Source organism: Streptomyces sp. NPDC054849 (assembly GCF_053610945.1).
Genome location: NZ_JBSGZI010000012.1, coordinates 1 through 57,671, shown reverse-complemented (window position 1 = coordinate 57,671; position 57,671 = coordinate 1). Strand labels below are relative to the sequence as shown.

The 57,671-nt window shown below is 71.6% G+C and carries 44 protein-coding genes (1 of these 44 running past the window's edge); 27 read left to right on the top strand and 17 right to left on the bottom strand.

Annotated features, from left to right (window positions below; all coding sequences use genetic code 11):
* The 8 genes from ACWGIF_RS08300 to ACWGIF_RS08265 all read right to left on the bottom strand — a co-directional run.
* Positions 1-117, bottom strand: partial view of a cytochrome P450 family protein gene (locus ACWGIF_RS08300; RefSeq protein ID WP_453492894.1) — the 5' portion only. The gene continues 1,074 nt to the left of window position 1, outside the view; the window shows 117 of its 1,191 coding nt (coding positions 1-117); it begins with the start codon at positions 115-117; its stop codon lies off the left edge, out of view.
* Entirely contained in the window at positions 114-1,304 is a 1,191-nt protein-coding gene (locus tag ACWGIF_RS08295) for an MAB_1171c family putative transporter (RefSeq protein ID WP_453492891.1), read from the bottom strand. The genes ACWGIF_RS08300 and ACWGIF_RS08295 overlap by 4 nt, the downstream gene beginning before the upstream one ends.
* Positions 1,301-1,828: a M48 family metalloprotease gene (locus ACWGIF_RS08290; RefSeq protein WP_215019503.1), complete on the bottom strand. Its 528-nt coding sequence runs from the start codon at positions 1,826-1,828 to the stop codon at positions 1,301-1,303. Before ACWGIF_RS08290 ends, ACWGIF_RS08295 begins: the two co-directional genes overlap by 4 nt.
* A gap of 283 nt (positions 1,829-2,111) precedes the next feature.
* A complete protein-coding gene (locus ACWGIF_RS08285; RefSeq protein WP_453492888.1) occupies positions 2,112-2,567 on the bottom strand; it encodes a helix-turn-helix domain-containing protein in 456 nt (151 codons plus the stop codon).
* A gap of 760 nt (positions 2,568-3,327) precedes the next feature.
* The gene (locus ACWGIF_RS08280; protein WP_453492885.1) at positions 3,328-4,068 is read right to left on the bottom strand and encodes a thioesterase II family protein; all 741 of its coding nucleotides are present in this window, start codon (positions 4,066-4,068) and stop codon (positions 3,328-3,330) included.
* Positions 4,065-5,555, bottom strand: coding sequence for an FAD-dependent oxidoreductase (locus tag ACWGIF_RS08275; protein WP_453492883.1), 1,491 nt, complete (start codon positions 5,553-5,555; stop codon positions 4,065-4,067). Before ACWGIF_RS08275 ends, ACWGIF_RS08280 begins: the two co-directional genes overlap by 4 nt.
* A gap of 11 nt (positions 5,556-5,566) precedes the next feature.
* Complete coding sequence (locus ACWGIF_RS08270; protein WP_453492877.1) at positions 5,567-13,066, bottom strand: amino acid adenylation domain-containing protein; 7,500 nt, start codon at positions 13,064-13,066, stop codon at positions 5,567-5,569.
* Between the two features lie 42 nt (positions 13,067-13,108).
* Positions 13,109-13,312: an MbtH family protein gene (locus tag ACWGIF_RS08265; protein WP_453492875.1), complete on the bottom strand. Its 204-nt coding sequence runs from the start codon at positions 13,310-13,312 to the stop codon at positions 13,109-13,111.
* Positions 13,313-13,539: 227 nt separating this feature from the next.
* Between ACWGIF_RS08265 and ACWGIF_RS08260 the strand changes: the two genes are divergently transcribed.
* The 3 genes from ACWGIF_RS08260 to ACWGIF_RS08250 are packed head-to-tail and all read left to right on the top strand — an operon-like array spanning position 13,540 to position 17,533.
* Positions 13,540-14,742, top strand: a complete 1,203-nt coding sequence (locus tag ACWGIF_RS08260; protein ID WP_453492872.1) for a beta-ketoacyl-[acyl-carrier-protein] synthase family protein — start codon at positions 13,540-13,542, stop codon at positions 14,740-14,742.
* Positions 14,739-15,812, top strand: a complete 1,074-nt coding sequence (locus tag ACWGIF_RS08255; protein WP_453492869.1) for a beta-ketoacyl synthase N-terminal-like domain-containing protein — start codon at positions 14,739-14,741, stop codon at positions 15,810-15,812. The genes ACWGIF_RS08260 and ACWGIF_RS08255 overlap by 4 nt, the downstream gene beginning before the upstream one ends.
* Before the next feature lie 38 nt (positions 15,813-15,850).
* Entirely contained in the window at positions 15,851-17,533 is a 1,683-nt protein-coding gene (locus ACWGIF_RS08250) for a phytoene desaturase family protein (protein WP_453492866.1), read from the top strand.
* Between the two features lie 22 nt (positions 17,534-17,555).
* Here ACWGIF_RS08250 and ACWGIF_RS08245 read toward each other — a convergent pair whose 3' ends face one another.
* Together ACWGIF_RS08245 and ACWGIF_RS08240 are read right to left on the bottom strand one after the other, a co-directional pair.
* Positions 17,556-18,218 carry an O-methyltransferase gene (locus tag ACWGIF_RS08245; RefSeq protein ID WP_453492863.1) on the bottom strand — a complete coding sequence of 221 codons (663 nt, stop codon included), beginning with the start codon at positions 18,216-18,218 and terminating at the stop codon, positions 17,556-17,558.
* A 40-nt stretch (positions 18,219-18,258) separates the two neighbouring features.
* Positions 18,259-19,017: a phenylalanine 4-monooxygenase gene (locus tag ACWGIF_RS08240; RefSeq protein WP_453492860.1), complete on the bottom strand. Its 759-nt coding sequence runs from the start codon at positions 19,015-19,017 to the stop codon at positions 18,259-18,261.
* A gap of 217 nt (positions 19,018-19,234) precedes the next feature.
* Between ACWGIF_RS08240 and ACWGIF_RS08235 the strand changes: the two genes are divergently transcribed.
* The 15 genes from ACWGIF_RS08235 to ACWGIF_RS08165 are packed head-to-tail and all read left to right on the top strand — an operon-like array spanning position 19,235 to position 29,692.
* Positions 19,235-19,495 carry an acyl carrier protein gene (locus ACWGIF_RS08235; RefSeq protein WP_453492858.1) on the top strand — a complete coding sequence of 87 codons (261 nt, stop codon included), beginning with the start codon at positions 19,235-19,237 and terminating at the stop codon, positions 19,493-19,495.
* A gap of 25 nt (positions 19,496-19,520) precedes the next feature.
* Entirely contained in the window at positions 19,521-20,747 is a 1,227-nt protein-coding gene (locus tag ACWGIF_RS08230; protein ID WP_453492855.1) for a beta-ketoacyl-[acyl-carrier-protein] synthase family protein, read from the top strand.
* Positions 20,744-21,886, top strand: a complete 1,143-nt coding sequence (locus ACWGIF_RS08225) for a beta-ketoacyl synthase N-terminal-like domain-containing protein (protein ID WP_453492852.1) — start codon at positions 20,744-20,746, stop codon at positions 21,884-21,886. Before ACWGIF_RS08230 ends, ACWGIF_RS08225 begins: the two co-directional genes overlap by 4 nt.
* Positions 21,883-22,884: a beta-ketoacyl synthase N-terminal-like domain-containing protein gene (locus tag ACWGIF_RS08220; protein WP_453492849.1), complete on the top strand. Its 1,002-nt coding sequence runs from the start codon at positions 21,883-21,885 to the stop codon at positions 22,882-22,884. Before ACWGIF_RS08225 ends, ACWGIF_RS08220 begins: the two co-directional genes overlap by 4 nt.
* Positions 22,881-23,753, top strand: coding sequence for an alpha/beta fold hydrolase (locus ACWGIF_RS08215; RefSeq protein WP_453492846.1), 873 nt, complete (start codon positions 22,881-22,883; stop codon positions 23,751-23,753). Before ACWGIF_RS08220 ends, ACWGIF_RS08215 begins: the two co-directional genes overlap by 4 nt.
* Positions 23,753-24,760, top strand: a complete 1,008-nt coding sequence (locus ACWGIF_RS08210) for a hypothetical protein (RefSeq protein ID WP_453492843.1) — start codon at positions 23,753-23,755, stop codon at positions 24,758-24,760. Before ACWGIF_RS08215 ends, ACWGIF_RS08210 begins: the two co-directional genes overlap by 1 nt.
* Positions 24,757-25,818 carry a beta-ketoacyl synthase N-terminal-like domain-containing protein gene (locus ACWGIF_RS08205; protein ID WP_453492840.1) on the top strand — a complete coding sequence of 354 codons (1,062 nt, stop codon included), beginning with the start codon at positions 24,757-24,759 and terminating at the stop codon, positions 25,816-25,818. The genes ACWGIF_RS08210 and ACWGIF_RS08205 overlap by 4 nt, the downstream gene beginning before the upstream one ends.
* Positions 25,811-26,557, top strand: a complete 747-nt coding sequence (fabG, locus tag ACWGIF_RS08200; RefSeq protein ID WP_453492837.1) for a 3-oxoacyl-[acyl-carrier-protein] reductase — start codon at positions 25,811-25,813, stop codon at positions 26,555-26,557. The genes ACWGIF_RS08205 and fabG overlap by 8 nt, the downstream gene beginning before the upstream one ends.
* A 29-nt stretch (positions 26,558-26,586) precedes the next feature.
* A complete protein-coding gene (locus ACWGIF_RS08195) occupies positions 26,587-27,303 on the top strand; it encodes a DsbA family protein (protein ID WP_453492834.1) in 717 nt (238 codons plus the stop codon).
* A 41-nt stretch (positions 27,304-27,344) separates the two neighbouring features.
* A complete protein-coding gene (locus tag ACWGIF_RS08190) occupies positions 27,345-27,605 on the top strand; it encodes an acyl carrier protein (protein WP_453492831.1) in 261 nt (86 codons plus the stop codon).
* The gene (locus tag ACWGIF_RS08185) at positions 27,602-27,937 is read left to right on the top strand and encodes a hypothetical protein (protein WP_453492828.1); all 336 of its coding nucleotides are present in this window, start codon (positions 27,602-27,604) and stop codon (positions 27,935-27,937) included. Before ACWGIF_RS08190 ends, ACWGIF_RS08185 begins: the two co-directional genes overlap by 4 nt.
* On the top strand, positions 27,928-28,353 hold the full coding sequence (locus ACWGIF_RS08180; protein WP_453492825.1) for a DsrE family protein: 426 nt from the start codon (positions 27,928-27,930) through the stop codon (positions 28,351-28,353). Before ACWGIF_RS08185 ends, ACWGIF_RS08180 begins: the two co-directional genes overlap by 10 nt.
* The gene (locus tag ACWGIF_RS08175) at positions 28,354-28,734 is read left to right on the top strand and encodes a hypothetical protein (RefSeq protein WP_453492822.1); all 381 of its coding nucleotides are present in this window, start codon (positions 28,354-28,356) and stop codon (positions 28,732-28,734) included. It abuts the gene before it with no gap.
* Complete coding sequence (locus ACWGIF_RS08170) at positions 28,731-29,180, top strand: hypothetical protein (protein WP_453492819.1); 450 nt, start codon at positions 28,731-28,733, stop codon at positions 29,178-29,180. The genes ACWGIF_RS08175 and ACWGIF_RS08170 overlap by 4 nt, the downstream gene beginning before the upstream one ends.
* Positions 29,177-29,692: a 3-hydroxyacyl-ACP dehydratase FabZ family protein gene (locus tag ACWGIF_RS08165; RefSeq protein ID WP_453492816.1), complete on the top strand. Its 516-nt coding sequence runs from the start codon at positions 29,177-29,179 to the stop codon at positions 29,690-29,692. Before ACWGIF_RS08170 ends, ACWGIF_RS08165 begins: the two co-directional genes overlap by 4 nt.
* Here the strand turns inward: ACWGIF_RS08165 and ACWGIF_RS08160 are convergent.
* From ACWGIF_RS08160 to ACWGIF_RS08150, 3 genes are all read right to left on the bottom strand, one after another.
* A complete protein-coding gene (locus ACWGIF_RS08160) occupies positions 29,678-31,072 on the bottom strand; it encodes an NB-ARC domain-containing protein (protein WP_453492813.1) in 1,395 nt (464 codons plus the stop codon). The genes ACWGIF_RS08165 and ACWGIF_RS08160 overlap by 15 nt on opposite strands.
* Positions 31,073-31,128: 56 nt before the next feature.
* On the bottom strand, positions 31,129-31,623 hold the full coding sequence (locus ACWGIF_RS08155) for a DUF3995 domain-containing protein (protein WP_453492810.1): 495 nt from the start codon (positions 31,621-31,623) through the stop codon (positions 31,129-31,131).
* 126 nt (positions 31,624-31,749) lie between these two features.
* Entirely contained in the window at positions 31,750-43,206 is an 11,457-nt protein-coding gene (locus ACWGIF_RS08150; RefSeq protein ID WP_453492807.1) for an amino acid adenylation domain-containing protein, read from the bottom strand.
* A 166-nt stretch (positions 43,207-43,372) separates the two neighbouring features.
* On the opposite strand from ACWGIF_RS08150, the gene ACWGIF_RS08145 reads away from it, so the two are divergent.
* The 4 genes from ACWGIF_RS08145 to ACWGIF_RS08130 all read left to right on the top strand — a co-directional run bounded on the left by ACWGIF_RS08145 (position 43,373) and on the right by ACWGIF_RS08130 (position 48,935).
* A complete protein-coding gene (locus ACWGIF_RS08145) occupies positions 43,373-43,756 on the top strand; it encodes a DUF6191 domain-containing protein (RefSeq protein WP_453492804.1) in 384 nt (127 codons plus the stop codon).
* A complete protein-coding gene (locus ACWGIF_RS08140) occupies positions 43,753-45,075 on the top strand; it encodes a cation:proton antiporter (RefSeq protein WP_453492801.1) in 1,323 nt (440 codons plus the stop codon). The genes ACWGIF_RS08145 and ACWGIF_RS08140 overlap by 4 nt, the downstream gene beginning before the upstream one ends.
* A 213-nt stretch (positions 45,076-45,288) precedes the next feature.
* On the top strand, positions 45,289-46,779 hold the full coding sequence (locus tag ACWGIF_RS08135) for a GmrSD restriction endonuclease domain-containing protein (RefSeq protein ID WP_453492798.1): 1,491 nt from the start codon (positions 45,289-45,291) through the stop codon (positions 46,777-46,779).
* 338 nt (positions 46,780-47,117) lie between these two features.
* A complete protein-coding gene (locus ACWGIF_RS08130; protein ID WP_453492795.1) occupies positions 47,118-48,935 on the top strand; it encodes a galactose oxidase-like domain-containing protein in 1,818 nt (605 codons plus the stop codon).
* Positions 48,936-49,053: 118 nt separating this feature from the next.
* Here ACWGIF_RS08130 and ACWGIF_RS08125 read toward each other — a convergent pair whose 3' ends face one another.
* The 4 genes from ACWGIF_RS08125 to ACWGIF_RS08110 all read right to left on the bottom strand — a co-directional run bounded on the left by ACWGIF_RS08125 (position 49,054) and on the right by ACWGIF_RS08110 (position 52,711).
* Positions 49,054-50,295: a transaldolase family protein gene (locus ACWGIF_RS08125; RefSeq protein ID WP_453492792.1), complete on the bottom strand. Its 1,242-nt coding sequence runs from the start codon at positions 50,293-50,295 to the stop codon at positions 49,054-49,056.
* 69 nt (positions 50,296-50,364) lie between these two features.
* On the bottom strand, positions 50,365-50,757 hold the full coding sequence (locus ACWGIF_RS08120) for a cupin domain-containing protein (RefSeq protein ID WP_453492790.1): 393 nt from the start codon (positions 50,755-50,757) through the stop codon (positions 50,365-50,367).
* Positions 50,754-51,506 (bottom strand): cupin domain-containing protein, encoded by a 753-nt coding sequence (locus ACWGIF_RS08115; RefSeq protein ID WP_453492788.1) that lies wholly within the window; start codon positions 51,504-51,506, stop codon positions 50,754-50,756. Before ACWGIF_RS08115 ends, ACWGIF_RS08120 begins: the two co-directional genes overlap by 4 nt.
* Complete coding sequence (locus ACWGIF_RS08110) at positions 51,503-52,711, bottom strand: sedoheptulose 7-phosphate cyclase (protein ID WP_453492785.1); 1,209 nt, start codon at positions 52,709-52,711, stop codon at positions 51,503-51,505. Before ACWGIF_RS08110 ends, ACWGIF_RS08115 begins: the two co-directional genes overlap by 4 nt.
* Positions 52,712-52,894: 183 nt before the next feature.
* Here ACWGIF_RS08110 and ACWGIF_RS08105 point away from each other — a divergent pair, with 183 nt between their 5' ends.
* From ACWGIF_RS08105 to ACWGIF_RS08085, 5 genes are all read left to right on the top strand, one after another.
* Positions 52,895-53,914, top strand: a complete 1,020-nt coding sequence (locus tag ACWGIF_RS08105) for a VOC family protein (RefSeq protein ID WP_453492782.1) — start codon at positions 52,895-52,897, stop codon at positions 53,912-53,914.
* Between the two features lie 80 nt (positions 53,915-53,994).
* Complete coding sequence (locus tag ACWGIF_RS08100; protein WP_453492779.1) at positions 53,995-55,038, top strand: ketoacyl-ACP synthase III family protein; 1,044 nt, start codon at positions 53,995-53,997, stop codon at positions 55,036-55,038.
* Positions 55,039-55,110: 72 nt separating this feature from the next.
* Positions 55,111-56,094 (top strand): 3-oxoacyl-ACP synthase III family protein, encoded by a 984-nt coding sequence (locus ACWGIF_RS08095; protein WP_453492776.1) that lies wholly within the window; start codon positions 55,111-55,113, stop codon positions 56,092-56,094.
* Between the two features lie 13 nt (positions 56,095-56,107).
* Complete coding sequence (locus tag ACWGIF_RS08090; protein WP_453492773.1) at positions 56,108-56,851, top strand: SDR family NAD(P)-dependent oxidoreductase; 744 nt, start codon at positions 56,108-56,110, stop codon at positions 56,849-56,851.
* Positions 56,848-57,636: an enoyl-CoA hydratase/isomerase family protein gene (locus ACWGIF_RS08085; RefSeq protein WP_453492770.1), complete on the top strand. Its 789-nt coding sequence runs from the start codon at positions 56,848-56,850 to the stop codon at positions 57,634-57,636. The genes ACWGIF_RS08090 and ACWGIF_RS08085 overlap by 4 nt, the downstream gene beginning before the upstream one ends.
* Positions 57,637-57,671: the final 35 nt, after the last annotated feature.

Here is a 57,671-nt window from a genome sequence, read left to right as displayed (position 1 = left end):
GCCGGAGCCGGTGGGGATTCGCTGGACCGGGCAGCCTTCGCGCAGCCGGTCGTACGTGGGGTAGGGGTCGGCGAAGAAGCGCGGGTCGCGCAGCGGGTCCTGCCGCGGGGCGGTCACGAGGCCGCGCCCGCGTTCTCGGCTGCCGGGCGGCGCGCGTAGGCGTTCGCCACGAGCAGCAGCCACGCGGTCTCCGCCGGGAGGTCCCCCTTGCGGGAGGCGGTGCCGGTGGCGGGTGGGGCCTCGTCGCCCTCGGGGGTGACGCCGGCGTGCTTCGCGGCGACGGCCGCGGCGATGACCGCCGCCTCCACCTCGGCCTCGCCCTCGGGGGTGTCGGCCGTCCCGCGGCGGGCGACCTCGGCGGCCGCGGCGTCGCGTACCGACGCGGGGCGGTACCGGCGCAGGGCCAGCACGCAGTCGTTGATCTCGATGACCCGGCGGTGCAGGTGGAAGTCGAGGTCGTGGGTGTCGGCTTCGTTGTTCCCCGGGTCGAGCACGACCTCGGGGACCGCTGCGGTGACCTCCCGCCACAGGGGTTCCAGTGCGGTGAACGAGTTCCGTTCCCAGCGACGGCGGCGCAGTTGGCTGAGCGGCCACAGCAGGGCGGGGAGGGTGAGTCCGGCGGTGATGAGGAGCACGGCGACGGCGGGCGCGGTCACGCTGAACGCGCAGCGGAAGGGGGTCAGCGGCGTGGAGCACCGGGCGCCGTCGGGAACGAGTCCCAGGCCGAGGCCGATCGAGACGAGGGCGAAGAGCTTGTACGCGGCGTAGACGAGGGCGAAACCACAGCCCACCGAGGTCGTCCGCAGGCCCCAGCGCTGACTGCGTCGGGTCGAGCGCTTGGACTGGGCCCAGGTCTGCAGCAAGAAGTCCTTGGCCGTGTACCCCAGGAAGGAGATGTAGATGAGTACGTAGCAGGCGTACAACACCCGGTTGCGCCCGCTGAGTTGCTCGGCGGCGAAGAAGGCGGTCATGCCGGCGACCGAGATGGCGAGGGCGATGACGCGCAGTCGGATCTGCCGGTGGGCCCGTTCGCGGTCCAGATTGAGCTGGAACAGGAAGGCGAGGACCGAGGTGGCCGCCGTCAGGGTGAAGGTGTTGCTGAGGAGTCGGGCGACGTGGGGGACCACCGATTCGACCGCGCGCTCCACGGCGGGGGCGTAGGAGGCGAAGGCGAGGGCGAACGAGGTCAGCAGCGCCGCCATCGCCCAGGTGCCCGTGGGGCGGTGTCCGCCGCGCCCTCGCACCCAGTAGACGGCGAAGCAGAGCAGCACGACGGCCGTGCCCGTGAAGAGGATGTTGATCATTTCGGGTGGCGTTTCTTCCTGTGCGGCTTGGCGAACAGTGCGTCCCAGCTCTCGGCGCCGCTGGCGGGCCGGCTCGACGGAGACTCGCGTCCCCGGTACATGAGTTGTCGGATCACGCTGGCCATCACCTCGGCCTCGCGTTCGTCCTCGCTGGTGTAGCTGGTTCGGCCGGACATGCGCTGGACGAGGGTGGGGTTGAAACCGATCGCGCGCAGGGTGTCCTGGTCCAGTTCCAGACTGCCGGGGTGGTCGCAGATGATGTGGCTGATCTCGTGGGCGAGGATGTGGTTCTGGTGGAGGGGGGAGGTGGCCTCCTCGTAGAACAACAGGTCGGCGTCCGGGGTCTCCAGGCGGATTCCACACGGAGCGTCCATGGCGCCCAGAGTGCTCAGGGGGCGCAGGATGATGGGGCGTCCGCGTTGTTCGGCCACGGCGTCGCGGAGGTCGCGGGTGCTGAAGCGGTGCGGGAGTCGAAGCGCCTCGACGCGTGCCTCACACGCGGCGCGAAGCTGCTCAAGGTCCATGTCCTCACTCTGGTGACGCCGGTCGGGGTCGGTCGGCCGTTGCGAGCCTCTCCCTGGAAGCCCTGCATGCGCGCCCCCATGTTGACATGTCCGCGACTCCGCGGTGTGGGCGGGGTGTTGCCGCGGAGGTGCCGTGCGGGCCGGGATGCCGGGCCTGTCCCGGGAAACGGCTGATGCCCCCCTGTCGATGATCGGCCACAGGGGGGTGTCGGGGATCGGGGCGGGGATCACGCGATCGCCGCCCGGTGCGCGTCGCCCGGTGCGCGTCGGTCCCGTGCGCGGCTCAGTCGTCCAGGTTCAGGTCCTGCGAGCTGTCGTCGGTGGTGAGCCCTTCGAGCTTGCGGGCCTGTTCGATCACGGTGGACAGCATCTTCAGGCTGTCGACGCTCAGGCCGTTGGCGCGCAGGGCCACCTTGCGGACGTCCTGGTCACGCATGGCGGCGAGGAGGCCGATCTCCGCCTTGGTGCGTTCGGCCGCCGCACTGTCGACGAAGTAGCCCGCCGGTACGCCGAAGAAGTCGGCCAGCGCCTTGATGGTGTGTCGCGTCGGGTTCCGCTTGGTACCGGTGCGCAGTTGCTGGATGGCGCTCGCCGTCACCCCGCGCCCCTCTCCGGTCGCGGCCTTGCGGATTCCCTCGGCGACCTCCGCGTAGGTGTAGGGCCCCCGGGACGGGGGGTGCACCTCGCGGAAGAGGTGGTCCAGGAGTTGGGCGAAGGTGGGCGACTGGTCATCCTCCACGTACACGACCTCCTTAGCGTGATGCCGAGTCTTTGCCCACCACAGTGTTTCTCGAAGCCCATCGGGCTGGCCCCGGCAACACTTTGGTTGACGCCGGACAGTAACTCTGGTGTACGTTATCAATGCTTCGTCGCCACTGAAGTATCGAGGTGGTGGTGGCGGCGGCACCGGCCGGGTCGGGGCTGAGCTTCACGGGGGTGAGCTCGGCCGACGGCCCGGAGCGCCGTGGCCGCGCCGGACGGGTTCGCCCCGGCCGCGCGCGGCGACGCGGGGGGAGGCGGGGGGAGGCGGCGGGCCCGAGCTCGGATCCTCGAACTCGATCCTGGTGAAGCACCTTTGACGCATGCGCGACGCGCCTCCTGACGGATCGTCGGCACGAGAAGGCCGCCTACCGCACCAGGGCTACAGCCTGGGTCCGGACGGCGGCTTTCTCTGTAGTCGGCGGTCGAGGGACCCTGCGCCTCGTCCACCCTGGCTTCCCTGGCCGAACACGCTCGTGATGAACGGGGGAGGGGGCAGGACTGGTGGGCAGCGGCTGCGGCGGCAGACCCACAACCTGGACCCCGCCAACCCGGACCCCGCGGAGAGGGCCCGGATGTCCGAGCACCGTGACGCGGTCCTGCGCGCGGACCGGGAGGGTGTGCTCATGGCCGGGGAGGGCGGCCGACGGCGGCTGCCGGCGGTCACTGCCAGCCGGCGACGGGACGCACCCGTGCGGGCGTCTGCGCGCCAGGACCACGACCGATGGCCGACGTCGTCGTCAGTGCACCGCTTGGGGGAGATCCGAGGCGAGGAGGTCCGCTATCCGCCGGGTGTGCTCGGTCAGGTAGAAGTGGCCGCCCTCGTACTCATGGAAACGACACTCGCCCGTGGTGTGCCGTCTCCAGTCCCGCACCACGTGCGGCGGGGTTCTGGAGTCGCTGCTGCCGGTCAGGACCCGCACCGGACAGGAGGGCTCGGAGCCCGGATGCCACACGTAGGTGCGGACGGCGTGGTAGTCGGCCCGGAGAGCCGGAAGGATCAGCTCCAGCATCGCCGGGTCGGAGAGAAGTCCACTGTCCGTTCCGTTCAGCCTGCGCACGTCCGCGATCAGGTCGGCGTCATCCCTGATTCCCTTCGTGGCCCCGACGCCCCGCGAGGGCGCCGGGCACCCGGACACGTACAGCCGCGCCGACGCCAGTCGGCGGGCCACCTCGTACGCGACCAAGGCGCCCATGCTGTGCCCGAACAGGGCCAGCGGACCGCCGTTCCGGACCGGCTCGAGCGCCCTGACGACATGCTCCGCGAGCTCGCCGAGGTCGTCGATCGCAGGCTCCTGCCAGCGGTCCTGGCGGCCCGGGTACTGCACCGCCAGGACCTCCGAGACCCCGCTGAGCCGGGCGGACAGAGGTACGAAGTAGCTCGCGGAGCCGCCCGCATGCGGAAAGCAGACCAGCTGGACCGGGCGGCCCGCCGGGTCGGGCGCGGTGTGGAAGCTGCGCAGCCAGGACTTGGGGCTCACTGCTCGGCCGACGCCACCCAGCGCAGGCCGTCGGCCGAGGGCACCAGCCCGCCGGCGAACAGCGCTTCCGCCGGATCGAGGTCGCCGCCGAGCGCGGCCTGGACCTGGATCTGGGTGCCCTGCTCCATGACGCTGCCCATGATCTCCGACTGGTACATCGGGGTGGAGTCGTCCCCGCCGGTCCGGTCGACCTGGGACACCGACCGCTCGAGTTCGCCGGCGGTGTGCTTGAACCGCGCCCGTACCGACTCGGCGTCCACGAAGGCACCGTCGTGGGAGGCCACTCCGCCGACCAGCTCGACGAAGGCCTCGAGCTCCGAGTCCGCGAAGCTGGTGACCTTCTTCGCCTGCCAGAAGTACGACTCGTGGTCGCTGTTCATGTCGTAGAACGACACCAGGAACTCGTAGAACAGGCTGTACTCGTGGCGGTAGCGGGCCTCGAACTCGGCGAAGCTCTCCTCCTCGCCGAGTTCGCCCGCCAGCACGGAGTTGATGGACCTCGCGGCGAGCAGGGCGCTGTAGGTCGCGAGGTGCACCCCCGAGGAGAAGACCGGGTCGATGAAGCACGCGGAGTCCCCGACCAGCACCATTCCCGGGCGCCAGTAGCTGCTGTTGCTGTACGAGTAGTCCTTCCGGACGCGCACCTGGCCGTAGACACCCTCCGTGACGCGTTCGGCGTCGGCCAGCAGGTCTTCGATCCGGGGGCACTTCGCGATGAGTGCCGAGAGCGCATCGGCGGGGTCGCCCTGCACCGACTCCGCGAACTCACGGTTCACCACCGCGCCCACGCTGGTGAGGGTGTCGCTCAGCGGGATGTACCAGAACCAGCCTTCGTCGAAGGCGGCGCAGAAGATGTTGCCCTGCCTCGGCGCGGGCATCCGCTTGCCGCCTTCGAAATAGCCGAAGACCGCGATGTTTCGGAAGAAGTCCGAGTAGTTGCGTTCGCCGCCGGCCCGGCGGTGGAACCGGCTCTTGTTCCCGGACGCGTCGACGACGTACCGCGCGCTGACCGTGTGCCGGGCGCCGGTCGCGTCGGTGTAGGCGACCCCGGTGACCCGCTCGCCGTCCTCGATGACCTCGGTCACGGCGCAGTTCTCGCGCACGTCCACCCCGAGCTTGCGGGAGTGCTTGAGCAGGATGTCGTCGAACTTCATCCGCTCGACCTGATACGCGTGGGAGGTCGGACCGGCCATCCGCGGTGAGATGGCGAAGGCGAACGACCACGGCTCGGGGCTGCTGCCCCAGCGGAAGGTGCCGCCGAGCTTGCGCGTGAAACCGGCCTGCTCGATCTCCTCGGAGACGCCCAGCAGCCCGCAGATGCCGTGCACGGTCGCCGGCAGCAGTGATTCACCGATCTGGTACCGCGGGAAGGACTCCTTCTCGAGCAGCAGCACCCGGTGTCCCTGCTTGGCGACGAAGGACGCGACGGTCGAGCCGCTCGGGCCACCGCCGACCACGATGACATCGAACTCTTCTGCAGATGACACGGACAATCTCCTTAACTTGTGGGGCGCGGACGCGGTCGCAGCACTGGCCGCTCGCGCTTGCGCGCCACGGCCAGCCGGCCCGAGAGCTTCTCGACCGTGGTCGCGTTGAACAGATCCGGGATGGCGAGCTCGACGCCCAGCGTCGACCGGATCCGGGACACCAGCCGGGTCGCCAGCAGCGAGTGGCCGCCGAGCTCGAAGAAGTCGTCGTCGATGCCGACCTTCGGCACGCCGAGCAGTTCCGCGAACAGCCGGCACAGCACTTCCTCGCGCTCGTTCCGCGGCCCTCTGCCGGTCCCGGCGCCGAGTCGGCCCGGTGCGGGCAGTGCGCGCCGGTCCACCTTGCCGTTCGGCGTCAGCGGCAGCTGCTCCAGCACGACCAGGGCCGACGGGACCATGTGGTCGGGCAGGGAGTCCTGCAGGTAAGCCTTCACCGCGGCACCCAGGGAAACGGCTTCGGCGGACCGGGACGGGTTGTTGGTCAGCGGCCGGGGTCCGGAGCGCTGCGGCCGGTACCCGGTCGTGGGCACCCCCGTCGCGCTCCGCTCCACGAACAGGACCTCGAGCGTTCCGTCCTCACCCGGAGGCAGCACCAGAGCGCGGTAGCCGGCCCGGTCGGCCGGCTCGGCGAAGCCCTCGGGATCCGGGAGGGCGTCGTCCCGTTCCGCCAGCCTGTCCCGGGCGGCTTGCGGTGTGCCACCGCCGGCCAGGACGCGTACCGCCGCGAGCTCGTGCTCGACCCGTGCGTCGGGGACGCCGCGCAGCCGGACGGGCGCGGGGTGCGCCGCGGCCAGCCGGTCCGCCAGCGCGTCCAGGCCGGTGAGGTCGGTGCCCCAGGTGAGCTCACGAGCGCCGTCGGTATCGACTCGTTCGTACGGCTGCTTGCGCAGGACGACGTCGAATCGGTGCGCGGTCAGCTCGTTGCGGAAGTCCGATCGCTTGACGCGGAGGTCGGCCGCGGCGTCCAGGCCGGTGAAGAAGGCCGGGTCGATCAGCAGTTCCTTCTCCAGGGACACGGACTGCTCGACCGCCGCACGCACCACGTTGCCGTCCGCCGCGCCGGCCGGGCGGCCCAGCTCGACGGCGGTGCGCAGCGCCTCCAGCAGGTGGATGTTGCGTGCGTCGCCGACGAACACCCGGCCGCCCGGGGCCAGCAGCCCGAGCAGGCCCCGCAGCACCTTCTCCAGATATCCGGCGTTCGGGAAGTACTGCACGACGGAGTTCAGCACCACCGTGTCGAAGTGCCCCTGCGGCAGCCCGTCCAGGTCGTGGGCCGGCTGGACCCGTACCTCGACGCGGTCGGCCAGCCGCGGGTCCCGGGCCACCTGACCGCGGACTCCCTCGACGATCCGGGGCGAGATGTCGGTGCCCCAGTAGCTCTCGCACTCCGGCGCGATCTTCGAGAGGAGCAGCCCGGTGCCCATGCCGATCTCGAGCACGCGCTTCGGCCGCAGTTCGAGGATCCGGTCGACGGTCGCGTCGCGCCATGCGCGCATCTGCTCGACGGGGATCGGCATGCCGTCGTAGCTGCTGTTCCAGCCGGAGAAGTCCTCGCCGAACTCGGCCGCCTCCCCGCCGGCGTAGAGCGAGTCGTAGGTGAGCTGCCACTCCTCCACCTGCCGCTCGTCCCGGTCCTTCGCCACGGCGGGGTCGTCCCCGCTGGGGACGAGATAGCCGACGAGGCGCTTGCCGCCCGGCTGGTCCTCCCGGGGCACCACGACGGCCTGCGCCACGCCCGGGTGGGCGGTCAGCGCCGCCTCCACCTCGCCGAGCTCGATCCGGAAGCCACGGACCTTCACCTGGTCGTCGGACCGGCCGACGAACTCGAGCTGGCCGTCGCCGCGCCACCGGACCACGTCCCCGGTCCGGTACATCCGGTCCCCGGGGGCGTCGAACGGGCAGGCCACGAACCGGCCGGCGGTCAGTCCCGGGCGCCGCAGATAGCCGCGCGCCAGGGCTTCACCCGCGATGTAGAGCTCGCCGGCCACGCCCGGCGGAGTGGGCCGCAGCCGGTCGTCGAGGACGTACAGCCGGGTGTTGTCCAGCGGCCGTCCGATGGGGGGCAGGGTGCCGTCGGGGACCAGCCGGTCGCTGATCGTGGCGCAGACGGTGGCCTCGGTCGGGCCGTAGGCGTTGACCATCCGGCGGCCGGGTGCCCAGCGGCCGACGAGGTCGGCCGAGCAGGCGTCGCCGGCCATGATCAGCATCATCGGCGCCGGCAGGCCGTCGTCCGGCAGGGCCGCGAGCACCGGCGGCGGCAGGGTCACATGGGTGATGCCCTGCTCGTGCATCAGCGCGCTCAGCGCCGGCCCCGGCAGCGTCTTCTCCCTCGGTGCCACGACCAGCGTCGCACCGGCCAGCAGTGCCATGCACATGTCGGAGAACGCGCCGTCGAAGCTGGGCGACGCGAACTGCAGCACGACGCTGTCGGGCCTGACCTCCAGGCGCTCGATCTCGCTGCCCATCCGGCCGGCGATGCCCGCGTGGGAGACCACGACGCCCTTCGGAACGCCGGTGGAGCCGGAGGTGTAGATGACGTAGGCGGCATGGCCCGGTCGCAGGGGCGCCACGCGGTCGCCATCCGCCAGGTTCCCACCCGGGAGCCGGGAGACGGCCGAGCGGGTCGCGCCGTCGAGGACGATCCGCTCGAGTCCGGCGGGCAGCGGGACCGTGCTGTCCGCTGCGGTCAGCACACACCGCGGCGCGGCGTCGTCGAGCATGAACGCGATGCGCTCCGCGGGGTAGTCCGGGTCCACGGGCAGATAGGCGGCGCCGGCCTTGAGCACCGCCAGCATGGCCGTGGTCAGCTCGATCGACCGGGGCAGTGCGAGTGCGACGTAGTCGTCCGGACCCACCCCGCTCGCCGCCAGATGCCGGGCCAGCCGGTTGGCGTTCTCGTTCAGTTCCCGGTAGGTGAGCGCGGTGCCCTCGCAGCGGATCGCGACCGCGTCGGGGGTCGTGGCCACCTGCGCCTGGAAGAGCTCCGGGAAGACCGCCGGGGCGACGTCCCGGCCGGTGTCGTTCCACTCGCGCAGCACCAGCTGCCGCTCGGCGGGGTCGAGGACGTCGACGTCACCGAGACGTGTCCCGGGGGCGGCCGTCATCACCTCGAAGACCCGGACGAGCCGGTCCAGCATCCGCTCGACGGTGGCCGGGTCGAACAGCTCGACCGCGTACTCGACCACGCCGGTCAGCCCGTTCGGCGCGCCCTGCTCGTCGAACTGCTCGAACACGCCGAAGGCCAGGTCGAACTTCGCCGTGTCGGTGTAGAGCTGCTTGGCCTCGACCTCCAGCCCGGGCAGCCGGAACTCGACGTCGGCCAGGTTCTGGAACGCCAGCATCACCTGGAACAGGGGGTGCCGCGACGTCGACCGGCTCGGGTTGAGGATCTCCACCAGGCGCTCGAACGGAAGGTCCTGGTGGGCGTAGGCGCTGAGGTCCGTTTCCCGGACCCGCGCGATGAGTTCGCGCAGCGACGGGTCGCCGCCGAGATCGGTGCGCAGTACCAGGGTGTTGACGAAGAATCCGACGAGCCCGTCCAGGCTCTCGTCGGTCCGGCCGGCGATGGCCGTGCCGAGGGAGATGTCCGTACCCGCACCCAGCCGGCTGAGCAGTGCGGACAGGCCCGCCTGGACCACCATGAACAGGCTGGCATCGCTGTGCCGGGCCAGCTCGGTGAGCCGGGCGTGGAGGTCGGCGCCGATGTCGAACCTGGCGGCCCGGCCCCGGTAGCTGGCGACCGCGGGACGCTGCCGGTCCACCGGCAGCGGCAGCTCCTCCGGTACGCCGTCCAGCGCCTTCGCCCAGTACCGGATCTGCTCGTTGATCAGACTGTCCGGGTCGTCCTCGGTGCCCAGCAGCTGCTGCTGCCACAGCGTGTAGTCCGCGTACTGGACGGGCAGTTCGGGCGCACCGGAGTCGAGCCCGGCGGCCCGGGCCTGGTAGGCGGCTGCCAGGTCGTCCGACAGCGGGGCCATCGACCAGCCGTCGCCCGCGATGTGGTGGATCACCAGGGCGAGTACGTGCTCGGTCGGGGACAGGGCGAAGAGATGCGCCCGCAGCGGCGGATCGGTGGCGAGGTCGAACTCCCGGCCGCAGAACCCGGCGACCTCGGCGTCCAGCTCCTGCTGGGTGGTGTCGGTGCACGCCAGCGCGGGCCGGACGTCGAGCACCCGCTGGAACGGCACCCCGTCGACCTCCCCGAAGACCGTCCGCAGTGCCTCGTGCCGATCGGTCAGGTCCCCGAGCGCCGCGGCCAGTGCCGCGCGGTCGAGCTCGCCGGTCAGCCGCAGCACGGCCGGCATGTTGTACGTCGCGCTCCGGCCCTCCATCTGGCCGAGGAACCACAGGCGGCGCTGGGCGAAGGACAGCGGCAGCCGCTCGGGCCGCTGTGCGCGGGTCACGGCGGGCCGCAGCGAGCCGCCGACCTCGTCCAGCCGCCGCGCGAGCTCCGCCACCGTGGGTGCGCCGAAGATGTCGCGGACGGTGAGTTCCACGCCGAAGGCCGGCCTGATCCTGGCCACCAGCCGGGTCGCGAGGAGCGAGTGCCCGCCGAGGTCGAAGAAGTGGTCGTCGATGTGCACCTTGGCCGCGCCGGTGACATCCGCGAACAGGCCGCAGAGGATCTCCTCCCGCGGGCTGCGCGGGGCACGGCTCGTGCCGGTGCCGGTGAACGTGGCGGCGGGCAGCGCGCGGCGGTCCAGCTTTCCGTTGGGGGTCAGCGGGAGCCGGTCGAGGACGACGACCGCCGCGGGCACCATGTGCCGGGGCAGGACCTCGCCGGCTGACCTCCGGGACGCCACCGGGTCGACGGTCCGCCCCTCGTGCGGCACCACGTAGGCGATCAGGCGCTGCTCGCCGGGGACGTCCTCGCGGGCGACGACGGCGACCTCGCGCACGGCGCCGTCGGCGGCCAGTACGGATTCGATCTCGCCCGGTTCGATGCGGAAGCCGCGGATCTTGACCTGGTCGTCGGCGCGGCCGAGGAATTCGAGCTGCCCGTCGGAACGCCACCGGACGAGGTCGCCCGTCCGGTACATCCGCTCGCCCGGCACACGTGCGGCCTCGGCCGGGCAGGCGAGGAACCGCTGCGCAGTCAGCGCAGACCGTCCCAGATAGCCCCGGGCCAGTCCCGGACCGGCCAGGTACAGCTCGCCGGCGACGCCCGCCGGCACCGGGCGCAGCGCGCCGTCCAGGACGAGCACCCGCATGTTGTCGATCGGGCGGCCGATCGGCGGCGTCAGGCTGCCGGACAGGGGGTCCGACATGGTGGCGCAGACCGTGCCCTCGGTCGGACCGTAGGCATTGAGCACGAGGCGGCCCGGCGACCAGGTGGCGACGACCTCGGCCGGGCACGCCTCGCCGGCCAGGTTGAGGGTCAGGCCCGCGGGCAGCTCGTCGGGCCGCATCGCGGAGAGGACGGCGGGCGGCAGGGTCACATGGGTCAGAGCGTGCTTGGTGGCCAGCTCGGTCAGGGTGATGCCCGGGACGAGCTGTTCGGCGCGCGCGAGCACCAGCGCCGCTCCGGACAGGAGGGCCATCGACACCTCGGAGAACGCCGCGTCGAAGCTCGGGGACGCGAACTGCAGCACCCGGCTGCGCTCGTCCACTCCCAGCCGGGCGATCTGCCCGAAGGCGAGCGACGCCGCACCGGCGTGGGTGACGACGACGCCCTTCGGCCGGCCGGTGGAGCCGGATGTGTAGATGACGTACGCCGGGTGGTCCGGCAGCAGCGGGGCGATCCGGTCGGCGTCGGTCAGGTCGGTGTCCGCGTGGGTGCCGGGCCGGCCGTCGAGCGCGATCCTGGGAAGGTCGCCGGGCAGGCCCGCCGGGCTCTGCTCACCGATGACGACGCAGGCGGGCGCGGCGTCCGCGCACATGAACGCGAGCCGCTCCGCCGGGTGTTCCGGATCGAGCGGGAGGTACGCGCCGCCCGCCTTGGACACCGCGAGCATGGCGGTGATCAGCTCGATCGAGCGCGGCAGTGCCAGCGCCACCACGCTCTCGGGGCCGATGCCGGAGGCGACCAGCGCACGGGCGAGCCGGTTGGCGCGGCCGTTCAGCCGGGCGTAGCTCAGCTCGGTGTCCTCGAAGACGACCGCGGCCGCGTCGGGGGTCCTGGCGACCTGTGCCTCGAAGAGCGCGGGCCAGGTCGCCGCCGGGTGCTCGCGGGCCGTGTCGTTCCAGTCGTGCAGCACGCGCCGACGCTCGGCGTCGTCGAGCAGTTCGATCCGGCCGACCTCCACCGCCGGGTCGTCCGCCATGGCCTGCAGCACGCGCAGCAGGCCGCGCTGGTGGGTCAGGAGGTCTTCCTGCCGGTACAGAGCACTCGCGTCGAAGTCGACGCGCAGCCCCTGTCCCTCACCGCGGTCGTAGACCGTGATCGACAGATCCTCGACCAGCCCGCCCGCGAGGTTGTGGGAGGTCATCGGGTGACCGCCGAAGCCGCGGTCGTAGCTGAACGGCAGGTAGTTGACCACCGGCCCGACCAGAGACTCGTCTTCCAGGGACAGCCGCTGGTCGCGGCGCATGTCCTCGTAGCGGTATCGCTGGTGGCGCAGCGCCTCACGGGCCCGGGACAGCACGTGCCGGGCGAGGTCGGCGCAGCTGAGCCCACTGGTCACGGTCAGGCGCAGCGGCAGCAGATTGGACACCATCCCGGCCGCCCCGGCGCCGGGGCCCGGCCGGGCCGTCACCGGCAGTCCGAGCACGAGGTCCTGCGCTCCGGTCAGCCGGTGCAGATAGGCGGCCACGGCGGTGAGCACGACGGTGGGCAGCGCCCGCCCGGTGGAGTCGGTCAGCCGCTGCTGGAGGTCCGCGCCGAGCTGCGCCGAGCAGCGCGCCGGCTCACCGGCCGGGCCGGACGACCGCTTGGCCAGGGTCACCGGGTCCGGCCGGCCGGCCAGCTGGGCACGCCAGTACTCCCGGTCGGCGGCGAAGGAGTCGGAGGCGCGGTAGCCGGCCTCTTCGTCGAGCAGACCGCGCAGCGGCAGCGGCTCCGGCGAGCCGGCCGGTTCACCGGCGAGGAGCGCCGAGTACACCTCGGCGACGCGGCGGACCACCATCGCCCCGCTGTAACCGTCCAGGGCGGCGTGGTGGAACCGGAAGTACCACTGCCAGCGGTCCGCGGCCAGCTTGAACAGCTGCACGGTGTGCAGCGGGCCACGGGACAGATCGACCGGCCGGTCCAGGTCGGCGCGCATCCGCTCCAGCGCGGCGCCCGCGGGGTCCGGCAGCGCGGACACGTCCACCACGTCCACGGTGGCGGCCCCGGTGCCGTCGACGAACTGCCGTGGCCCGTCCGCCTCTTCGGTGAACCGGACACGCAGTGCCTCGGTCTCCTCGACGACTTGGCGCCAGGCGGCACCGAACGCGTCGGAGTCGACGGGGCCGCGGATGTCGAAGTACTCCGCGATCTGGTAGCGCCGACCACTGGGATCGAGTTGATGTCCGTACCAGATTCCGCGCTGCGCGGCGGAAAGCGGCAGCAGGTCACCGCCGACGTTGCTCATTTTCATTCCCGGGGTAGTGGCCGGTGGTCCAGGGTGGGGACGTCAGGAGGCTTCGCGAAGGCTCTTCGGCCGCATGTCCGTCCAGTTCTCCTCGATGTGGGCCAGGCAGGCCTCGCGGCTGCTCTCGGAGAGCTCCGCGGTCCAGCCCTCCGGAACATCGGCGAATGCCGGCCAGAGTGAATACTGCCCTTCGCCGTTCACCAAGACGGAGAAGACAGCCTCGTTGTCGTCGAACGGATTCGTCATTGGACTACCCCTATCGCATCGGCGCGCTCGAACTGCAGAATTTCCCGCGCGACGGCGTCCCAGCAAGTGGAAGGACGGTACGGGACGGAACGAGACACCGGCAGTTGTGTACCCGCCGGAAGCCCGCCTTGTAGTCTGCCGGGCGGACCTGAATTGCTTTTCTCTTCTGAATTGGGGTCAGTGCATTGCTTGCTGGGGAAACGATAAAACCCGGGCGGCGGCGGGTAGTGATCACCGGGCTCGGCGCAGTTTCCAGCATCGGCACCTCGGTCACCGAATTCCTCGCCGGGCTGCGTGCCGGTCGCAGCGAGGTCCGGCCCATATCCGCGTTCGACACCACCGGCTTCGAGCACGCCAACGGCTGCGAGATAGCAGGGTTCGAACCGGAGCGCTGGATCGAGCGCCTCGACCCCGGGGAGCTGGGCCGGGCAGCCCGGTTCGCCGTGGCCGCCGCCAGGATGGCCGCGGGCCACGCCGGGCTGACTCCGCAGGTGCTGGCCGCGAGCCGCGTCCTGGTGGCCGTGGGTACCACGGACGGCGAGACCCGCGACCTCGACCGGCTGGTGGCGCAGGATGTCGCGGAACCGGGTGCGATGGCCCCGCGGATCGCCCGCCGGGCCTCCACCTCCCGGCTGTCGGCCTCCGTCGCCCGCGAGTTCGCGCTCGCCGACGCCGAGGCCGTGACCATCCCGACGGCGTGCGCCGCCGGCAACTACGCGATCGGCTACGGGCTCGACGCCATCCGCGCGGGCGATGTGGATCTGGCCTTCTGCGGCGGCGCGGACGCGGTCTGCCTCAAGACCTTCGCCGGGTTCTACCGGCTCGGCACCATCGCCCCGGACCGCTGCAGTCCCTTCGACCTCGACCGCAAGGGCATCCTCACCGGCGAGGGGTCGGGGATGCTGGTGCTGGAGAGCCTGGAGTCGGCGCTCGCCCGGGGCGCTCGGATCCACGCCGAGGTGCTCGGCTACGGCCTCAACTGCGACGCGTACCACCAGGTCGCGCCGCTCGGGGAGAGCGTCGCCGACTGCATGCGGCTGGCGGTCGCCGACGCGGGCATCACAGCGGACGAGGTGGATCTCATCTCGGCGCACGGCACCGGCACGAAGGCCAACGACAGCACCGAGGCGAGGGCGATCCACGCGGTCTTCGGCGACCGGCCGCCCCGCACGGTCTCGATGAAGTCGATGCTCGGGCACACCATGGGCGCGGCCAGTGCGCTGGCCGCGATCGGCTGCACGCTGGCCCTGGAGCACGGCTTCATCCCGCCGACCATCAACCACACCACGACCGACCCCGAGTGCGATCTCGACTGCGTACCCAACGAGTCGGTGGCGGCAGACCTGCGGATCGTGCAGAACAACGGGCTCGCCTTCGGGGGCAACAACGCGGTGGTCATCTTCGGCCGCTACGACGAAGGAGCAGCATGACAGCCATGCGACCCGTCATCACGGCATGGTCGGCGATCTCGCCGTTCGGGTTCGGCGCGGACGCCTTCCGGGCCGGGCTGCGGGGCGGGGTTACGGCCCCCGCGCCGGCCGCCGGGCCCTCCCCGGGCGCGCGCGGCCGGCTGGTTCCGGACTTCGACGCCCGTGCCGTACTCGGCAAGAAGGGCACCCGCTCGATGGACCGGGTCACCGCGCTGGCGGTGGCGGCGGTCGGCGAACTGGTGGACCGGCCGGACGCGCCCGGCACCCCTGCCGAGGGCCCGGCCCCCGGCCTGGTGCTCGGCACCACCGGCAGCGTGCAGTCCACGATGGACTTCACCCGCAGCTCGCTCGAGGGCGACAGGCCGTTCTACGTCGACCCGGCCCGTTTCCCCAACACGGTGATGAACTGCGCGGCCGGCCAGTGCGCGATCTGGCACGGGCTCAAGGGCCCGAACGCGACGATCGCCGGCGGCCGTGCGGCCGGCCTCCTGGCGCTGAACTACGCGCGCCGGCTGCAGGCCGGCGGCCGCGCGGGGACGCTGTTCTGCGGCGGCGCCGAGGAGTACTCCGACGCGCGGGCACGGCTGCACCACCTCGGCCAAGGCGACCCGGCCGGCACGGTCCTCGGCGAGGGGGCGGCGGTGCTGCGCCTGGAGCCGGCCGGCTCCGCGGCCGCCGAGCGGAACGGCCTGGCCGAGGTCGTCGCGCTGGAGTTCGGCGTGTACGAGGATGCCGGGGAGGTCCCGGCGACCCTGCTCCGCTGTCTGCGCCGCGTGCTGGAGCGGGCCGGAGCGCGGCCCGCGGACATCGCACTCGTCGCCCCGGGCGCAGCCGGTGGCCCGGAACAGGCCGCGCTCGCAGACCTGTTCGGCCACCGGTCACCCACGGAGGTCGACTGCACCGGCCTGATCGGCGACCCGGCGGCCGCCGCGGCCGCCTTCCAGCTGCTCGCCGTGCTCGTCAGGGCCGAGGACGACCCGGCGCTCGCCGGTCGCCTGGCGCTGGTGACCGCGGTCGATCACGACGGCACCCTCGGCTGCGCGCTGCTGCGGCCGTATCCCACACGCTGACCACGAACAACCACGACCATGACCTCGGCGAGGACTCCTTGACCAGCACCAGCACCGAAGAGCAGTGGGACGCCATCGTCGTGGGGGGCGGCCTCGGCAGCCTGACCTGCGCCGCCTATCTCGCCGCCGCAGGACAGCGGGTGCTCGTGCTCGAGCAACACGACTGGGCGGGCGGCAACAGCCACGTCTTCCGCCGTCGCCGTGCCTACGAGTTCGACGTCGGCGTGCACTACCTGGGCGACTGCGGACCCGACGGCGTCATCCCGGCCATTCTGTCCGGCCTCGGCGCCGGCGACCGGATACGGTTCCGCGAACTGGACCGCGACTGCTTCGACCAGGTCCTGATCCCCGGGCTCACGCTCGACGTGCCCGCCGACTGGGACGCGTACCTGACCCGGCTCGAGGGGGTGCTGCCCGAGGACGCGGAGGGCCTGCGCACGTTCACCAGGATCTGTCGGGCCGTCGGCGGCGAACAGCGCTGGGCGCTGCTCACCGACGCCGCGCTGCCGGAGATCGCCGCGGGCACCGAGCATGTACGGGCCTGGGGCCGGCGGCCGCTGTCCGAGCTGTTCGACCACTGCGGGCTGTCCACCCGGGCCCGTACGGTGCTCGCCGCCCAGTCGCCCAACTACGGCATGGGCCCGGACGTCGCGACGGTGGCCACCCACGCCATGGTGACCGACCACTACATCCGGGGCGCCTATGTCCCGGTCGGTGGCGGGCAGTTGCTGGCCGCGACCCTGATCGAGGTCCTGGAGGCGCACGGCGGCGAACTGCGCACCCGCAGCCTGGTCACCTCGATCGACGTCGCGGAGCGCACGGCCACCGGTGTGCGCCTGGCGGACGGTACGTCGCTCACCGCGCCGCTGGTGATCTCCGGCGCCGACTACCGGCGCACGGTTCTGGACCTGGTCGGCGCGGAGCACTTCAGCCCGAGGATCGTCCGCGCGACCCGGGAGGCGACGGTGGGGCTGCCCTTCGCGACCGTCTACGTCGCCCTCGACCGGCCGCTTGAGCGGCAGGCCGAGGCCAACATCTGGTGGTACGACCACGAGGACATCGGCGACCTCTACCGCGGGCTGCACGCGGGCGAGCAGCCGGACGACGTGCGCTTTCTCTTCGTCTCGTTCGCCTCGCTCAAGGAGCCCGGCGCGCGGCACCTCTGCCCGCCCGGACACGCGAACTTCCAGCTGATGACGATGTGTCCGCCCGGCTACCGGCACTGGGGCGTCGAGCGGGGACCGGCCGAGGGCGGCCGGTACCGCCGCGAGCCCGCCTATCTGGCGGAGAAGAAGCGCTTCACCGACGCCGTGCTGCGGGCCGGTGAATGGGTACTGGGGCCGTTCCGGGACCACATCACCCACCTGGAGCTGGCCACCCCGCTGACCCAGGAGCGGTACACGCTCTCCACCGGCGGATCCCCCTTCGGCCTGGCCACCTGGGGCGCCACCGGCGCCCGGCCGGACACCGCCACCGGCGTCAAGGGCCTGCACGTCGTCGGGCAGAGCACCCGCTACGGCAGCGGGATCACGGGCGTGATGGTCAGCGGGATCGCCTGTGCTTCCCGGATCCTCGGGCGGCCGCTGCTGACCGAGGCGCACGCCGGCGCGGTGCTCGGCGACCGGGGCCGGCTGCCCGCGCGCGCCGCGGGATGGGACCCACTCGCCGTCTCCCGGGGGGCGGCGAGGCAGAACGCGCGCGGGCTGGCCAAGGTGGACTGAAGCCGGAAGGCGTGTGGGCAGGTCAGCGCTTCACGGCGAGCGTCAGGCCGTCGGCGAACGGCAGCATGCACAGGTCGACCCGGTCGTCCTCGCGCAGCTTGGTGTTGAAGGCGCGCAGCGCCCGGGTCTCGTCATCCTGCACCGACTCGTCGATGACCCGCCCGGACCACAGCACGTTGTCCGCGGCCAGCAGGCCGCCCGGCCGCAGCAGGGTCAGGCCGTACTCGTAGTAGGTCTCGTAGCCTTCCTTGTCCGCGTCCAGGAACACGAAGTCGAAACCGCCGGCCGCGCCCTCCTCCTCGACGAGGGCGGCCAGGCTCTGCCGGGCGTCGCCGACCCGGAAGTCCACCTTGCCCGCGACCCCCGCCCGCTCGCAGTGCTCGAGCGCGGTCTTCGCCCACTCCTCGCTGATGTCGCACGCCGTGACGCGGCCGTCGGCGGGCAGCGTCAGCGCCGTGCGGAGCAGGCTGTAGCCGGTGAAGACCCCGACCTCCAGGGTCCGCTTCGCGCCGATGGCGCGAAGCAGCACGGACAGGAACTGGCCCTGCTCGGGCGAGATCTGCATATTGCGCTCGTCGAGCCGCGAGGTCTCCTCGCGCAGCTCGCCCAGCGGCGCCGGTTCGGACAGGGAGACGTCCGCGATGTAGTCCTGGAGTTCCTCGGTGATGCTGACCTGGATTCTCATGTCTTCACTTTCAGTGTGATGTCGGCCGGCTGGGGAATTGTCACAGCCGGGTCAGGAACCGCTGCACCTCGGCGACCAGGTGGTCGACCGATTCGGCGGCGAAAAGCACCGGCATGCAGTCCGTGTCGTCGAAGTCCTGAGCCACGATGTCGGCGGTGTCGAACGCCCGCAGCTCCACCTTGTCCAGTGATTCCATCTCCGCGACCGAGGACAGCAGGGCCGCGCCGCACACCCGGGGGCGGCCGCCCTCGTACACGACACCGGTCTCCATGGCGAACCAGAAGACCTGGACCAGGTCCCGCATGGCATCCGGTGTGGACACCCGCCGGGCGGCCTCGCCGAAGTGCCGGTACAGGTCCGCGAAGACGGGGTCGCCCAGCATCACGGCGTGGCCGACCAGCTCGTGCAGGACGTCCGGTTCGGGGGAGTGGTAGGGCGATTCGGGCCGCCGCAGGTACTGCGTCGCGTAGAACCCGCTGTCCGCGAAGGTGCCGAGGAACCGCTTGGCAGGCACGGTGCCTTCGGCGGGCAGCAGATGGAAGCCGGTGAGCTCGGTCAGCACCGGGGAGATCTCGGCCAGTTGCGGTATCCGGTGCCGTTCCAGGACGACCGCCTCGGCGGCCCGCCGGTAGTTCGCGCACGCCACTTCCTCGTGCAGGGAACTCAGTTTGGCGGTAACCGTCTCCCAGAGGGTGTCCTCCTCCTCCGTATATGCAATGGCCGGCAGCGGTTCACCGTGCTGCCATTCCCTGGCCTTTTGCTGACGCGTGGCCTTCTGTCGCTCGTATTCGTCAGTCATCGCCTCTTGATTCACCCGTCCCCTCGAAGTCGCGGCACAACTCCCCCTCATATCCAGTTGTGCACGCTAGCCCACGGTCCTGCGGGCGGGATACGAGGAACGGCTGTCTCGTTTCGTCCCGTGCCGTCCACGGCCTTGCGGGACGGAGCCCGTACGCATGAGATCTGAACTACTGAACCGACGCTCAACACCTATGCCGGAGAAAGAGGTCACGACTGTGGCAACGACGACCGACGAGAATTTCGCCAAGATCAAGGAAATCGTCTGCGAAATCCTTGAGTTCGAAGAGGAAGAGGTCACGGCCGAGGGCCTGTTCAGTGAGGAGTACGGCGCCGACTCGCTGCGCGCGATCGAGATCCTGGGCTCGCTGGAGCGCGAGTTCGGGGTGGTCATCGACCAGACCGAGCTCGTCCGGATGAAGAACCTTCAGGGCGTCTACGACGTGGTCGCCGAAACCGCGGGCTGGGCGAAGCAGTAATCCCCGCACAGGGAATGAGGAGCTGATGGCGTCACCTGACAGGCGGGTGGTCCTGACCGGGCTGGGAGTGCTGTCGAGCATCGGGACCGGGGTCGAGGAGTTCACCGCGGGCCTGCGGTCCGGGCGCAGCGGTGCGGGGCCGATCACGGTGTTCGACACCGCCGGCTTCGAGCACTCCACCGGCTGCGGACTCGGCGAATTCGACGCAGAGGCCTGGATCCAGAACCTTCCCGTCGACTCGCTGGGGCCCGCGAGCCGGTTCTCGGTGTCGGCGGCCCGGATGGCCGTCGCGGATGCCGGCCTCGACCTCGCGGCGCTGCGCGAGCGGCCCGGCATGATCTCCATCGGCACCACCGACGGCGAGTCACGCGACCTCGACGAGCTGGTGGAGACCGAGCTGGCGCACGGCCCCGCGGCCATGGATCCGCGGGTCGCGGGCCGGCTCCGGGCCGCCCGGCTGTCCTCGGCGGTAGCCCTGGAGCTCGGTCTCACGGACGTGGAGGCGGTGACCATACCCACGGCCTGCGCCGCCGGGAACTACGCCATCGGCTACGGCTACGACGCGGTCCGCTCGGGGGACGTCGACTTCGCTCTCTGCGGCGGCGCGGACGCCATGTGCCGCAAGACGTTCGCCGGGTTCTACCGGCTGGGCACCATCGCACCCGACCTCTGCCGCCCCTTCGATGTCGACCGCAAGGGCATCCTCACCGGTGAGGGCGCCGGTGTACTGGTGCTGGAGGACCTGGAGTCGGCGCTCGCCCGGGGGGCCCGGATCTACGCCGAGGTGCTCGGCTACGGCCTCAACTGCGACGCCTACCACCAGGTCGCGCCGGACCGCTCCAGCGTGGCCCGGGTGATGGCGCTCGCGCTGGAGAACGCGGGCGTGAAGCCGCACGAGGTCGACCTCATCTCGGCGCACGGAACCGGTACGAAGGCCAACGACATCACCGAGTCCCAGGCGATCCGGGAGATCTACGGCGACCAGCCGCCGCGCACCGTGTCGGTCAAGTCGATGCTCGGGCACACCATGGGCGCGGCGAGCGCGCTGGCCGCGATCGCCTGCGCGCTGGCGATCACCCACCGGTTCATCCCGCCGACCATCAACCACAACCGCACCGACCCGGAGTGCCGGATCGACTGCGTGCCCAATCACGCCGTCGAGGCCGACCTGCGGATCGTTCAGAACAACGGTCTCGGCTTCGGAGGCAACAACGCGGTCGTGGTCCTGGGCCGGTACGAGGAGTCCCGTTGAGCGAGCAAGCAGGCTGGCCGATCGCCGGAACCGGCGCGGTGGCCGCCATCGGCCGGTCCCCGGCCGAGATCTTTGATTCCCTGTGCACGGGTACGTCCGGCCTGCATCCGATGCGGGGCTTCGACCGCTCGTACTACACCGGCGACCGGCTGTACGAGATCGACGACCGCGGCGGCGCCGGTGACGTACCGGGCCGGGCCACCGCCTTCCTCCTGGAGGCGATCGCGCAGGCGCTCGCCGAAGCCGGGCTGGACGAGCAGCTGGGAGACATCCCGGTCCTGGTCGGCACCGGGCTGCGGGAGCTGCGCTCGGTCGAGCTGTGGGCCGGGGACGGTGTCCCATACCCGGCCGGGGAGCTGCACTTCGGCACCGCGCTGCGGGAGCGCTTCGGCGCGACCATGACCCACACCATCTCCAACGCCTGCTCGGCGTCGCTCTACGCGCTGGCGATGGGCACCGATCTGCTGGCCGCCGGCGCCGAGACCGTGGTCGTGGCCGGCGTCGACGCCGTCACCGAGAGCATGGTGGGGATCGCCGACCGGCTGCAGTCTGTGGCACCGGACACCGTGCGCCCCTTCGACCGCAACCGGATGGGCACGATCCTCGGCGAAGGCGCCTCGGCCGTGGTACTGCGCCGTACCGAGGACCCGGGCCGCCCGGGCCCCGGCCGGGTGCGCGGCGTCGCCGTCAACTGTGACGCCCACCACACCACCGCCCCCCATGACGGGAGCATCGCCGCCGCGATCCGCGACGCGCACCGCAGGGCCGGCGTCACACCGGAGGACATCGACCTGGTGATGCTGCACGGCACCGGAACCCACGCCAACGACGCCGCCGAAGCCCGGGCCATCCGGGCGGTGTTCGGCCCCGCCCCGGAGAAGGCACTGATGACGGCAATGAAGTCGATGACCGGCCACACGTCCGGAGCCTCCGGACTGCACAGCCTGATCGTCGCGCTGCGGGCCATGGCGGACGGACTGGTCCCGCCGACGCTCGGCCTGGACGAACCGATCGAGGAGGCCGGGGAGTTCCGGATCGTACGGGGCACGGCCGCACCGGCGGACCTGGCGCTGGCGCAGGTCAACGCCTTCGGCTTCGGCGGGGTCAACGCGGTCGCACTCGTGGCCGGCCGGCGATGAGCGCGGTCGTCACCGGCGTGGGCCTGGCCGTGCCGGGCGCGTCGGCCGCCACGGATCTCACCACGCGCACCGCCGAGGGCGCGGCGCCGTTCGACCCGGCGGCCCTGATCGGCAAGAAGGGCCTGCGCTATCTGGATCAGGCGACCCGGCTCGCGCTGTGCGCCGCACGGGACGCGCTGAACGCCGCCGGACTGATGACCGGCGACGCCCGGCTGACCACCACCACCGGAGGCGGCGCCCCGGCCGTCGCCGCCGAGCTGCTGGTGCCCGCCGAGTCGGTCGCGGTCGTCGTCAGCTCGAACTTCGGCAATCTGGACTCGGTGTGCGAGGTCGCCACCACCATCGCGGCCGACGGCGGCACCCGACTCCTCAGCCCGGTCTACGCGCCGCGGCTGTCGAGCAACGTCACCGCCTCCGAGATCGCCATCAGGTTCGGGCTGCGCGGCCCGAACCTGATGCTGTGCAACGGCCCGACCTCCGGTCTCGACGCGGTGCACTGGGCCCTGGTGCTGCTGGCGGGCGGCCGGGCCCGGCACGTCCTGGTGGTCGGCGTCGAGCCGGCCAATGACGTCGTCCGCCGCCTCACCGGGCACGAGCATCCGCTCGACGGCGCCGCGGCGCTGGTGCTGGAGTTCCCGGCGGCTGCGGCCGAGCGCGACGCTCCGGCGCTCGCAGGGCTGGACGGCTACGTCCGCACCGGCGGGCTGGCCGGCTGCATCTCCGCGCTCGGCGGCGTCCCTCGCGCCTGGCTCGCGCCGCGGCACGCACCGGCGGACGCCCTCCCCGGCGTGCCCCGGCACGATCTCGAGGACCGCTGGGGCCCGGCCTCGGGCGCGCTGGGGGTCCTCCAGTGCGCCGCGGCCGTGGGCCACTTCGCCGCCGGCGGCACCGGCCCGGTGTACGCGGTGGCGGGTACGGACACCGACGACGCCGTCGCCGGGCTCGTCCTCACCGCGCCGGACGACATGGTGACCGGGAACCGGGTGGGCCGCACGTGAAACCGGCATCCCTGCCCAACGCCGTAAGGCCCGTGCTGCTCCGGCAGCGCACGATCAGCGACGGCGCCGGACCCCGGGTGCTGCTGCTGCACGGCATGGCGGACAGCAGCACCGTCTGGGAACGGCTGTTCGCGCTCGCACCGCAGCACGCGGACCTGCGCCGGGCCGAGATCCACACGGCCGAACTGCCCTGGCGAGGCACCGGGCCGCCCGACTGGGCGCACCGCCCCGAGTCCGCCTCCTGGCTCGCCGAGACGCTGGACGAGCTGGCGGCCACCGTGGGTCCGGTCGACGTCGTGGTGGCGCACTCCTTCTCCGCCATGCTGCTGCTCGACCTGGCCTGTGGTGCGTTCGCGCACACCGGGCACCGGCTCAAGGGGATGGTGCTGGTGTCCCCCTTCTTCCGGCCTCGGCCCGAAGACTTCGACTGGGGCACCATGACGGGCCTGCCGGAGCAGTTCGTCCGCACCATGGAGGAGGGCATCCGGGTGGCGGCCGGGCCGCGGTCGAAGCCGGAGCTACACCGGGCCCTGGCGGAGCGGCTGTGCGAGACGATCGGCCCCTACGGCTGGTCGCGGTTCTTCGAGCTGTACCTCCGCACGCCGTGGCTGCGTACCACGGAGGTGCGGACGCCCGTGCTGGTCGTATCCGGTACCCAGGACCGCATCGCGGTGCCCGGGGAGGCACAGGACCTGGTCGCCCGGATGCCCGCGGGGGTCCTGCACACGATCGAGGGGACCGGGCACTTCCCGATGGCCGAGCAACCGGCGCGGTTCGCCGATGCGCTCGGCGCTTTCCTGCGCCGTATCCCGGCCGCCCCCGAAACGTCTGGGGAACGGCCCCGTTCAACGCTAGTGGAGCGAATCTGATGGCTGACATCGACACCGCGGTCAAGAACGTGGTCACGGAGACCACCACGGTCTCCCTCACGCCCGGGTACGAGGGCGCGAACATCGGCACGTACATCGGCTTCAAGCACGTCAACTACCTCGTCGAGAAAGCGGTGATCGAGCACTTCCGGCGGCAGGGGCTGCCGGTCGGCGGGCTCTACGAGAAGTACGGCCTGGGCTTCGACCTCGTCGAGCTGGAAGCCCGGCTGCGCGGCGGGGTGTTCGTCGACGACGAGGCCACACTCGAAGTGAAGCCGGTGACAGGCGACGACGACACCGCCTTCCGGTTCAAGGTGGCGATCACCGTGCTCCGCGACGGCGAGCCGAAGAAGATCGTCACCGCCTCGGCGGCGGCCGTGCTGCGCCGGGACGAGGACGACCGGCGGCTGCCGGGCCGGGAGCCCGCCCCCGCCGTGCTCGACCGCTTCACCGTGGCCACTCTCGGCACCCCGGAACCCGGTGAGGCCGCCCAGGGTACGGGCGGGGACCTGCCGTCCGGCGGCTCGACCGACCAGGACCCCGTGCTCGACCAGCTCCTGGCCGGCCGCAACGGCCACGGCTGGAAGTTCCGCATCCCCTATCCGTACGTGCACTTCTTCAGCCGGATGCACATGTCGTCGTATCTGCGGCAGATGGAGGAGGCCAAGCACCGCTTCGTCGACGCCCGCGGCATCTCCATCGGAGCGCAGCTCGCCGAGCGCAACTGGATCCCGGCGGTCACCCACTCCCGAATCGAGATACTCGGCGAGGCCCTGCTCGAGGAGGACCTCTACACCGTTTACACGGTCGAGAGCATCTTCAAGAACCTGCTCTACACCGCGCGCATGGACTGCTACGTGGTGCGGGACGGCCGACTGGTCCGGATGGCCACGGGTGTGATCACGCACGGCTACGGCGTCGTGGAGAACGGCAACCAGGCACGGGTCGTCACCTGGGACGACCGGATCGACCGCGCCCTCAAGGGCCTGCCCGGTGAGGAAGCGTGACGGCGCCCGTCATCACTGCATGGTCCGCGGTCTCGCCCTACGGCCTCGGCCGGGAGGCCTTCGCGGCCGGCGTCGCGGCGGGGAAGTCCGCGGTGACCCGGCCCGGGGACTGGCCCGTCCCGCGGCAGCGGGTCGCGCCGGTGCCGGGCTTCGTCACCGCGGAGGTGCTGGGGCGCAAGGGCACCCGGTCGATGGACCGGGTCTCGGCCCTGGCCGCGGCTGCGGCCGACGAGCTGCTCGGCGCCGACAGCCGCCACCGCGAGGTCGCGGCCGGTGAGGGGGCGGCGCTCGTGCTCGGCACCACCGCCGGCAGCAGCACGAGCATGATGGACATCACCCGGGACACGCACACTCGCGCGATGCCGTTCCACATCGACACGCCGCGGATCCCCAACGCCATCATGAACAGCTCCGCCGCGCAGTGCGCCATCCGGCACAATCTCAAGGGCCCCAACACGACCGTCGCGGGCGGCAGAGCCGCCGGGCTGTTCGCGCTGCGCTACTCCCTGCGGCTGCTTTCCTCCGGCCACGCGCGCTCGGTGCTCTGCGGCGGTGCGGAGGAACTCACCCAGGACCGCGGCTGGCTGGAACACCTGGTCGGCGATCCGGACCGGCCGACCGCGCTCGGCGAGGGCTGCTCACTGCTGCTGCTGGAACCCGCCGCGCCCCCGGACGGGCCGGTGCTCGCCGAGGTCCTCGGCGTCACTCTCGGGGTGTTCCGCGACGACGAGCTGGACGCCGCGCTGGCGGACTGCCTCTCCCGCGCCCTGGCGCGGGCCGGGGTCGTGGCGGCGGACCTGTGGGCCGTGTCCCCCGCGGTCGGGCAGGGCCAGGTCCGCCTCGACGGGCACACCCCTTTGGCACTGCCCGGCGAGGAGGCCTGGGGAGACGCCGGCGCCGCGGCGGCCCCGTTCCAGATCGCGTCCGTGCTGGCCGCGGCCGAACGGGACCCCGCAGCGCACGGGCGTGTAGCGGCCGTGCTGTCGGCCGACCGCGACAACGTGCTCGGCTGTGCCCTTTTCCGCATCGCGAAGGATCCAGGGAGTAACCATGTCTGAAAACCCGTCACCGGTCGCACTGGTGAGCGGCGGGTCCCGTGGCATCGGCCGGGCGGTCGTGCGCCGCCTGGCCCAGGACGGCTATGACGTCGCGTTCTGCTACGTCAGCGGCGAGGAGCCGGCCCGGGAGCTGGAGAAGGAGATCACCGAGCTGGGCAGGCGCGCGGTCGCCACCCGGGTCGACGTGACCGACGCCGAGGCCGTACGCGCCTGGGTGCGCGGCACGGAGGACGAACTCGGCCCGATCGACGCCGTGGTGACCTCCGCGGGTGTGACCAGAGACAGCGCGCTGGTGCTGATGGCGGACGAGGACTGGCACACCGTCCTCGACGTCAACCTCGACGGCATGTACAACGTCTGCCGCTCCGCGATCTTCGAGATGATGAAGAGCCGGTCCGGGGTGATCGTGAACCTGTCGTCGGTCGCCGGCGTGCAGGGCCACGCCCGGCAGACCAACTATGCGGCGGCCAAGGCGGGGATCATCGGGTTCACACGGTCCCTGGCCAAGGAGGCGGGCCCGTACGGGATCCGCGCGAACGTGGTCGCCCCCGGGTTCATCGACACCGACATGACCGCCGTCCTGCCCGAAGCGGTTGCCAAGGAGGCCGTCGAGAGGACGGCGCTGCGCCGGATGGGCCGGGCCGAGGAGGTGGCGGACCTGGTGTCGTTCCTGGTCTCCCCCCGCGCGGCCTTCATCACAGGGACGGTACTGGAGATCGACGGCGGCATCTCGCTCTGAGTGCCCCGCTGGAAAGGAGGCCACCCGAAATGGCCAGGAAACCACCCCGCTGGTACTTCTCGCTGCGCAGCCCGTACTCATGGTTCGCCTATCGCGACCTGATGGACCGCTACCCCGATGTGGCGGACGCGATCGAGTGGATCCCGTTCTGGGAACCGGACGATCAGACCCAGGCGCTGCTGGAGAAGGACGGCGTTCAGCTGCCGATCGTGGAGATGTCCCGCGCGAAGAACTTCTACATCCTCCAGGACGCCCGACGGCTGGCCGACGCCCGCGGACTCTCCGTCACCTGGCCGGTGGACCGTGACCCGAACTGGGAGATCGCCCACCTCGGCTACCTGGTGGCGGAGGACGCCGGTCTGGGCCGGGAGTACGTGGCGCTGGCGTATCGCGCCCGCTGGCAGCAGAGCCGGGACATCACCGACCGGGCCGTCATCGCCGAGATCGCGGCCGAACTCGGCCTGGACCCCGCCCTGGTCGCCGACGCCTCGGACGATCCGGAGCTGCGGCGCCGGGGGGTTGAGGTGCTGACCCGCTCGTACAAGGACGGCCTGTTCGGCGTCCCCTTCTTCATCCACGGCCACGACAAGTTCTTCGGCGTCGACCGGTTGCGCCCCTACGCCGCGAAGGTCCGGGGCCAGAACCCGGGGCCGGATGCCGAGCTCACCTGGCTGGACGAAGCGGGCCTGATGCCCGAGCCGATACCGGCCGGCGGCGATGCTGGCCACGCGGGCGGCTGCGGCTGACGCCGCGACCGCCGCCGAGACGAACAACTGAAGGGATTGCCATGACTGCCGAAGCCACCCTCGATCTCGAAGAGCTGCGCGAGATGATCGCCGATGTACTGGAGGTCGACGGAGAGTCGATCACACCGGAGATCGACTTCGTCCGCGACCTTGGCGTCGATTCCCTCCTGGCCCTGGAACTGGCCGTCACCCTGGAGCGGCACTACCGGGTCAAGATCGAATCGCGTGAGATCGGGGACGTCCGGACCATGTCCGACATCTCCGCGCTGCTGCTCCGGAAGCTGCGGAAGTCGGCGGCGTGAGCCAGGACCGCCCGGCCGAGCAGTACCTGCTCGTCGAAACCCAGTCCGGCGGCACCGCGGAGCGCTTCCTGGCCGACGCCGCCGCGCTCGCCGGCGCCGGTGAGCGGGTGTGCCTGTTCCTCGCCGCAGACGGCGTCGCGCTCGGGATCCGCGGGGCCAGCGCCGGGCTGCCGCAGTTCCTCGGAGCCGGTGGGCAGGCCTGGATCGACGAGTTCACCCTCGCCCACCGGGCGCTGGACGCCGCATCGCTGACCCCCGGGGTGCGCACCACCGGGATGGGCGACCTGGCGGACTGGCTGCTGGAGCCCGGCACCCGGGTGGTGTGGCACTGACCATGGCCGCGACCGTCGAACGCCGTACCTGGGACGTGCTGATCGTCCTCACCGCACCGCCCCACACGAACGACACCCTGACCACCGTGTTCCGGCTGGCCCAGGCCGTACTGGAACGGGAGCACACCATCAGGGTGTGGGCGTGCGGCTACAACACCATGCTGACCCAGGCCTCGCTGGGCGATACCAAGCCCGCCGACCTGCGCGACCCGGCGACACCGGCGCCGACGGCCGGCGCGCTGATCCGGGGCCTGCTCACCGCGTACAAGGGCCGGTTCAGCTGGATCGTCTGCACGGCGTGCAGCGCGGAGCGCGGTGCCCGGGGCCACATCGCCGAGGTCCGGCTGCGCTCCGACGCCCGGCTGGCGGCGACGATCGCCGCGGCCCACCGGACCATCTACATCGGAGGTGCGTAGGTGGCCTACCTGGTCATCATCGACCGCGGCTACCGCGGCAGCGCGGAGGCGCAGTTCTTCGACGCGCTCTACGGCGTCGAGATGCTCGGCGACCAGCTGGGCGGCATGGATGTGGTGCTGCGCGGGACCAGCGTGACCGCCGCGCTGGCCGGTGCGGCTCCGCCGCCCGAGATCCAGGTGGGGCCGACGGTGCTCACCCTCGCGGATCCGCGGCGATCCATCCGCGCTCTGGTGGACAAGGCGGCGGCGGTCTACGTCGACGAGCCCGGCCTGGCGGCCCTCGGCCTGGACCACGCCCCCCTGCTCCCCGGCGTCACCAGGCTGGACACCGCTCGACTCGCCGCCCGCTGGGGGGACTACGCCGGAGTGTGGTTCCTGTGAGCGGGCGGTGGGGCTATGCCCGGCCGCTCGACGGCGCCGACCGGATCACGGCCCGCGCCGAGGCGGACGAGCTGCTGATCGAGGCGGAGAAGGTGGTGAGGTCCACCGATCCCTACCTTGCCGGGCACTTCCCGGAGGTCACCCTCTACCCGGCGATCTTCCTGCTCGACGGCATCCGGCAGGCGGTCGGCGCCGAGCTCCACCGTTCCCCGTCGCTCGCCGCACACCTCGCCCCGGGCGGCCCGGGGGAGGACTGGCTCGAACTGGGGACGCTCGACTCCGCGCGGGTGCTCAGGCCGATGCTCGAGGGTGATGAACTCCGGCTGCTGATCCGGGTGTCGGCCGGACATCCGGGCGCCCTGCGGGCCGTGCTCGACTGCCGCCGAGCCGACGGCGAGCAGGTCGCGAAGATGACCGTCGAACTCGTACGGGGAGGAACCTCATGAAGTCCGGGTACGCGCAGCTCCTCGCGCTCCTCCCGGTCCGGCACCCGATGGTGCTGGTCGACCGGGTCACCGGCTTCGACCGCGGCCGCACCATCGAGACCGCCAAGGCCGTGACCGGCAGCGAGCCCTGCTATCAGGGCATGGCCGACGAGCTCCCTGCCGAGCGGTACGCCTATCCCCGGTCCATGATCCTGGAATCGTTCGGGCAGTCCGCGGCGCTGCTCTGGCTCGGCAGCCACGGCCCGGACGCCGAAGGGGACGGCCTGCCGATGGTCGGCCGGCTGCGGAACTGCGCGTTCACCGGTTCCGCGTTCCCCGGAGACGTGATCCGGCATCGCGTACGGGTCGAACGGCTGGTGGAGGACACCGCGTTCATGACCGGGGAAAGCCGGGTCGGCGACCAGGTGCTCCTCACCGTCGGATCCCTGATCGCCGTGGCACGTCCGGCCGCCGTGGTGACCGGCGGGGCGGCGGCGTCCGCCGCAGCCCCGCCGGCTTCACGCCACCGCTAGGGTGCGGGCCTCGCCGGCCTTGCACTCCATGGCCCGGGCGAACGCCTGCAGCACCCGGGGCATGGTGAACCCGCGCCCGCCGACCTCCGCCACCAGGTGCTCCGACTCCAGCTGCGCGGTCAGCCGGTCGGCCTCGGCGACGGGTATTCCGGCGAGCGCCGCTCCCGTCTCAAGCGTGAACCCGGCCTGATCGACGTGGCCGATCTTCCGGAAGTAGCGCTTCGCGTCAAGGCCGAGTCTTCGATAGGAGAACTCCAGTTCGGCCCGGATAGAGTTGCCGCTGTCACCGTCGAGTGCCAGGGAGAGCAGCTGACTGCCATCGCGCATGGTGCGGACGAAGCTCTTGAAACCCTGCCCGGGCCGGTCGACGAACTTCACGGCGGCCAACCGCAACACGAGCGGCAGATACCCGCACAGCTCGGCCAGTTCCTCCAGTTCGGCGCGCGCGTCCACCAAGTGCTCCTCGTCGATGACGGCGCTCAGCACCGTGCGCGCCGCCTCCGGGGTGAGCACATCCAGGACCAGCCGCCGCGCGGCCTCTCTGGCCACCAGCCCGGACATCCGGTTGCGGCTGGTGACGATGGTCCGGCAGTGTTCACCGGTCGCCAGCAGCGGGCGCACCTGCTCGGCGTCGGAGGCGTTGTCGAGGACGACGAGCATGCGGCGATCGGCGATCAGCGACCGGTACCGCTCCATCCGCCGCCACGGATCCGCCGGGCAGTCGTCCTCGTGCACACCCAGGCTGCCGAGCAGCAGGGCCAGGGCATGCTCGCTGTCCAGCGGCCCGTGCGCGCCCCTCAGATCGACGTACAGCTGACCATCCGGAAAGTCGTCGATCCAGCGGTGTGCCCACCGGATCGCGAACGCGGACTTCCCGACGCCGACCGAGCCCGTCACGAGGAAGACGCTGCCTCCGGGCCGCCGCTGGAACAGCTGGTCGGCAAGCGTGAGTTCGGCCCCGCGGCCGGCCAGAAGCGGCATGTCGAGCGGGAGGTGCCGGGGCACGCTCCGCACCTTCGGCGCCTCGGTGACCGGATCGTCCTGGGCGGTCTTCCCCTCGGAGCCTTCCCTCGCCCCTGCCGCGTAGAGCGCCCTCCAGCGGGTGAGCCAGCGCTCGGTCCCCTCCGCCACCTTCTCCGGCGGCTGCCCGCCGTACACCAGGCAGGCCGTCACAAAGGACGAGACGAATTCCGATCGCGGCAGCTTGTCACCGCGCAGAATCGTCGAGACCGTACTTCGCGGCAGCGCGTCGACCTCGTCACCATTGGATGCCTTGGCTTTTCCTCCCAACTGCTGCAGACGCCGCATGGAAGGCTGCCCGACGTTCAGTCGAAGTTCTCGCAGTTGCTCCACAAATTCCGATGCGTTGAAAGGTTCCATCTTCGACAATCACCCCCGTAAATTGTCAAATGTTTAACAGTTTGCGTGTCGCCCGCTCAGTGGCTGACCGCGGATCCTGCTCTCGTCCGGTCCGACATGTCCTTGCCGAAGCTTCTCGCCGCCAGCCCGAACAGCACACCGCCGAGAATGAACCAAGGGTTCCACACCGCGAGCGTCCAGAATTTCTGTGCGGCGCTGACCTCACCGACGGCCGAAACGCCGACGATGAGGAGCACCTCGATGAGGAGGCCCCGGACCAGCAGCAGGAGGCAGATCGCCAGCCCGAGCAACCGGAGCATGCGCCACCGGCGCCCGTGCACACCGCGCTGCTGCAGGCCCAGCGCGACCGCGGAGCCGATCAGGCACAGGAAGCCCACGCCCCAGAGCCCTCCGGCCACGAACCAGGCCGGCCGCTCGGACGCGAGTTGCTCACCGGACGAGACGTCCAGTCCCACTTCCCCGCCGAGGGCCCAGAAGAAATGCAGAAGGGCGAAAATTACCGCCCAGCCGGCGGCGAGATACCCATGACAACGTAGCCCACTGAAGCGCAATCTCAGACCCCCGTATTGCGACCGTCCCGAGTTTCCCCGGCGCTGCCGATGCAATCTCATCGGCAGCAGACGGCGCAAGCATACCAGTGCACAAATGTCTGTCACATGTGCGATGTTGGCGGCATGTCAGGGGTGGTCCGGCCCCCTGCGACCCGCCTCACCGGCAGCCGTCAGGAGTTTCGCCTGCAGGACCGGGGCGATTTGCTCCAACGCCTTCGGTTCCGTCATCTGGTTGTGTTCGCAGTCGACCTCGATCTCCGTGATCCGGCCTGTGATCAGGGGCTGCCAGATCATTGCGAAGTCCGGCTCATCCGGATGCGTGCGCTTTGCGGTGAAGAACAGCAGGTCGGTGTCGACCGCACGGCTGAACGGCTCTCTCAGCATCGCCGTCTGCCGGCCGAGGATCTCCGGCAGTGCGGCCAGACTGCGCTCGCCCAGACCGGCCAGCGGGTGGTCGATCTCACGCAGGAACGCGTGCACCCGGCCGAAGTCGAGTTCCTCTCCCGTCATTTGCGGCAGGTCAAGGCCGACATAGCGCAGGGCCTGGAACATCACGTCGGTGTCCGGATCGGTGTAGTCCGCCCCGGGGAGCGTGGTGTCGAGCATGGCCAGCAGATGTACCTGCTCGCCCTGGTCGCGCAGCAGCCCGGCGATGGCGTGGGACACTGCGCCGCCGGACGACCAGCCCATGAGCTGGTACGGCCCGTGCGGCTGCACCTCGCGGATCTGCTCGAGGTAGTCGGCGGCCATCTCGTCGATCGACGCGGCGTACCCGCCCCGCCCGTCCAGGCCGCGGGCCTGGATCGTATAGATCGGCTGCTCCTTCTCGAGGTGCTGCAGCAGGCCTGCGTACACCCAGCCGAGCCCGGTCGCCGGATGCACGCAGAACAGCGGAGGGCGGTTGCCCTCGGCGCGCAGCGGCATCAGGACGTGGAGCGAATCCGCGCCGGAGTGTTCTTCCGGGCCGGTCGTGTCGAGGCGGTCGGCCAGCGCCGCCACGGTCGGCGCTTCGAACAAGGTCCGCACAGCGAGCTCGACGCCGAGCCGGTCCCGCGCCTTCGCCACGAGCCGGGTGGCGAGCAGGGAGTGCCCGCCCAGCTCGAAGAAGCTGTCGTCGATCCCGACCGTCGGCACCCCGATCACCTCGGCGAACAGGTCGCACAGCGCCTGTTCCCGGGCATCGCGCGGCCCGCGTCCGTCAGTGGACTGCGCGGTCCCCGGCGCCGGCAGCATCCGCCGGTCCAGCTTTCCGCTGGCCGTCAGCGGCAGCCGCTCCAGCGGCACGACCGCCGACGGGACCAGATGGCCCGGCAGCTCACGGCGCGCGAAGTCGATCAGCTCGGCCGGCTCCGCCACGTGACCGTCGGCGGCCACGGCATACGCGACCAGCGTGGTGTCCCCCTGCTGGTCCCGCCGGGGAATCACCGCGACCTGGGCGACGCTGTCGTGCCGGGCGAGTACGGCCTCGGTCTCGCCGGGCTCCGCCCGCTGGCCACGGATCTTGACCTGGTCGTCGACCCGGCCGACGAACTCCAGCTGACCGTCGGAGCGCCAGCGCACCAGGTCGCCGGTGCGGTACATGCGTTCCCCGGCACTGCCGAACGGGCAGGCGACGAAGCGCTCAGCGGTCATCCCGGGCCGCCCGAAGTAGCCCCGGGCGAGACCGGCCCCGGCGAGGTACAGCTCACCGGTAACGCCAGGGGGCACCGGGTTCATGCCGTGATCCAGTACATAGGTGCGGTAGTTGGTGAGCGCCCGGCCGATCGGTGCCACACCGGCGGCGTTGCCGTCGTCGTACCACTCGGTGGCGTAGACGCAGGCCTCCGTCGGGCCGTACAGGTTCGCGATCCGCACGCCCGGGGCCGCGGCCCGCAGATCGTGCACCAGCCGGGGCGTGACCGCCTCGCCCACCAGGATGACGGTGCCGATCCGCAGTCGGCCGCCGGTGGCAAGCGCGGCCGACATCGCGGACGGCGCCGTGCAGACCAGGCTCGCCTCGGGGCGCTCCTCGTCGGCGAGAGCGAGCACGTCGCGCACCACCTCGATGCTGCCACCGTGCAGAAGCGGCAGGATCATGTCCGACACCGAGACGTCGAAGGTCGCCGAGGTGGAGGCCAGCGCGGCGGCGAACACGTCCGCGGAGAAGGCCTCTCCCGCCCACGCCGACAGATTCGCCACGGCGCGGTGCGCGACCACCACGCCCTTGGGCCGCCCGGTCGATCCCGAGGTGTAGATCACGTAGGCCGCGTCGTCGGGATGCAGCGGCGCCGACCGGTCAGGGTCGGTGAGATCGCCGTCGTCGAATCCGCAGAGCGCAGCCTCGGTCGCCGGGTCGTCGAGCACGATACGGGGCAGGCCGTCGGGCAGTACGGCCGCGCCGGCGCGGTCCGTCACCGCCAGCACCGGGCGGGCGTCCTCGACGAGGTAGCGCACTCGCTCGGCCGGATGACCGGGGTCGATCGGCACGTACGCGGCACCGGAATTCAGCACCGCCCACATCGCGACCGGCAGCCGCTCGTCCCTCGGCAGGGCCAGCGCGACCCGCTGCTCCGGGCCGCAGCCATGGGCGGCCAGCAGCCGCGCCAGCCGGTTCGCGGACGACCGCAGCGCGTCGTAACTCAGCCGCGTGTCCCCCGCACGCACCGCGGTGGCGGCGCCGTCGCGGGCGGCGGCCGCGGCGAACAGCTCGGGCAGGGTGGCCGACGGGACCGGTGCGGTGCCGCCGTTCCACTCCTCGAGGATCCGCTGCCGCTCGGCCGCGTCGAGCAGCTCGACCTGGCTGATCCGCTGCCCCGGGTCGCTCGTGATCGCCTCCAGCATCAGCAGCAGGCGCTCGGCGATCGCCTCCACTGTCTCCCTGTCGAACAGGTCGCTGCTGTAGACCAGCGCGCCGCGGGCGCCGCCCTCCCGGCCGTCCTCGTGGTACTTGGCCGTCAGGTTGACCGACAGGTCGAACATGGTGGCGTCGGTGCCGACCTCGATCGCCTCCGCGGCGAGCTCGGGCAGCCGCAGCTCGGTGTCCCTGGTGTTCTGGAAGGCGAACATCACCTGGAACAGCGGGTGCCGGGCCGGGGACCGGTCCGGGTTGACTGCCTCGACCAGATACTCGAACGGGAGGTCCTGGTGGGCGTACGCGTTGACGTTCGCCTCCCGCACCCGGTCGATGACCTCGCGGAACGTCGGGTCGCCGCTGGTGTCGGCGCGCAGCACCAGCGTGTTGACGAAGAACCCGACGAGGTCGTCGAGGGCTTCGTCGGTGCGCCCCGCGATGGGCGAGCCGACCGGGATGTCGGTGCCTGCCCCGAGACGGGTCAGCAGGGCGGAGAGCGCCGTCTGGACCACCATGAACGCCGTCGCGTTGCAGTCGACGGCCAGCTTGTTGATCCGGGCGTGCAGCTCCGGACCGTAGCCGAAGGCGACGCTGCCACCGGCGTAGGTCGGGGTCTTCGGCCGCTGCCGGTCCGTCGGCAGGGGCAGCTCGTCCGGAATGCCGGCCAGTGCCCGCCGCCAGTACGCGACCTGCTCGCTGACGACACTGTCCGCGTCGTCCGTGCGGCCCAGCAGATCACGCTGCCACAGCGCGTAGTCCACGTACTGCACGGGCAGTTCGGTCCACTGCGGCGCCCGGCCGGCGCAGCGCTGCTCGTACGCACCGCTCAGATCGCGGGCGAGCGGGACCAGCGACCAGCCGTCGCCGGCCACGTGATGGAGGACCAGCACGAGCATGTGCTCGGTCGGGGACACCGTGAGCACCCTGACCCGCAGCGGCAGGTCCGTGCGGAGGTCGAAGTCCCGCTCCGCGATCCCGGCGATCGCCGCGGCCAGCCCGTCCCGGTCGACCTCGCTCACCGCGAAGTCCGGCCGTGCCTGGTCCGGGGTGAGGATCTGCTGGTGGGGAACGCCGTCGGTTTCGGGGAAGACCGTGCGCAGCGTCTCGTGCCGGACGGTGACGTCGGCGACGGCGGCGGCCAGCGCCCGGTGGTCCAGCGGGCCCGTCAGCCGCGCCGCCATCGGCAGGTTGTAGGCGGCGTTCGAGCCTTCCAGGCGGTTGAGGAACCACAGCCGCTGCTGGGCGTGGGACAGCGGCACCCGCTCCGGGCGCGGCCCCCGCACGATCGCCGGCCGCCGGCTGTCACCGGACCGGTCGAGGATCTCCACGAGTCCGGCCACCGTCTGCGTCGTGAACAGGTCGCGGATCGCCAGATCGACACCGAACGTGACTCGTACCAGGGAGATCAGCCGGGTCGCCATCAGGGAGTGGCCACCGAGGTCGAAGAATCCGTCGTCGATGCCCACGCTGGGCAGGCCGAGGATGTCCGCGAAGATGCGGCAGAGCGTCTCCTCACGCTTGTCGCGCGGCCCGCGCCCGGCCTTCCGGCCTTCGTGGTCGGGCGCCGGCAGCGCCCGCCGGTCCAGCTTCCCGTTCGGGGTCAGCGGCAGCTCGTCCAGTACGACGAAGGCCGCCGGGATCAAGTGCTCCGGCAGCAGGCCGCCGAGGAACTCGCGCAGCGCCATCGGCAGGGGCCGGTCCGCGCCCGCCGGGACGACGTAGGCGAAGAGCCGGGTGTCGCCGGACGCGTCCGCGCGCGGGACGACGACGGTGTGCCCGACGCCGTCGTGCCGGGCCAGGGCCGCCTCGATCTCGGCGGGCTCGACCCGGAAACCGCGCACCTTGACCTGGTCGTCGGCGCGGCCGAGGAACTCCAGCTGCCCGTCGGCCCGCCAGGCCGCCACGTCGCCGGTGCGGTACATCCGCTCCCCGGCCCGGCCGAAGGGGCAGGCCACGAACCGCTCGGCGGTCAGGCCGGGGCGGTGCAGATAGCCGCGGGCCAGCTGGGCACCGGCGATGTACAGCTCGCCGGCGACCCCGGGCGGGACCGGGCAAAGCGTGGAGTCGAGCACGTACAGGGCGGTGTTCCACACCGGGCTGCCGATCGGCACCGAGACCGCACCCGGCTCGTTCCGGCACTCCCAGGCGGTCACGTCCACCGCCGCCTCCGTCGGCCCGTACAGGTTGTGCAGGCCGGCCCCGATCGTCGCGCGAGCCCGCTCGGCCAGCTCGGCCGGCAGCGCCTCACCACTGCTGATCAGCCGGCGAAGGTCCGGCAGCCGTGCCGCGGCGGGCTCCGCGGCGAACACGGCCAGCATCGACGGCACGAAGTGCGCGGTGGTGACCCGCTGTTCGCGCATCAGGCCGGCCAGGTACACCGGGTCCTGGTGCCCGCCCGGCTTGGCCACCACCAGCGTGGCGCCGCTCAGCAGCGGCCAGAAGAACTCCCACACCGACACGTCGAATCCGGCGGGGGTCTTCTGCAGCACCCGGTCGGTCGCGTCGAGCCCGTACCGGTCCTGCATCCACATCAGCCGGTTGACGATGCTCGCGTGGGACACCACCACACCCTTGGGCGCTCCGGTGGACCCGGACGTGTAGATCACGTACGCGGGATGCTCCGGGAGGCAGGCGCCCGTGCCGGCCGCGAGCGCGTCGCCCGCCGGCTCCGCTCCGAGGAGCGGGTGGTCCTCGGTGAGGGTGAGCACCGGGCGGGCGTCGTCGAGCAGGTACTGGATGCGCTCGGCGGGATAACCGGGGTCGACCGGCAGGTAGGCGGCGCCGGTCTTCAGGACCGCCAGCAGCGTGACGACAAGGGTCTCGGAGCGCGGCAGCACCACCGCGACGCAGGTCTCCGGTCCGGCGCCGTGCTCCGCGAGCAGCCGGGCGAACCGGCCCGCCCGCAGGTCCAGCTCGGCGTAGGTGAGCTCGGTGTCCTCGAAGACCACCGCCGTGCGGTCGGGGGTACGGGCCGCCTGCGCGGCGAACAGCTCCGGCAGGGTCGTGTGCGGCACCTCGTGCGCGGTGTCGTTCCAGCCCCGGACGACCTGCTCGTGCTCGGCTTCCTCGAGCAGGCCGGCCGCGCCGATCCGCTGCGCGGGGTCGGCGGCCAGCGCGGCGAACATCCGCGCCAGACGGTCCGTCAGCCGCTCGACGTCAGCCGCGTCGAACAGGTCCGTCGAGTACTCGACCATGCCCTCCAGACCGCCCGGGGCTCCGTCCTCGGCGACGGTCTCACGGAGGTGGACGGCGAGGTCGAACTTGTTCTGCACGATCCGCTCGACCGGCTCGGCGTGGGCGGCAAGGCCGGGGAACGCCGGCTCCGGCGGGGCGCCGTGCAGTGACAGCAAGACCTGGAACAGCGGCATCCGTCCCGCCGAGCGGTCCGGGTTGAGGAGCTCGACCAGCCGCTCGATCGGCACGTCCTGGTTCGCGTAGGCGCTGAGATTCGTCTCGCCGATCCGGTCGAGCAGCTCGTGCCAGGTGGGGTTGCCGCTCGTGTCGGTGCGCAGCACCAGCGTGTTGAGGAAGTCGCCGATGAGGTCGTCGAGCGCGGTGTCGGTACGGCCGGCGACCGGCGTGCCGACCGGGATGTCGGTGCCGCAGCCGAGCCGGGTGAGCAGGGCGGCGAGCCCAGCCTGGCTGACCATGAAGAGGCTCGTGCCGGAGGCGGCGGCCAGGTCGGCCATACGGCGGTGGGTCCGCTCGTCGATGCGGAACGACAGGGTGGCCCCGTGGTACTCGCCGCTCGTGCCGCGCGGCCGGCTGCCGGGCAGCCGCAGGTCCTCGGGCAGATCGGCCAGTGTCCTGCGCCAGTACGCGATCTGTTCGCTCACCAGGCTGTCCGGATCGTCCTCGCGCCCGAGGAGCTCCCGCTGCCACAGCGCGTAGTCCGCGTACTGCACGGGCAGCGGCGCCCACCGCGGCCGGCGGCCGTCGAGGCGGGCGGCGTAGGCGTCGGTGAGGTCCCGGGTCAGCGGCCCCATCGACCAGCCGTCCCCGGCGATGTGGTGCAGAACCAGCGCCAGCACATGGTCGTGCGGCGACAGCGCGAACAGGTGGGCGCGCAGGGGGAGTTCCCCGGCCAGGTCGAAGACGTGGCCGCAGGCGCCGGCGAGCTGTGCGGCCAGGTCCGCGTCGGTGGCCTCGGTGACCTTCAGCTCGACGCGGGCCTGCTCCGGGGACACGATGTCCTGGTACGGGGTGCCGTCGACGTCCGGGTACCGGGTGCGCAGCGACTCGTGACGGTCGGACACGTCCTGGATGGCCGCGGCCAGTGCCGCGCGGTCGAGGTCGCCGGTGAGCCGCACCGCGATCGGCATGTTGTAGGTGGCGCTCCCGCCCTCCAGCCGGCTGAGGAACCACAGCCGCTGCTGCGCGTGCGACAGGGGCGTGCGCTCGGGGCGGCGCTGCCGCACCACCGGCCGCCGCCGGGTCCCTTCGGCCTTCTCCAGCACCCCGCTGAGCCCGGCCACCGTCGGCGTCACGAACAGGTCCCGGATGGCCAGGTCGACGCCCAGGGCGTCCCGTACGCGGGAGACCAGCCGGGTCGCCAGCAGCGAGTGGCCGCCCAGGTCGAAGAACCCGTCGTCGATGCCGACCCGGGGCAGTCCGAGGACCTCGGCGAAGATCCGGCACAGCACGGCCTCGCGGTCGTTGCGCGGCCCCCGGCCGGAGGTCTTGCCGAGGACCGCAGGCGCCGGCAGCGCCCGCCGGTCCACCTTGCCGTTCGTGGTCAGCGGCATCCGGTCCAGCACGACGAACGCGGTCGGCACCAGGTAGTCGGGCACCACGCGCCGCAGGTGCTCACGCACCGACTCGACCAGCGCGTCCGAGGCCAGCACGGCGGCCGGGGCGTTGGTGTACGCACCGCCCCCGGCGGCCGGGCGCGCACCGGGGCGGTAGCCGGCCACCGGCGCCGTCCCCGGTGCGCTGAACGCCACTTCCAGTGTGCCGCCGTCGCGGTCGGCGCCGGCCCAGGTGACGGTGGTCCGGTAACCGGCTTCTTCTCCCAGGGCGGCGAACTCCCCCGGCTCCGGCAGCACGGACACGTCCGCCGCCAGGGCGGCCTGCGCGGCCGGCAGGTCGCCTGCTTCGAGCGCCCGCACGGCGGCGAGCTCGCCGGCGATCCGGCGGTTGGGGATGCCGGTGACCCTCAGGCCGTCCGGCCGGGCCGCCAGCGCCGCGCGCAGCGCGTCCGTATCGGCGGCGTCCCGCCCCCAGACGAGCTCCCCGACGGCGGCCGGCTCCGGCTGCGGCGCAGTGCGCAGCACCACGTCGTAGCGGTGACCGGTGAGCTCGTTGCAGTCCGTGCCGGACTTGACCGCGAGGTCCGCGGCCGCGGCCAGGCCGGCGAAATAGTCGGGGTCGACGAGCAGTTCCGTCTCGCGCGACACCGCCAGGTCGACCGTCTTGCGCACCGCGGCGGCGTCGCGGACCGCGGCGTCGGTGGCGAGCAGTTCGACGGACGTGCGCAGGGCGCGGTGCAGCCGGAGGTTGCGGACGTCGCCGACGAACACGTTGCCGCCCGGGACGACCAGGTCGAGCGCCTGGGTGAGCACGTCGGTCAGGTAGTCGGCGCTGGGGAAGTACTGGATGACGGAGTTCACGATGACGGTGTCGAAGAACCCCGTGGGCAGGCCGTCGAAGATGTGCGCCGGCTGTGCACGCAGCTCGACCCGGCCGTCCAGCTCGGGCCGGCCTTCGAGCTGGGCGCGGACCCGGTCGATGACGACCTCGGAGATGTCGGTGCCCCAGTAGGACTCGCAGTCCGGCGCCAGCGGCGCGAGGAGCAGGCCGCTGCCCACCCCGATCTCCAGCACCCGGCGGGGCCCGAGCTCCCGTACCCGGGCCACGGTGGCGTCCCGCCACCGCTGCATGTCCTCGATCGGGATCGGCTGCCCGGTGTAACTGCTGTTCCAGCCGGAGAAGTCCTCGCCGAGACCGCCCGACAGGCCCTCGTGGTGGGCGTCGTAGGTGGCCTGCCAGTTGCCGAGCTGCTGCCGCTCCGCTGCCTCCTCCCGGTCGGCGTCGTCCCCGGCCGGGACGAGGTACGCGGCCAGCTGCCGGTCTCCGGGACGGTCCTCCCGCGCCAGCACGGCGGCCTGCTGTACCCCGGGATGCCGGGCCAGTACGGCCTCGACCTCACCCGGCTCGATCCGGAAGCCGCGGATCTTCACCTGCGCATCGGCCCGGCCGATGTAGTCGACGTGTCCGTCGGCCCGCAGCCGGGCGAGGTCCCCGGTGCGGTACATCCGCTCCCCGGGACCGCCGAACGGGCAGGCCACGAACCGCTCCGCGGTCAGACCCGGGCGGCGCAGATAGCCGGCGGCCAGGCTCGCGCCCGCGACGTACAGATCTCCGACGACACCCGGCGGCACCGGGCGCAGGGCCCCGTCGAGCACATAGACCCGGGTGTTGTCCACCGGCCTGCCGATCGGGGGGCCGTCCGGGCCGGACAGCTGCTCGCTCATGGTCGCGATGACGGTCGTCTCGGTCGGGCCGTAGGCGTTGAACATCCGGTTGCCCGGCGCCCAGCGCTCCACCAGCGCGCCGGGGCACGCCTCGCCCGCCACCGACACGGTCAGGCCGGCCGGCAGCACGCCCGAGGGCATCGCCGCGAGTACGGACGGCGGCATGGTGAAGTGCGTGAGGCGCTGGTCCCGGATGAACTCGGCCAGCTCCTGGCCGGGCATGAGCTGTTCGGCCGAGCGCAGGAACAGCGTGCCGCCGTTCAGCAGCGCCATGCAGCAGTCCCAGAACGCGACGTCGAAGCTCGGCGAGGAGAACTGCAGCACCCGGCTGTCCGGCCCCGCGCCCAGGCGTTCGCGCTGGCTGCGGGCCATGCTGGCCACGCCGCCGTCCGTGACCACCACGCCCTTCGGCTTCCCGGTGGATCCCGAGGTGTAGATCACGTAGAGCGGGCTGCTGAGCGTGCGGTTCGACGGCAGGTCGTCCGCGCCGTACCGCTCCAGCTCGGTGACGGTGTGCTCGTCGTCGAGCACGAGGACCGGGCTGCCGGCCGGCAGCCGCCCGGTCAGCGCCCCGGTCGTCACCGTCAGCACCGGGCGGGAGTCCTCGAGCATGTACGCGATGCGCTCGGCCGGGTACCCGCTGTCGACCGGGAGGTAGGCGGCCCCGGCCTTGGCCACGGCGAGCATCGCCGTCACGAGCTCCACCGACCGGGGCAGCGCCAGCGCCACCAGTTGCCCCGGGCCCGCACCGCGCTCGCCGAGCAGACGGGCCAGCCGGTTGGCGGCGGCGTCGAGCTCGCCGTAAGTCAGCGTGGCCGTCTCGGACACCAGCGCGGTGGCGTCCGGGGCCGCTGCGGCGCGGGACCGGAACAGCTCGGCGAACCCGGCCGCGGGGACTTCCTGTTCGGTCCGGTTCCACGTCTCCAGCACCTGCTGCCGCTCGCCGGGCAGCAGCACGTCCAGGGCGTCGGCCCGCTGGTCGGGGTCAGCGGCCATCGCCTCGAAGACGCGGATCAGGCGGGCGCCGAGCCGCTCCACGCTCTCCCGGTCGAACAGGTCGGTGGCGTACTCGATCGTGCCGCCAAGGCCCATGGGACGGCCCTCGCCGTCGACCTGCTCGCCCATGCTGAACGCCAGGTCGAACTTGGAGGTGTCGGTGTAGAGCTGCTCGCCCTCCACGACCAGCCCCGGCAGCCGCAGCTGCGGCAGCGTGTTGTTCTGGAACGCCAGCATCACCTGGAACAGCGGGTGCCTGCCCAGGGTCCGGTCCGGGCGGAGGATGTCGACCAGCCGCTCGAAGGGCAGCTCCTGGTTCGCGTACGCCCCCAGCGCCGTCTCCCGGGACCTGGCGATGAGCTCGCGGAACGAGGGGTCGCCGGCGGTGTCGAGGCGCATCACCACGGTGTTGACGAAGAAGCCGACCAGTTCGTCCAGGCCTTCGTCGGTGCGGCCGGCGATCGGCGAGCCGAGGGGGATGTCCGTGCCGGCGCCCAGCTTGCTCAGCAGTGCGGCCAGCCCGGCCTGCACCACCATGTAGAGGCTGGCGTCCGACCGCGCGGCCAGTTCGGACAGCCGCCGGTGCAGCTCGGCACTCACCTGGAACGGGACGTTGCCGCCCTGGTTGCCGGGAGCGGCGGGGCGCTGCCGGTCCACCGGCAGCCGCAGCTCGTCCGGCAGTCCGGCCAGCGCCTTGCGCCAGTACTCGACCTGTTCACTGATCAGGGATTCCGGGTCGTCCTCGCCGCCGAGCAGCTCCTGCTGCCACAGGGTGTAGTCCGCGTACTGGATCGGCAGCTCCGGCCAGCCGGGCTCCCGCCCGGCGCGGCGGGCCTCGTACGCCGCGGTGAGGTCACGGGCGAGGGGGGCCATCGACCAGCCGTCCGCGGCGATGTGATGGATCACCAGTGCCAGCACGTGCTCGCGCTCGGACAGGGCGAACAGCCGCGCCCGGATCGGTATCTCCGCCTCCAGATCGAAGGCTTCAGCGGCCAGCGCGGCGAGTTCGCCGTCCAGCTCCTCCGGTGCGACCTCGGTGACGGCCGCCTCCAGCCGGGCCGCGCCCGGAGCGAGGATCTTCTGGCCGGGAACGTCGTCCCGGCTGACGAAGACGGTACGCAGCGGCTCGTGCCGGTCGATGAGGTCCTGCAGCGCAGCGACGAGTGCGGCCCGGTCGAGCTCACCCGTCAACCGGAGTACGGCCGGCATGTTGTAGGTGGCATTGGGCCCTTCCAACCGGTTGAGGAACCACAGTCGCTGCTGTGCGTGCGAGAGCGGGATCATCGGTTCTCCTCGGGCTGCGCAGGCGCTAGATCTCCATTGGAGGCTCTGCTGTGCCGGGCAGCCGTGCAAGCTCCGAGACGGCACTGGACGAAACGGGACACCGAATCCTTGCGGAGCAGGCCCCGGTTGACGGATAGCCTCGACTCGTCAGCAGGAGGCATATCCGATGTCAGTTATGTGGAGCGAAGCCGTTCTCCCGGGGCTCGCGTTGTTGCTGTTCATATGTTGTGGGACGGAACTGGTCCTGCGCCGCTTCTTCAAGGGGCGCACCATCCTCTTCCGGCGCAGCAGCAGTGCACGGCGCCCTTTGACCGGTCACGCATTCGACGAGTTCAACCTGATCTTCAACGCCAACAAGCTGGTCGAGGTCGAGCAGCAGCAACTGCAGGAAGTGCTCCGCGACGACGAGGGCGACGGCGCCCCGCCGCGGACGCGCATCGACCTGGACAAGGGGGTCGCCAGCATCGTCCTGCCCAGCGAGGACGGGACTCCCGGTCCCCGGCCGACCGCCGACGACCGGTCGGAGGCCGGAGACGGTCCCGCCCGGTGACGCCGTCGCAGACGCTCTACCTTCTCCTGGACCTGGCCCTGATCCTCGGCCTGGCGCGTGTTCTGGGGGCGGCCGCGCGGGCGTGCGGCCAGCCGGCGGTCATCGGCGAGATAGTCGCCGGCGTGCTGCTGGGGCCCACCCTGCTCAGGGCACACTTCGCGGGGGTCCTCTTTCCCGCCGAGGTGCGGCCGCTGCTGAGCGCGCTCGCCGGTGTGGGCCTCGCCCTGTTCATGTTCGCCGTCGGGTTGGAGATCGACCTCGGCGTCCTGCGCGGAGGGGGCCGGGTCACCCTGTGGGCGACCGCCTTCTCGACACTGCTGCCACTCGGTCTGGGTGCCGCGCTGGCGTGGCTCCTGGCGGATTCGCACCGCCAGGGCCCGCTCCCGGCCTTCGTGCTGTTCTTCGCGGTCGCCATGGCCGCGACGGCGTTCCCCGTGCTCGCCCGGATCATCGCCGACCGCGGACTGACCCACACCCGGATCGGTACGACCGCCCTGACGTGCGCGGCCATCACCGATCTGCTGGTCTGGATCCTGCTGGCGGTGGCGGCTGCCGTGGCCACGGGGACGCACCTCGACTGGCGTCTCGTGCTGCTGGTGCCGTATGCCGTCCTGATGATCACTGTGGTCCGCCCCCTGCTCCGCAAGGCGGGCGAACGGAGCAGGCGCAGGAAGGCCCAGGGCACGGAATCCGGCGGCTCCAGCGAGAACATGAACGTCCTGGTCCTGGTGCTGGCCGGGCTCTTTCTGTCGTCGGCCTGCACCGAGTGGATGGGCCTGCACTACATATTCGGAGCGTTCCTGTTCGGCGCCGTCATTCCGCGGGACGGCGGCAGCGCACTGCGCGACGGCGCGCTGCAGCGGATGGAGCCGCTGTCCAGACTGCTCCTGCTGCCCGTGTACTTCGTGCTGGCCGGGCTCAAGGTCGACCTCTCCCGGCTGGAGCTTGCGGACCTCGGCACCCTGGCCGCCATCCTCGTGGTGGCCATGGCCGGAAAACTCCTCGGCGCGTACCTCGGGGCGCGTCTCGGCGGCTTCGGCAGACGGCCCGCGGCCGCGCTCGGCGCCCTGTTGAACACGCGCGGCCTCACCGAACTGGTGGTGCTGGGCGTGGGGTTGGAACTGGGCCTGCTGGACGGGACGCTGTACTCGCTGATGGTGGTGATGGCGGTGACGACCACAGCGCTCACCGGCCCCCTGCTGACCCGGATCCTGCCGGCAGCCGGGAAGAGCGGGACGACGGCCGGGCAGCCCGCTCCGGCAGGCTCCCGTGCGGGAGCCGGTTCGGCCCGTGAAGTGGTCTCGGCAGCCGAGAAATGATCGCGTGAAGGATCGTACGCGGCAGGACCGGATGAATCCCGGGGCGCTGCGGCCGGCGTACGGTCAGAGCGAGAGGAACGGGCTGGGCGCACCATGCCATGAGACGCGCAGCGCCTCACGGGCCGGGTGCACGCGACGAACACGGCCACGCCGATCTCGCCGGCCTCCACACCGTCGGCCACCCCTTGTGCTCTCGGGTACGCGGAGAGCTACATGGCGCGGCGCCTCTTCGCGGGGCTCTCCACGACCGGCAGCAACCGGGTGTTCATGGAGCTGCCCAAGGAGCTGGACAAGGAAGGATCCCCCTCCGAAGCGGTACGCAGGTTCCTGTCGCGCAACCGCACCGGCGCGCGGGTGTGGCCCGGTGACGACGCGGTCCGCGAGGCCATCCGCACCCGGCCCTTCTACAAGACGGGCCGCAGCAACCAGCGTTTCCAGATTTTGCGCAGGCTGGAGGAGAGCTACGAGTCGGCCGAGCCCGTCGACTACGAGAAGGCGCAGCTCACCGTGGAGCACGTGCTGCCGCAGCGTCCCGCACAGCAGTGGTTCGACCTGCTGGCGCAGGAGGCCGGTGACGAGGCGAGCCCCGAGGAGATCCACGCCCAGCTCGTGCACACGCTCGCCAACCTGACGCTCTCCGGGGAGAACGCGCGTCTGTCCAATCACCCGTTCCACCGGAAGCAGGAGCTGCTGGACTCCAGCGCACTGCGCATGAACCAGCGGATCGCGGCGCAGGAGAGCTGGGGCAGGGCGGAGGTCCTCGCCCGGGCCGACGAGCTGGCCGACCGGGCCGTACAGCTGTGGCCGGGACCGCTGGACGGAGTGCTGCACGCCGACGACGAGTGGGCGGGCTGGCGCGAACCGCGTGAGACCCTGCTCGCCGTCCCGGCCGGGACCTGGACCTCGTACGGCGATCTGGCCTCCCTCATCGGCACGAGTGCCATTGCCGTCGGGAACCACGCCTCGACGCAGCAGGGACTGCACTGCGCGTACCGCGTGCTGACCGTGGACGGACGGATCGCCGGCGGGTTCCGGTGGACCGATGACCGGCACTCCGGTGACCCTCGGCTGGTCCTGGAGGCCGAAGGCGTCCCCTTCGATGCGAACGGCCGGGCACTGAAGTCCCACCGGCTGACGACCTCCGACCTGGCTGTTCTCGTGGGCAGGGAGCTGCCGGAGGAGTCGCTGCCGGGGACGGCGCCCCAGAGCGGTGACGAGACGACGGAGAGCGCGGCCGCCCGGTTCGAGGCACTGCTGCGGGACAACCAGCCGCCCGAGGTCGTCGACGGCGTGCTGGCCGCCCTGCGGTTCTGGGTGGAGCAGGGCGGATACCAGGTCTACGGCAAGGCGGCGGAGACGAGCTGCTTCCCCACCGTGGACGCCGGGGGTCCCGCTGCTCCGCGCGCCCTGTGGCCGATCGCGTTCTGCCCGGTGACGGGCACGGTGGAGGTGGTCTTCCAGTACCTCAAGCGGCGGCCGCCGTTCGACGACGAGCCGCTGCGGCGCGCGCTGATGCAGCGCTTCAACGCCGTGGAAGGAATCGACCTGGCCGAGGCCAAGCTGGACCTCCGCCCGTCGTTCCCGATGGAGGTCTTCGCCGGACACGGCGAGGAGATCCACGCCGTACTGGAGTGGTTCGTCCACGAGGTCGCCCTGGCAGAGGCCCGGCGTCCGTTCGACGACGCCGACGTGGCCGTGTTCTGACCTGAAACCGGCCGGCGGGCGGAGCCACGCGGCGCCGGATCGCAGCCTTGCCGGAAGACCGCGGCTCGGGTCCGCCTGCCCGGGCCGCGCTGCGTCCAGGTGGTGCGGTCGGCGTGTTCGTCTACGAAGAGTGACGGCCGTGCGGGGGACCGAGCCGCGGCCGGAGGACGACGTTCGGGCAGGTTGGCGCTGTTCCGTGACACCGACGGCCCTGCATCGAAGGACCGGCTTCAACAAGCGGGAAGGATGCATAACGTCATACATCTGTCGCTGTGGGTGACTGATCGCCCACGGCAGGCGCCCCGCCTGTCCGCACGTGCTCACAGGTGAGGAGTCACATGTCACGCAGGCACCGCTCCAAGAGATTCGCGGCGTCGCTCTCGGCGCTCGCGGCCACCGCCCTCTTCGTCGCAGCCGTCCCGGCCACCGCCCACGACGGGGCCAACCATCCCGATGAGGCCGCCGAGGCGGCGACGCTGGGCGCCGGGCATGCTCAGGAGCATGCCAAGATCCGCGCGGCGGCCCGGGCTCTGGGCGGATACTCCCAGCTCGCGCGGATCGAAAGCCTCGGCAATCTCACCAGGTCGCAGGAGCTGGCGAACTCGAAGTTCCATCCCAAGGCGTACGGGCAGTTCGCGGAGTACTTCCCGTCGCCCGACTTCGCCGCCCACATGGCCATGCTGCCCACCGGCAAGGTGCTGCTGTTCTCCTTCGAGCGGGTGGAGACCGATCCCACGGAGGAGCCGGCTCCGACCAACACGCTCGGGCCGGAGAACGCCGGCCGCGCCTTCCTCTGGGATCCGGGTAAGGGGACCGGCCCGGAAGCGTTCACCAAAGTCACCCCGCCCGAGCTGGTCGTGCCGGACGGCACGGACGTGAAACGCCCGGCCCCCTTCTTCTGCGCCGGGCACGCCTTCCTGCCCAACGGCATGCTCGGCGTCTTCGGCGGGAACCTCGGCTTCGGCGGAGGCGCCGGAGCGAAGCTGTCCCTCGTCTTCGACCCGTGGACCGAGTCGTGGGCGGTCAACAAGGACATGACGGTGGGCCGCTGGTACCCGTCCGTCGTCACCGCCCCCGACGGGCGCCTGCTCATCATGTCCGGCCACACCGAACAAGGTTGGGGGACCTCCACCTCGGTCATCGAGAGGTTCCCGGCCAAGGGTCATCCGGTCCCCTTCGAGAAGACCCTGATCCCGCGGGACGTTCCCACCGACACCCTTCGCGTCGACGCCCCGTTCGGCGAGGACAGCGACTACCCGCACCTGTTCACGCTGCGCGACGGCAAGGTGTACGGCCTGGGGCGCCACGCCACCCGCCAGTGGGCCTTCGACACGGTCGCCGAGACGCGTACGGACCTGCCAGCCCGCCCGGACGGCGTCCATCGCGGCTACGGCTCGGCGGTGGCACTGCCCGCCGGATTCCGCGGCCCCGACTCCGTACTGGTCCTCGGCGGTGACCGCGACGACCCCAACACCTACCAGCTCGCGAACGGGGTGTGGGAGAAGAAGCAGCCGCGCGCCTTCGGCCGGACCCAGGACAACACCCTCATCCTCCCGGACGCGAGCCTGCTGACGGTCAACGGCGCCCACGGCATCCGGGACTACGGAAACGGCGACTACAACCCCAAGTCCGATCTCAAGTACCGCCAGATCGAGACCCGCAACGCGCTCGGGGAGTGGCGGCTCGGCCCCGTACAGCGGCTGCCGCGCGGCTACCACGCCAACTCGGTGGTCCTGCCCGACGGCCGGATCATGGTCACCGGCGACGAACTCCAGCAGCTCGCCAACGACCCGAAGATCGATGACGACATGAACGGCAGCATCGAGATCTTCGAGCCCGCCTACCTCCACCAAGGTGCCCGGCCCAAGCTCGACCAGGTGCCGGACGGCCCCATCGGCTTCGACTCCCGTTTCAAGGTGACGACTTCGACCCCCGGTCAGGTCAAGAAGGCCATCCTGCTGGCGCCGACCACCGCGACCCACGCGGTCAACACCAGCCAGCGCCACCTGGAACTGCGCATCGTCCACCGTCACGGCGACACGATCGCGCTCCAGGCCCCGCCCTCAGCCAACGATGCCCCGCCCGGCCACTACATGCTCTTCCTGCTGGACGAGAAGGGCGTACCGAGCACGGCCCGGTTCGTGTCCCTGCGCTGAACGAGGCGAACGGGAGCGAAGCGACGGCTCGGTCCTGGATTCCGGCTCTCCGGATTCCAGGCCGGGCCGTCGCCCGTGCGGCGCGGCGCGCCATGGCCCCGGCGGTCGGCGGCACGGATCACGAGGCGTGGGCGCCGGATGTCGCCCCGGCCCGGTGGGCCGTCATTTCCGCCGTCACCGCCGTCAGCAGTGCCTCCCGGGCGGCGATCGCCGCGCGCAGCTGCGACGCTTCCAGCGCAGTCACCACCGTCCGCGGCGAGATGCCGAACCAGGGAAGGTAGGAGAGCACCCGCCGGGCGTCACCGTAGTGTCGCCGAATGCTGTCGCCCAGGATCTGCCCCCGGTCGGCGACGGCGCTCAAGGTGTCCTCCGACAGGGCGTGCACGGCTCCCGGTGCCACCAGTTCCTCCACATACCGGGTGTCTCGCCGGCCGGGGTGGCGCGTCGTCGTCGACACCCAGACAGGGCGGGGGGCCAAGGCGCCGGCCGTGGCCAGCGCGGCCCACCGCGGGGAGTCGAGCACGTGCTGCTGCTTCTCGTAGGCGAGACGGGCGTTGGCGACGGCGGCGGTCCCGGTCAGCGCCCGGGCTTCCGGGGTTCCGGCCCGGGCCAGGGCGCGATCCACCTCGGTGTCCAGCGGACTGACCGAGAAGGAGGCCACGGCGCTGAGGGACGACAAGGGCGCCCCGCGGTCCCGCGCCTGTTCGAGGCCGTCGAGGAAGCGCTCGTTCACCCTGTGGAACCGCTCCACCGAGAAGATCAGCGTCGCGTTGACGTTCATCGACTCGGCGAGGCAGGCGGCGATGACGGGAAGGTTCTGCGCCGTGGAGGCAATCCCGACCGCCAGATTCGGGCGGTCCACGGCCCGCCACAGCGCGCGGGCCTCCGCCAGCGTCGCACCCGCGTCCCACGCGTTGCGCGGGTCGAGGTCGACCGATACCAGCCCCTCGCGCCCCCCGGTGCTCGCGTGCACGACCAGCAGGGCGTCGCACAGCCGCCTGACGGCGTCCACCGTGCGGTCCCAGAGGACTTCCTCGGCACTGAGCCCGTCCGCCCGTCCGTGCGACGGTTCTCCGGACCCGGAGAACCGCCCCGGAGGTGGGGCCGAGGGTGACCAGGGTGCGGCGATGCCCGTGACGTGACCCCGCGCGATCAGCTCGCGCAGGGCGCCGGCGTCCCGTCCCGTGCTGCCGGAGCCGTCCAGCCAGACCGACATGCCCTGGGCGGTGAGCCGCGCGGCGACGGTGTCCATCTCCTTCCCGGTGAGCGTGCGGCTGCCGACAGGTGATCCGCGGCCGGGGTCGTCGGGGTGTGCCCGTCCGCGCGCGTCCGCGCGAGGTCCGGCGATGCTATGGGCCATCGGGTTCCTTCTCCTTCGCTGCTTCGCCGGTCCGGCCCCAGGGCCCCCGGCCGGTGGGGAGCGGTGGTGTCAGCGTTTCGAGGCGGGTAGTTCCGGCAGCCGGGGCGGCAGTCGGCGGGCGAGCGGACCGGGCAGGGCGCGGACGACCACGAGGGTGGAGGCCCCGCCGTGCGTGTGCAGTTCGCCCTGCGTGCCGTGGGGGAGCAGCAGAACCTGGCCGGGTCCCGCCGGCGTCGGCGGGGACTGACCGTCATGGAGGGCGATCGCGCCGCTCAGGACGAGGACGGCCTCCTCCGTGCCGTCGTGGGTGCGGACCGGCAGTACGGCTCCGGCCGGCAGGTCCCAGTACTCCACGCCCTCGCACTCGCTGTAGAGCATGCCGCGACGGATCAGGCTCTGCCACTTCGCCCGCACGGGGCCGGCGACGACGGCCACGTCGCCCGTTGCGGTCGACACGATCACGCGGAGCCGCCTTCACGGCTGACGGCGAGGGTCACCACTGCCAGCCGGAGCGGGGTCCCGGCGGTGAACTCCGTACGGGATCCGGCGGACAGCAGCAGACAGGTGCCGGCCGCCAGGTGCACCACCTCGGTGACGCCCTCGGCCGACACCACGCCCTCTCCCTCGTGCACGAAGAGAGCGAGCTCGGCGTCGTCGCGACCGAGCACCCGATGCCCGCCCGGCGGGAGTTCCATCAGTTCGACGCGCTTGAGCGGCCCGCTGAAGACTCCCGCGGTGTCGACGGTCCTCTCCTCGAACAGGTCGTGTACCACGGCCTTCGTCATGTCTGCTCCCATGGGTGGCTGGGCGCCGGCCAGCACGGCGGTGGTGGCCGGCGCGAGGGTTTCGATGACCCACCAGTCGAGAGGGGTGTCACCGGTGTTGTGCAGGCCGTGGACGTTCCCGACGCTCGTCAGGGCCAGCGAGCCGGCGCGTACAGGATGTTCCCGGCCGTTGAGCAGGAGGTCACCCGATCCGGAGAGGATGAGGTAGATCTCTTCGGTACGGGTGTGCCGGTGCTCGCCGCTGACCGCGCCGACGGGGAGCGAGGCCCATTCCACGGCCTCGCTCTCCGAGCGGAGCTGGCGGCGCGTGGCGAAGGCCTTCCAGTACGTCTTGCCCTGCGCCCCGTGGACTCCGTAGACCGATGCCTTGTGGCGGGTGGTGCCCACGGCCGTCCAGGGCACGGGAGGGGCGCTGCGTCCGGTCACCGGGCGTCCCCCCAGTGCAGGTCGGCCAGCAGCTGCGAGGCGCTCTCCAGCTCGTCCTCGGTGAGGTCGTTGACGAAGACGGCGGAACCGATGCCCTGGGGGAGGGGCAGCCGCTGCTGACCGTCACGGTGCCGGACGGTGTCCCGCAGCGCCGGTACGAGCAGCTTGGGCGTGCACAGTTCGTGCCAGGTGGGCAGCCCGAGACCGGTCATCACGGACAGGATGCGGCGGCGCTCCCCGGAGGTCACCAGACCGCGCTGCTCCGCGATCACGGTGGTGAGCGCCATGTCGATGGCGACCGCCTCGCCGTGCAGCAGCTCGGGCATGGCGTGCATCTCGATGACCGGGCTGAAGGAGTGCCCGTAGTCGACCACGCGCTCCAGCACCTTCTCCCACAGGTTGGGCTGGAGCTCTTCGAGCATGCCGTGGATCGCGCGCTCGACCACCTCGACGGCCGCGTCCGCGGCGCCGTCCGGCGCGCTCTGGAGCCGTTCGGCGAGGAGGCGCGCACCGTGCGCCTCCAGGAGGCCGAAGAGCCGCTCGTCCTTGATCAGGGCGATCTTGAGAATTTCGGCGAGGCCGTTGCTGATGTGCCGCTCGTCGAGGGTGGCCAGGAAGGTCCGGTCGAGCAGGGTGCGGTCGGCGGGGAAGTAGGTGCCGACGCGGTTCTTGTGGCCGTCGTTGTTGACGCCGGTCTTGGCGCCGACGCCCGCGTCCACCAGGCCTATGAGCGTGGTCGGGATTCGGATCCAGGGGGTCGCGCGGCGGTAGACGCTGGCGGCGAAGCCCACGATGTCCATGAGGACGCCACCACCGATGGCGATCACCGGTTCGCGGCGGCGGTCGATGCCGAAGCCGTCGAGGCTCTTGATCACCTCCTGCACCTGCCGCAGGTCCTTGGCCGATTCGCCGTCCTCGAGCACCAGCATCCGGCACTCGACCCCGTGGTGCTCGAAGTACGCGCGGATGCGGGCGCCGTACAGCTCTTCGACGACGGAGTCCACGACGACCAGACGGCGGGCGTGATCGCCGTCGGCGACATCCTCGATGATCGCGCGATTGTCGAAGTCCAACAGGCCCTCTTCCAGGCGGACTTCGTAGTCGACCTGCTTGACGGCCCGTACGGACCAGTGGGTGATCGGGTTGCCGACGGTGAACAGGCCGCCGCTGCCGCTGCGTTCGGTCGACTGAAGGCCTGGCTGCATGACTGTCTCCCTCGATGAGTGCTTGCCGGAAGAGTACGTCGTATTCAATGCATGCGCTAGCAAGTTATGTCACACCGCGCTCCCCTTGCCTGACAGCGGCTGGGCCATATTATTTGCATTCGAATGCAATGAATACTACCTTCGGCTACCAGGGACGGGGGAGTCGAGCACATGGGGGCGGGAATGCAGACAGCAGCACTCGTGCGGCCACCGGAGCCGGGCGGCATACCGGCCGTCCGGCGCGTGGACCACTTCGCGTTCACCGTGCCGGACCTGCCCGCGGCCGTCACCTTCTTCACCGACGTCCTCGGTGGTGAACTCTGCTACGTCGAAGGGCCCGTCGAGGACTCCGAGGGCGACTGGATGGCCCGGAAGCTGGGCGTCCACCCGAGGGCCTCGGCCAGGGTCGCGCTCGTGCGCGTCGGCCCCACCACCAACGTGGAGCTGTTCGAGTACACGGCCCCCGACCAGCGCACCCGCCCGCCCGGCCGCAGCGACACGGGGTGGACGCTCCTCTCCTTCCGGGTCGACGGCATCGCCCAGGCCGTCGCACGGCTGCGGGAGCATCCGGGGCTGAGCATCGAGTCGGACGTGACCACGCCGACCGTGCGGCCCGGCCGCTCCCTGCGTCGCGTGGGCTTCCGGGCCCCGTGGGGCCAGGACCTCCAGCTCTGCGGCGACTTCGATCCCCTCGCCCCGGAGGCCGCCGGCGACCCGGGTCCGGCCGTCGTGCTGGGAGCCGAACGTCTGGCCCTGGCCGTCGCCGACCTCGACGCCGCCGTGGGCTTCTTCATCTCGGTGGTCGGCGCCACCCCGCTCCCGCCCCGCAGGCCGCTGCCGCCCGGAGCGCAGCCTCGCGTAACCCTGCGCCTGGGACCCACCGACCGGATCGAACTGCGGCAGGCCGGCCCGGAGGGCTCGACCACACCGCCCCGCAACAGCGACGTCGGAGGGCACCACATCGCCTTCCACACCGACGACGTGGACGGGGCCGCACGCCACCTGGCCGCGCAGCCCGGGGTCCACGTGATGGGTGCCCCCGAGACCATCGCGGCCGGTCCCATAGCGGGCAACCGCTGGGTCTACTTCAGCACCCCCATCGGCGTGCAGATGGAAATCCTCTGCATGCCGGACGGCCGGCTCCCGTACGAACGCGAGACCGCGGCGCGACGAGCCGTCTCGCGCGGTCACACCTGGCGCTGACGCGCACCGCGCCACGAACGCCGGCCGGCCACGCGCCGTCGCGCCCCACCACCACCACCACCCAAGGAGCAGACACCCCCATGCGCTGGAACGATCTCTACATCGCCGGAACGGGCGCCTTCCTGCCCAAGCAGGTCTCCGTCGAGGAGGCCATCGAGACCGGTCAGTACGACGAGGAGTCCGCCCAGCACAGCGGCCACCTCGCGCTCACCGTCGCGGCCCCCGAGGACAGCATCCCGGAGATGGCCGTGCGGGCCGGGCGTCAGGCACTGGAACGCTCCGGGTACCTCCCCGAGGACGTTGCCGCAGTGACGTACTCCGTCGTCTTCCACAACGGCATCGACATCTGGAACTCCGCCTCCTACATCCAGAAGGGCATCGCCCGCGCGGGAGCCCTGTCCGCGGAAGTGCGCTCCGGATCGAACGGCGGCCTCATCGCCGCGGAGCTGGCCGCGGCCTACCTGTTCGCCCACCCGGAGGCCAAAGTCGCCGTCTCCACCGCGGGCGACCTGTGGACGGATCCCTACTTCGACCGCTGGCGGACCGACCGCATCCTCTACGGCGACGGCGCTGCGGCCGTGGCCCTCTCCCGGCAGGGCGGATTCGCCCGGGTGCTGTCCATGGCCACCAACACCGACCCCGACCTCGAGGCGATGCACCGCGGCCACGAGCCGTTCGGTCCCTTCCAGCACGACGCCGACCACCCCATCGACCTCAACCGCCGCCACCAGCAGTTCCTGGAGGGCTTCGACAAGGACGAGGTGTGGCGCCGGGTCGAGACCGGTCTGCGCAAGGCCGTCGACCAGGCGCTGGAGGAGGCCGGATGTTCCATGGACGACATGGACCACATCGTCGCTCCGCACTTCGGAGCGGGCCTGACGGTGCGCCAGTGTCTTGCGCCCATCGGTGTCCACGACTTGAAGCGCACGGCGTGGGAGTTCTCCCGCCGTACGGGGCACATCGGCCCCGGTGACCAGTTCGCGGGCCTCAACCACCTCGCCGAGACCGGTGCGTTGGCGCCCGGCAAGCGTGTCCTGCTCCTCGGCGTCGGCGGCGGTTTCAGCTGGACGGGCGCGGTGCTGGACATCGTCGCAAAGCCCCGCTGGAGCGGCGCCCCCGCGTAGCGCTCCGCCATCACGCCCGGCCGCTCACCGCGCCGGGCCGTCCACCTCACACCAGACAGAAGGCAGCCAGCCATGCCCGTCGGAATCGTCGGCGTGGGCGCGTACGCCCCGTCGCGTGTCATCGACAACCACCAGATCAGCCAATGGGCCGGCATCCCCGAGGAATGGATCGCCGAGCGGACCGGCGTCCTGAGCCGACGCTACGCGGAACCGGGCACCGCGACCTCGGAACTCGCCGCCCGCGCGGTGGAACGGCTCTTCGGGGAATCGCCGTACGATCGCGAACAGGTGGGCCTTACGGTGCTCGCCACCTCCACCCCCGACCAGCCGCAGCCGGCCACCGCGGCGCGCATGCAGAAACTGCTGCGCATGCACGGAACCCCGGCGTTCGACCTCAACGCCGTCTGCTCCGGCTTCGTCTACGGGCTCACCGTGGCCCGCTCGATGCTGCTCGCGGACCCCTCGATCGGCAACGCCCTGGTCGTCGCCGCCGACATGTACTCCACGATCATGGACCGCTCCGACCGGCGCACGGTCTCGCTGTTCGGCGACGGCGCCGCGGCCGTGCTCCTGGGGGAGGTGCCCGAGGGCTTCGGCATCCATGCCACCCGGCTGTACGCCGAAGGCGACGGCGCGCACCTGGTGGAGGTCCCCGCGGGTGGCACGCGCGAGGTGGCGGACGACGCCGCGCGCGAGGCGGGGCGCCACTACTTCCGGATGGAGGGACGGTCGGTCAAGGAGTACGCCCTGCAGATCATTCCCAAAGTGGTGGACGACGTGCTGAGCACCGCCGGGTGGACGGTCGACGACCTCGACCGGGTCTTCATCCACCAGGGCAACACCAGGCTGGTCGAGTCGGTCGCCGCCGCGCTCGGCGTCGACATGGCCAAGGTGCCGCTCACGGCTCCCCGGTTCGGCAACACCGGGGCGGCCTCCATTCCCTTCACCCTCGCCGACGCCCACGGGACACGGCCGTTGCAGCGAGGCGACAAGGTGCTGTTCGCCACCGTCGGCGGCGGAGTGACCGCGGGGGCGGCAGCCCTCACCTGGTACTGAGAGGAATCCACCCATGCGACTCAAGGACAAGGTGGCCGTCATCACGGGCGGCACCCGCGGGCTGGGACGGGCCATAGCCGAGCGCTACCTCGACGAGGGTGCCACTGTGGTCTGCGCGGCGAGGAATCCCTACGACATCGAGCATCTGATCCGTCAGCTGCCCGACCGAGTGCTGTTCCACCGGACGGACGTGGCGGACCCCGTCAGCGTCGAGGAGCTCATGGACGTGGCCGTCGCCGCGTACGGGCGCATCGACGTCCTGGTGGCCAATGCCGGGGTCAACCACGACGGCAAGGTGGACCGGATCAGTCCCGAGGCCTGGCGGGCCATGGTGGACACCAACATCAACGGCACCTTCTACACCCTGCAGAGCGCCGCGAAGCGCATGATCGCGCAGGGCGTCGGGGGACGCATCATCACCGTCTCGTCGAGCATGTCCACCCGGGTGGCGATCGGCGCGGCCGGCTACTCCGCGACCAAGTCGGCCATAGAGACCCTCACCAAGGTCTCGGCGATCGAACTGGGCCGCAAGGGCATCCAGGTCAACTCCCTGGCTCCGGGAGTGCTGGAGGACGGAATGGGGCGCGAGCTGTCCCGGAACCAGAAGGTGTGGGAGGCCTACCACCACCGCTTCTCCCTGGGCAGGACGGGAACGCTGGACGAGGCCGCACTCGGCGCGGTGTTCCTGGCGAGTGAGGACAGCTCCTACGTGAACGGCCACGTACTCGAAGTCAATGGAGGTCTACTGTGGGCATGACAGCGCCCGAACCCCGCGTCCGGCTCGTCGTCGAGGACGGCATCGGCACGATCGAGCTGGCCCGCCCGCCGGTCAACGCACTGGACCATCAGGCACAGGCGGAGCTCCGCGAGGCCGCGGAGGAGGCCGCCGCGCGCACGGACGTGTCCGCGGTGGTCCTCTACGGCGGTCCCGACAGCTTTTCCGCCGGGGCGGACATCCGTGAGATGGCGGGCCTGCAGCTGGTGGACATGGTTCTGTGGGCGAGCCGACTCCAGGGCGCGTTCACCGCGGTGGCGGACATCCCCAAGCCTGTGGTGGCCGCGGTCACCGGCTTCGCCCTCGGCGGCGGATGCGAGCTGGCCCTGACGGCCGACCACCGGATCCTGGCCCCCGAAGTGCAGATCGGGCTGCCCGAGATCAAGCTGGGTGTGATCCCCGGCGCGGGCGGCACCCAGAGGCTCTCCCGGCTGGTCGGCACGGCCAGGGCCAAGGAGATCATGTTCACCGGGCGTCCCCTGACCGCGGCCCAGGCCCTCGCCGTCGGGCTGGCCGACCGGGTCGTCCCGCGGGACGAGGTACTCGCGGAGGCGCGGGCCTGGGCCGTGCAGTTCGTGGGGGGCCCCGCGCTCGCCCTGCGGGCGGTCAAGCAGGCGGTGGACCTCGGCACGGGTACGGACCTGCGTTCCGGCCTGGAGTTGGAGCGCGCCCTCTTCGAGGGGCTGTTCGGTACCCGTGATCAGCTGGCGGGCATGCGGGCCTTCGTCGAACAGGGGCCCGGCAAGGCGGTCTTCGAGGGCCGCTGAACACCTCACCGGCCGTTCGCCCACCATGCACGGAC

Bases quoted from the DNA above. Each gene is read 5' to 3' on its own strand.
- ACWGIF_RS08100 (WP_453492779.1), top strand. From the start codon at position 53,995: ATGCGCTGGAACGATCTCTACATCGCCGGAACGGGCGCCTTCCTGCCC.
- ACWGIF_RS08190 (WP_453492831.1), top strand. From the start codon at position 27,345: ATGACTGCCGAAGCCACCCTCGATCTCGAAGAGCTGCGCGAGATGATC.
- ACWGIF_RS08265 (WP_453492875.1), bottom strand. From the start codon at position 13,312: ATGACGAATCCGTTCGACGACAACGAGGCTGTCTTCTCCGTCTTGGTG.
- ACWGIF_RS08145 (WP_453492804.1), top strand. From the start codon at position 43,373: ATGTCAGTTATGTGGAGCGAAGCCGTTCTCCCGGGGCTCGCGTTGTTG.
- ACWGIF_RS08150 (WP_453492807.1), bottom strand. From the start codon at position 43,206: ATGATCCCGCTCTCGCACGCACAGCAGCGACTGTGGTTCCTCAACCGG.
- ACWGIF_RS08295 (WP_453492891.1), bottom strand. From the start codon at position 1,304: ATGATCAACATCCTCTTCACGGGCACGGCCGTCGTGCTGCTCTGCTTC.
- ACWGIF_RS08210 (WP_453492843.1), top strand. From the start codon at position 23,753: ATGGCTGACATCGACACCGCGGTCAAGAACGTGGTCACGGAGACCACC.
- ACWGIF_RS08095 (WP_453492776.1), top strand. From the start codon at position 55,111: ATGCCCGTCGGAATCGTCGGCGTGGGCGCGTACGCCCCGTCGCGTGTC.
- fabG (WP_453492837.1), top strand. From the start codon at position 25,811: ATGTCTGAAAACCCGTCACCGGTCGCACTGGTGAGCGGCGGGTCCCGT.
- ACWGIF_RS08130 (WP_453492795.1), top strand. From the start codon at position 47,118: ATGTCACGCAGGCACCGCTCCAAGAGATTCGCGGCGTCGCTCTCGGCG.
- ACWGIF_RS08090 (WP_453492773.1), top strand. From the start codon at position 56,108: ATGCGACTCAAGGACAAGGTGGCCGTCATCACGGGCGGCACCCGCGGG.
- ACWGIF_RS08220 (WP_453492849.1), top strand. From the start codon at position 21,883: ATGAGCGCGGTCGTCACCGGCGTGGGCCTGGCCGTGCCGGGCGCGTCG.
- ACWGIF_RS08165 (WP_453492816.1), top strand. From the start codon at position 29,177: ATGAAGTCCGGGTACGCGCAGCTCCTCGCGCTCCTCCCGGTCCGGCAC.
- ACWGIF_RS08270 (WP_453492877.1), bottom strand. From the start codon at position 13,066: ATGAGCAACGTCGGCGGTGACCTGCTGCCGCTTTCCGCCGCGCAGCGC.
- ACWGIF_RS08240 (WP_453492860.1), bottom strand. From the start codon at position 19,017: ATGACTGACGAATACGAGCGACAGAAGGCCACGCGTCAGCAAAAGGCC.
- ACWGIF_RS08110 (WP_453492785.1), bottom strand. From the start codon at position 52,711: ATGCAGCCAGGCCTTCAGTCGACCGAACGCAGCGGCAGCGGCGGCCTG.
- ACWGIF_RS08125 (WP_453492792.1), bottom strand. From the start codon at position 50,295: ATGGCCCATAGCATCGCCGGACCTCGCGCGGACGCGCGCGGACGGGCA.
- ACWGIF_RS08255 (WP_453492869.1), top strand. From the start codon at position 14,739: ATGACAGCCATGCGACCCGTCATCACGGCATGGTCGGCGATCTCGCCG.
- ACWGIF_RS08245 (WP_453492863.1), bottom strand. From the start codon at position 18,218: ATGAGAATCCAGGTCAGCATCACCGAGGAACTCCAGGACTACATCGCG.
- ACWGIF_RS08105 (WP_453492782.1), top strand. From the start codon at position 52,895: ATGCAGACAGCAGCACTCGTGCGGCCACCGGAGCCGGGCGGCATACCG.
- ACWGIF_RS08230 (WP_453492855.1), top strand. From the start codon at position 19,521: ATGGCGTCACCTGACAGGCGGGTGGTCCTGACCGGGCTGGGAGTGCTG.
- ACWGIF_RS08160 (WP_453492813.1), bottom strand. From the start codon at position 31,072: ATGGAACCTTTCAACGCATCGGAATTTGTGGAGCAACTGCGAGAACTT.
- ACWGIF_RS08290 (WP_215019503.1), bottom strand. From the start codon at position 1,828: ATGGACCTTGAGCAGCTTCGCGCCGCGTGTGAGGCACGCGTCGAGGCG.
- ACWGIF_RS08135 (WP_453492798.1), top strand. From the start codon at position 45,289: ATGGCGCGGCGCCTCTTCGCGGGGCTCTCCACGACCGGCAGCAACCGG.
- ACWGIF_RS08195 (WP_453492834.1), top strand. From the start codon at position 26,587: ATGGCCAGGAAACCACCCCGCTGGTACTTCTCGCTGCGCAGCCCGTAC.
- ACWGIF_RS08085 (WP_453492770.1), top strand. From the start codon at position 56,848: ATGACAGCGCCCGAACCCCGCGTCCGGCTCGTCGTCGAGGACGGCATC.